Source organism: Hymenobacter sp. ISL-91, assembly GCF_018613725.1.
Classification (GTDB): domain Bacteria; phylum Bacteroidota; class Bacteroidia; order Cytophagales; family Hymenobacteraceae; genus Hymenobacter.
Genome location: NZ_JAGGPS010000005.1, coordinates 1 through 55,265, shown reverse-complemented (window position 1 = coordinate 55,265; position 55,265 = coordinate 1). Strand labels below are relative to the sequence as shown.

Sequence of the window (55,265 nt, the reverse complement as noted above, 5' to 3'; positions counted from 1 at the left end):
GCGGTGCATGTGGCGGGCGGGGACAAGCCCCGCCCCTACATCGTTCAGATGCCTACACCGTGGTTTTCGCGGGCTTGGGCTATGGCTTCGGGCGTGGCGTTGCCGGGGCTGGGTTCGCCGTCTTTGGTGAAGAAGGTATAGAGCACTGGCAGCACCAGCAGCGTGAGCAGCGTAGCCGTGAGCAAACCGCCGATAACCACGGTGGCCAGCGGCTTCTGTACCTCTGCGCCGCCCGAAGTGCTGAGGGCCATGGGCAGGAAGCCCAGCGAGGCTACGGCCGCCGTGAGCAGCACCGGCCGGAACCGCTCTTCGGTGGCCCGGAGCACCCGTTCGCGCACGCCCGTTACGCCGGCCAGGGCCAGCTCGTTGAGGCTGGCCACCAGCACAATGCCGTTGAGCACGGCCACGCCAAACAGGGCAATAAAGCCCACGCCGGCCGAGATGCTGAACGGCATGTCGCGCAGCCACAGCGCCAGCACGCCCCCAATGGCGGCCAGCGGAATGCCAGTGAAAATAAGGCCGGCCTGTTTGAGTGAGCCGAAGGAAAGGTAGAGTAGCAGGAAAATAAGGGCCAGCGCCACGGGCACCGCCAGGGCCAGGCGCGACTTGGCCTGCTGCAGGTTCTCGAACTGCCCGCCATACTCAACGGAGTAACCCGGCGGCAGCTTCAGGCCGGCGTTCAGCCTGGCCTCAATATCCTGCACCAGGCTCTCCACGTCGCGGTTGCGCACGTTCACGCCGATGTTGATGCGGCGGCGGCCGTCGTCGCGCGAGACCTGGGTGGGGGCGTTGCGGAACTCCACAGCGGCTACTTCGTCAAGCGGTAGTTTCTGGCCGCCGGGCAAATCCACGTACAGGCTGCGCAAATCCTGGATGCCGCGGCGGTGTAGCGTGTCGAGGCGCACTACCAGATCGAAGCGCCGCTCGCCCTCGTACACCTGGCCGGCCACGTCGCCGGCGAAGGAAGTGCGCAGCAGCGTGTTCAGGTCATCAACCCGCAGCCCGTATTGGGCCAGCTTAGCGCGGTTGTAGGTGACGCGCAGCTGGGGCAGGGCGGCAATCTGCTCCACTTTCAGGTCGCCCACGCCGGGCAGGCCCCCAATGAGGCCGGCGGCCTGGGTGGCTTTCTCAAACAGCAGGCCCAGGTCGTCGCCGTAAATCTTGATGCTGATATCCGACTTCACGCCCGAAATCAGCTCGTTGAAGCGCATCTGGATGGGCTGCTGAAACTCCATGCTCACGCCCGGCAGCCCGGCCAGGGCCTCGGCCATCTTGTTGGCCAGCTCCTCGCGGGTACCGGCCGAAGTCCACTCGCCCTGAGGCTTGAGTACCACAATCTGGTCGGAATCCTCCAGGCTCATGGGGTCGGTGGGGATTTCCGAAGTGCCGATTTTGCCCACCACCTGCTCCACTTCCGGAAAGTTGGCCAGCAGAATTTTCTGGACTTCGGTGGTAGTAGCCACGCTTTGGGCCAGCGACGAACCGGGGGCAATGGTGATGTTCACGGCGAAGTCGCCCTCATCGAGCTGCGGGATAAACTCGCCCCCGAGCCGGCTGAATACCAACCCGGCCAAGGCCAGCAGCAGCAGCGCCCCGGCCACTACGGCTCCGCGCCAGCGCAGCGCCCCGGCCAATAGCGGCGCATAGCCGCGGTGCAGAAACTTCATTATCCGGTGCGCCACCGTGCCTTCTTCCTTGATGTCCTTGCGCAAGGCCCAGGCCGACACGGCGGGCACGTAGGTAAGGCACAGCAGCATGGCCCCCACAATGGCAAAGCTCACGGTCAGGGCCATCGGCCGGAACATCTTGCCCTCGATGCCAGTGAGGGCCAGAATGGGCAGGTACACGATGAGGATGATGAGCTGGCCGAACAGCGCCGAGCGCATCATGCGGCTAGCAGCGGCCTCGGCCACCTCGTCCATGCTCTCCCGGGCGGCCCGTGCCCGGAAATGCACGAGGTGGAAAATTATGGCTTCCACGATGATGATGGCTCCATCGACGATGAGGCCGAAGTCGAGCGCGCCCAGACTCATCAGGTTGGCCGACACGCCGAACACGCGCATCATGCCCAGCGCAAACAGCATGCACAGCGGAATCATGGAGGCCACCACCAGCCCGGCGCGCCAGTTGCCCAGCAGCAGTAGCAGTACCAGTAGCACAATTACGCCGCCTTCGAGCAGGTTTTTGGCCACGGTTGTAATAGCAGTGTCCACCAGCTTAGTGCGGTCGAGGAAGGGGCGGATGAACAGGCCCTCGGGCAGCTGCTGGTCGATTTCGGCCACCCGCGCCTTCACGCCGGCAATAGTGCTTTCAGAGGAGGCGCCTTTCAGCATGAGCACAATACCGCCCACGGTTTCGCCTTCGCCGTTGCGCGTGAGGGCTCCGTAGCGCACGGCGTGGCCGAAGCGCACGTCGGCCACATCGCGCACCAGCAGCGGCAGCCCGGCCCCGGTTTGCTTGATTACCATGCTGCCCACGTCCTGCAGCGAGCCGGCCCGGCCTTCGCCCCGGATAAAGTAGGCGTTGCGGCCGCGCTCCAAATACGAGCCGCCCGTGTTGCCGTTGCCGGCCTCCAGCGCCCCGTACAGCTCAGCCAAGCTCACGCCCAGCGCGCTCAGCCGCTCGGGGTTGATGCTGACTTCGTATTGGCGCACGAAACCGCCGAAGCTGCTCACATCGACCACGCCGGGCACGCCGGCCAGTTGGCGCTTCACCACCCAGTCCTGCACCTCGCGCAGCTTGGCCAGCGAAAACTGCTTTTCGTAGCCTGGCTTCACGCCCAGTGTGTACTGGAATATTTCGCCCAGGCCGGTGGTGATGGGGGCCATTTCGGGGCGGCCCAGGCCCGCGCCCAGGTCGCTTTCGGCCGAGCGTAGTTTCTCGGCTACCAGCTGGCGGGTTTCGAGCGTGGGAACATCGTCATCGAACTCTACGGTGATGGCCGAGAGGCCGAAGCGCGAAATCGAGCGCACGCCCGTAACGCCCGGAATGGTACGTAGGCTCAGCTCCAGCGGAATGGTGAGCAGCTGCTCGACCTCCTGGGCGGCCAGCGCGGGGCTTTGGGTGATGACCTGGACCTGGTTGTTGGTAACGTCGGGAATGGCGTCGAGGGGCAGGTTGACGGCGGAGTAGCTACCCCAGGCCACCAGGCCCGCGAGTAGCACCACCACCAGCAGCTTATGTCGCACGCTGGCCCGGATAATGGCAGATATCATTTGTTTCGAGCGGTTAGCTTTGAGCTATTAGCTGTTAGCTCGCGTGCAACGGAGCATTCATCCAAGAGCAAATAGCCGGTTAGTATCCGTCGAACGGAAAGCTAACCGCTATCAGCTACTGGCTAACAGCTAAAAAAAGGGCGCGGCAGTTCTTACGCTCGGGGCGGTTCCAGCAGGGGGCGGCTCACGCTGAAGGCGTAAAGCGAGCCGGGGGCGGGCCGGTACGTGGCAGCGGGCCAGGCCAGGGGCGAAACCGGTACCCCTACGCGGGCTGCTACGGGTAGCACAAAGCTTACCAGCAGGCAGTTGTGGTGCTGCTGCTCCAGGGGTAGCTTCTCGTGGTCCTGGGCGTCGCGGTGCGAAACCGGGTTTTGGTGGTGGCGGGCACTCTGGGGGCCATAGTGCAGGGCCAGGAAGGCTCCCACCGACAAGTCGCCGCTGGCCAGCGTGCGGTGGTAGCGGTAGTGCTCGGCCAGTTCGGGCAGCTTGGCCAGCTCCGAGAGGTCGTGCTGGGGCAGGAGGCTACCGAGTAGCATCACAAATCCCAATAGCCGAGCAACAACCGTCTTCATCACAGCAAAGGTAACGCGCCGGAAGTAGGGTTGTTTGCGAAAAAGGGCTGCCGGCTGAAATTTGGAATGATTATCAATCCAAGAGGCACCCGAAAATGGCGCACAACCTCAACCATAACTGCCGCGTAAGGCAGGCAGCCATTCGCTGCGCAAACTGCCCGGCACCGGTGCCTGTACTTTATGATGAAATGGTACTTCTGCGCGGCGCTGCTGCTGGCCGGGTTGGTGGTTTCGGGGCCAACTGCGGCCTATTCCGTGCTTACCCACCAGGCCAATGTCGACTCGACCTGGAAGCCGTGCATACTGCCGCTGCTGCAGAGCCACTACCCCGGCGCCACCGAAGAGGAATTGCTGGGGGCCAAGGCGTACGCGTACGGTGGTTCCATTCTGCAGGACATGGGTTACTACCCCTTCGGCTCGGAGCTGTTTACCAACCTCACGCACTACGTGCGCAGCGGCGACTTTGTGCGCAACCTGCTAAGCGAGGCCCGCAACCGCAACGAGTACGCCTTTGCCCTGGGGGCGCTGGCCCACTACGCCGCCGACATAAACGGCCACCCGGCCGGCACCAACAAAGCCATGGCCAGCGTGTACCCCGAGCTCAAGGCCAAATTCGGTGACGCTATTACCTACGAAGAAGCGCCCATTCAGCACACCCAGCTCGAATTTGCCTTCGATGTGGTGCAGATGGCCTCGGGCCGCTACCGCTCGGCCGATTACCAGCGCTACATTGGGTTTAAGGTAGGGAAGGAAGTGCTGGAGCGGGCTTTTCTGAAAACTTACGGGCTGGAGCTGGGCCAAGTGATTGTAAACGTCGACCTGGCCATCGGCTCGTTCCGCTTTGCCGTGCGCAGCCTCATCCCGATTGCCAGCCGGGCGGCTTGGCAGTCGAAGAAAAACGAGATTCGCAAGGAGATTCCGCAGGCCCGCCGCCGCGAATACGTGTACAAGGACAGCCAGCAAGAATACGAAAAAACGTACGGCACCGAGTACGAACACCCCGGTCTTGGCGCCCGGATACTGTCGTACTTCGTGCGGGTGCTGCCCAAAATCGGGCCGCTAAAACCGTTTGCCTTTAAGCTACCCACGCCCGAGGCCCAGAGTCTGTTCAAGGCCAGTTTTCGACAGGTGATGAAGCACTACTGCGGGTTGCTCGAAAAGCAGCCCCGCGACACGGTGGCTGCCCCGCCCATGCTGGCCAACACCGACTTCGATACCGGCCGCCCAGCCAAGCCGGGTGCCTATTCCTTAACTGACGTGACCTACGGCGAGTGGCTGCAAAAGCTGGCCGACCAGAAATTTGAGCATCTGACGGCCGCCCACAAGCAGAACCTGCTGGCTTTCTATAAAGACCCCAGCCTGCCCGCCACAAACAACGATAAGGGAGAGGACAGAGAAAAAGATGCGGAGAAGCGGAAGATGGAAGCGGAGAAAGTACGCGCAAAAATCAGCGAAGCCCTCCAGCTGCTGCGGGCCGCTACGCCGATACAGGAAACCCGGCCCTAGCCTGCCATCCAGCTTATCGCCTCTGCTTCATCCTGTAATAGCTGCAGGGTGTAGGCCGGATGTGTTTGCGCCGTAACGGTGGCGGCGCGCATGGCGGGGCTTTGCTGCAGTACGACCATGTGCTCGGGCGCAAAAAGATAGGCTACACGCAGCGTGGCCGGCGCTAGTTCGGCGGCTACGGCGGGCAAAAGGGTGGTTGCAACCCAACCCGAAATGGCAGCATCCAGTTGGGAGCGGTGGCGTGTATCTATCAGCCAGCGCGCTGCCTCGTGGCTGTAGCTCATCTCGCGGGCCGCCCGCATGCCTTCCTGAATTTCGGCAAACGATACATTGCGCCGCCAGCGCACTACCAGCATAGCCGAACCAGAATCGTAAGTTAAGTGGAGGTAGTCGTCAGTACCGGGAATAGAAGAAAGCATGACAACAAAGGTATTGTATCTTGATAAGAAGAAGTAGCTACGGTTGAGCTTCGCTCGTCTGTACCAGCCCACTGCTGAGGCGGCGCAGAATGATTTCGGCCTGTTTGGCCTGGTAGCGAATATCGAGCAGGCGGGTTTCAGCCTGTAGCTGGGTGCGCTGGGCTTCGCGTAGCACCAGCGGCGTAAGCAGCCCCAGGCGGTAGCGCTCCAGGGCAATGGCCACGTTTTCGCGGGCCAGCAGAATGTTGGACTCCTCCAGCTCCAGCAGCGCCAGCCGGTTCTGGTACTGGGCATAGGCCTGCTCCGCATCAGCATCGAGCTGGAGCTGGAGCTGGTCGAGTTGCAGTTGGGTTTGCTCCTCGGTAATGCGGGCGTTCTGCTCCTGGCGGTTTTTGTTGAAGCCGTCGAAGATGGGCACCGAAGCCACCACGCCGTAGTTGAGGCCTATATTACGGTTGGTGCTGGTAGTCAGTAGCGTGCCGGCAAAGGCGGCGTTGTTGATGTTCCGGTTCAGCCCGTAGCCGGTCGTGAGGCCCACTTGCGGAAATCGGGAAGCGCGTACCAGCCGCCGGTCATAGGTGGTGATGGTCGTATTGATAAGGGCCTGCCGGAGACGGGGATTGTTCTGGCGAATGGCGGCCAGCACGGCGTCGCGCTCCAGGTCGCGGGACACCACAATCGAGTCCTGCGGCTGGAAATCGAGGCCCGGGGCGCGGCCGAGTAGCTCGTTCAGATTAATTTTAGCGGTTTTCAGGGCCTCCTGCTGCTGAATCAGGGCCGAGCGGTCGGCGTTGTAGTCCACGCGGGCCGTCAGTACTTCCACCTTGGCACTCACGCCTACGTCCACCCGCGCCTGGGTCAGGTCGATGCGGGCCTGACCGATTTTGAGGGCTTCTTCAAACGAGTTGATTTTACCCGATTCGCGCACCACCACGAAGTAGGCGTCGGAAATGGCGGCCACGGTTTCCTCAATAGTGGCCCGCGTCAACTGCTGCTGGCCCTCTTCCAGCGCCTGCAGCCGCTCATAAGCGATAAACATGCCCAGGCCGTCGAAAATGGTCCAGGTGGCAGCCACGTTAGCGTTGAGCTGGTTGTTGGTGCCCCCGTTTACTACCCGGGCCGGAGTGGGGTTACCCGCCGCATCGAAGGTGCCGAACTTCTGCCGGATATCGTTGCGGTTGAAGTTGCGCACGAAGTTGCCGTTCACCACCGGCAGCTGACCGGCATTGCCACGGGTTACATTGTTTTCGGCAATGCGCACATCTTGCTTGGAAACCCGGATGGCGTAGTTGCTTTCCACGCCCAAGCGGATAGCCTCGGCCAGCGTGAGGGGCGGTGCCGGGGCTACGGTTTCGGGCTTCTCGGTCTGGGGCTTGCTCTGAGGCTTCTCGGTGGTTTCGCGGCGCGAGGGCAGCACCGGCTGTTGGGCCAGGGCAGGCAGTCCGGTAGTCAGCAAAAGCAGCGGCAGGAACAGGGAACGGGAGGACATTCGAGGAAAAATAGATAGAAAGCCGGGCGAAGAACCGAAGCAGACAGACAGCGTTACGCTACTACTTTTTCGGGCTCGGGGGCATGCTTGTGCTTTTTGGCCGTGGCGAAATACGAGTACATCACCGGCACTACGTACAGCGTAAGCACCGTAGCGAAAAACAGGCCGCCCACCACGCCGATACCCATGGCCCGGCGGCTCAGGGCGCCCGCGCCGGTAGCCATGGCAATGGGCAGAATACCCAGAATGGCGCACAGACTAGTCATCAGAATGGGGCGGAAACGGGCCGTAGCGCCTTCCACCAGCCCGCTCATATAATCCATGCCCTGCTCTACTTTCTGGTTGGCAAACTCCACGATGAGAATACCGTTTTTCGTCACCAGCCCGATGAGCATGATGATGCCAATCTGCGAGAACAGGTTCAGGGTTTGGTTGAAATACCACAAGCTCAGCAATGCTCCGCTCAGGGCCAGCGGCACAGTTATCATGATGATAACCGGGTCGCGGAAGCTCTCGAACTGCGCGGCCAGCACCAGGTAAATCAGCACCAGCGCCAGGCCAAAGGCAAACAGCAGCGACGAGGAGCTTTCTTCGAAGTCGCGGGAGGCGCCGGCCAGCTCGGTCGAGTAGGTGTCGTCGAGGGTTTTGTCGGCAATGGCGCGCATGGCAGCAATGCCGTCGCCCAGCGTCTGGCCGGGGGCCAGGGCTGCCGAGAAGGTAGCCGCGTTATAGCGGTTGAAGCGGAACAGTTGGGGCGGCGTGCTGCTTTCCTCCATCTTAATCACGTTATCCAGCTGCACCAGCTCGCCGGTGCGGCTCTTCACGCTTAGCAGCCGCACATCGAGCGGCTGGCTGCGGTCTTCGCGCGCCACCTGCCCGATAATCTGGTACTGCTTGCCATTCTTGATAAAGTAGCCGTAGCGCTGCCCGCTCAGGCTGGCCTGCAGCGTCTGCGAAATATCCTGCACCGACACGCCCAGACTCTGGGCCTTGTCGCGGTCGATATTTATGCGCAATTCGGGCTTGTTGAATTTCAGGTCCACATCCACGAACTGAAAGGTGGGGTCGAGGCGGGCGGCTTCCAGAAACTTGGGCACGGCCGTGCGCAGCTTCTCGAAGTCCTGGGTCTGAATAACGAACTGCACCGGCAAGCCCCCGCCGCCGCCCGAACCGATGCTCTGGTCCTGGCTGACAGAAGTGCGGGCGGCCGTGAGGCTTTTCACACCCGCCGAAATAGCATCGGCTACCTCGCCCTGGGTTCGGGTACGGTCTTCGGGCTCCTTCAGCAGCACCCGCGCAAAGCCCGAGTTGGCCCCGCCCGACCAGCCCGGTGAGGTTACGGTAAATACGCTGCCCAGATCAGCCCCCGCCGAATCAACGGTCAGCTGGTTGAGCTGGGTGATGTACTTGTCCATGAACTCATAGGAGGCGCCTTCGGGGCCGGTGGCATTCACGTTCACACGGCTGCGGTCTTCCACCGGGGCCAGCTCCGATGGGATGATGCCCATAAAGTACCAGGTGCCCAGGCCCGTGCCGACTACCACCAGCCAGGCCAGCCAGCGGTTGCGCAAAAACGTCTGTAAACTGTCGCGGTAGCCATTTACAACGCGCTGGAAGAAGGGCTCGGTTTTGCGGTAGAACCAGTTGTGGGTTTCCTCGCGCTTGAGCAGCCGCGAGCACATCATAGGGGTGAGCGTGAGCGAAACGAAGGCCGAAATCAGCACCGAGCCCGCTACCACAATGCCAAACTCGCGGAACAGGCGCCCGGTAATGCCCGTCAGGAATACCACGGGCAGGAACACCGCCGCCAGCACCACCGTGGTGCTCACGACGGCCAGCAGAATCTCCTCGGAACCCTTAATGGAGGCCTCCCGGGGCGATTCGCCGGCCTCGATGCGGGTGTAGATGTTTTCCAGCACCACAATGGCGTCATCGACCACCAAACCAATGGCCAGCACCACGCCCAGCAGCGTAAGCACATTGATGGAGAAGTCGAGCAGGTACATCACGAAGAAAATACCAATCAGCGACACCGGAATGGCCACGATGGGAATGAGCGTGGAGCGCCAGTCGCGCAGGAACAGGAAGATGACGACCACCACCAGGATGAATGCCTCAATCAGCGTCTGCTTTACCTCGTCAATCGACTGGCGGATGAACACCGAATAGTCGATGGCGGGCTCGATTTTGAGGTCGGCGGGCAGGTCTTTGCCGAACTGGGCCACGCGCTTGTTGAACTCGTCGGCAATATCAATCTGGTTCGAGCCGGGCTGCGGAATAACGGCCAGCGCCACGCCCGGCACCCCGTTCACCCGGAACAGCGTCTGGTCGTTTTCGGCGTACAGCTCGGCGTAGCCGATGTCCGACATGCGCACGAGCGAGCCTTCATCGCGCCGGATTACCAGGTTGTTGAACTCCTCCTCGCTGGTGAGGCGGCCCATGGTGCGCAGCGTAAGCTGGGTGGCCTGACCCTGCACCGAGCCGCTGGGCAGCTCCACGTTTTCGCGGGCCAGGGCCTGCTGCACGTCCACGGGGCTCACGCCCAGGGCCGAGAGTTTCACCGGGTCGAGCCACAGGCGCATGGAGTAGCGCCGCTCGCCATACACCCGAATTTCCGATACGCCCGGAATGGTCTGGAGCCGCTCGCGCAGCGTATTGATAGCGTAGTCGGTGAGCTCCAGCAGGTTGCGCTCTTTGGAAGTCAGGTAGCTGAGCACTACGGGCTGCGAGTCGGCGTTGGCCTTGCTCACAGTGGGCGGGTCCATGTCGCGCGGCAGGCGGCCCTGCACGCCCGAAACCTTGTCGCGCACGTCGTTGGCGGCCGTTTCCAGGTCGGCATCGAGGTCGAATTCCACCCGGATGCTGGCCCGGCCGTCGCGCGAGTTAGAGGTCAGGTTCTTGATACCCGGCACGCCGTTGATGGCCGCTTCGAGCACTTCTGTCACCTGGGCCTGAATCACGTCGGCTGAGGCCCCGGTGTACGAAGCCGACACGCTGATAATGGGCGGATCGACGCTCGGGTACTCGCGCACGCTCAGGTAACGAAACCCGATGACGCCAAAAATGACAATCACCAGGCTCATCACCAAGGCGAGAACCGGCCGATTTATACTCGTAGATGATAAACTCATGGCTTATTTAACGCAGGGTTTCGCAGGGTTTCAGGGTAGTCGTTCTCTGCTGACCTCCGCAAAATTCTCTGCGTTCCGTTACAGGAAAGCTATTTATTAGTAATCTGAACGGCGTCGCCGGGCTTCACCTGCAAAATGCCGGTCCGGATTACCGTGTCGCCCACGGCCAGACCGTCGGTTACCTGGATAAGCTGGTTGGAGCGCAGGCCGATGTTGATTTTGCGGGGTTCCATCTTGCCGTTTTTCACCAGATACACGCTGTAGCCGGCGGCCTCAGGCACCACGGCTTCGGTGGGTACCTGCAAAGCGCCTTCTGTCTGGCCCAGCTCCAGGTTTACCTTCACGAAAGCACCAGGGCGCAGTTCGTTGTTGGTATTGGCGTAGCGGGCGCGCACGGTTTGGGTGCGGCTCACGGGGTCAATCTGCGGATCGAGGGCGTACACTTTGGCCTTGTATTTCTGGCTGGAGCTCTCGTCGGTGATGGTGACGGCCTCACCCACGGCTACCTGCCGGGCAAAGCGGCCGGGCACGGCAAACTCCACTTTCACCGGCTTCACTTTGGAAAGCGTGGTAATTTCGGTGCCGGGGCTCACGTAGGTGCCCACGGTGGCCGTAGTCAGGCCCAGCACCCCATCAAACGGAGCCCGGATGGTAGATCTGGCCAGCGTAGCCTGCAAAGCCCCCAGCTCGGCGCGGGCCGTGAGCAGCTGGTTGTTGGCCTGTTCGTACTCCTGGGCACTGATGTACTCCTTGTCGAGCAGGGTGCGCTGACGCTTCTCCTGATCCTGGTAAAGCTTGATGTTGTACTGCTGCTTACGTAGCGCGGCCTGAATATCGGCCGAGTTGATGCTGACCAGCACCTGGCCTTTGCGTACCGGCTGGCCCTCGCGCAGGTTGAGGTTGGTTATCTTACCGGCCACTTCGCTTTTAATGACAACGGCTTCCTCGGCCAGTACCGAGCCGGTGGCCGCTACCGCATCGGCGAGGTTGGTTGCCTTTACCACGTATACTTCCACCGGCAAGCCAGGGCCGGCCTTGGCGGGGCCACCAGCGGCTGCTTTTCCCTTACCGCCCGCTCCTTTACCCCCTTTGGCCTCGGGGGCCGGGAAGTACTTCATCTTGGCAAAAACCAGCCCGGCTACTACGGCCAGAGCCAGCAACAGCCACAGTATCCGGCGGCCGGCTCCGCTGGTACGGGCCGGGGCTACCTGGGGCTCTTCTTCTAAATATTCCTGAGTTTGCATGAACAGCAGCTGCGCTTACCGGTGCTCCCTTACCTGGGCTGCCCGTCGCAAGTACCACAACGCGCGGCCCCGGTCGCAGGTTTAAAACTGCCGGCACCAGGATAGATAATGGGGGTAAGACACCAATTTGCCCCCCAGGTTGCGCGGCCGGTAACCTGGCTGGCCGGCAACCCGCTCTGTTTCCCCGAATTGCGCTATTTGCACTGATAGTAGTTGCCAGCCTTAAAATACTACCTAATCATTTCAGCGGCTCAGCACCTTGCCGCTTAGCACCTCACGTTATATGGAGCAGCGTAATTTCTTTCAGGAAGTGCACGAAGTAGTGCGGCTGGTGCCGGCTGGGCGGGTAACCACCTACGGAGCCATTGCTCACTACCTGGGCGCCCGGCGTGGGGCCCGCATGGTGGGCTGGGCCATGATGGCCGCCCACACGGCCAACGAGTACGTGCCGGCCCACCGCGTCATCAACCGCAACGGCCAACTCACGGGCCGACAGCATTTTGCCACGCCCACCGCCATGCAGGAGGCGCTGGAGGCCGAAGGTCTCACTGTTGTCGATGATGAGGTGCAGAACTTCAAACGGCTGTTCTGGGACCCGACCGCAGAACTGGTGTGAGCCGGGTAGCAAATGGCCGTGTGGAGGGTGAAGGTGCTGCGTACCTGTCTTAGTTCGACCTCGGTTTCGCGTAGGAAATGGTTGTTACGGAGGTCGGTGTAGGGGCGGGGCTTGTCCCCGCCCGCCGTGCGCACCGTTTCAACGGGAATCGTTCAATGGCGCGAACGGCGGGCGGGGCCAAGCCCCGCCCCTACACCGACCTCCCTAATCCCTAGGCACCAAGCGGCACGGTAGTCATTACCTGGCGAATGGCACCCAGCACTTCTTCGGGACTGGCGTTTTTGAGCAGGTATCCGTGGGCACCTTCGGACCGGAGCGAGTCAATCAGCTCGGGCTCGTCGTGCATGGAGATGATGATGGAGCGCACCTGCGGATATTGGGTGCGTAGCAGCCGCACCGTCTGGAGCCCGTCGAGCACCGGCATCTGCAGGTCCATCAGGATAACATCCGGAATTACCCCCTGGTCGAGCCGTTCGAGTAGCTCCTGGCCGTCGCCGGCTTCAAATAGTACCTCCATGCCGGCAAAACCACTGATAAGGGCCCGCAGACCCTTGCGAAACAGAATATGGTCGTCGACGACAGCTAGGCGGATAGAAAGAGGACTCATACCAGCGGGGAATTGGAGGGCGAGGTGGAAGCAAAGTACGGCAGGGGCAGTGAAATCTTCACTGTAGTGCCCTGACCAGGTGAGGACTGATGTTGCAAAGTGCCGCGGAGCACGCCTACACGGCTGCGCAGGTTAGTGAGGCCCAGGCCGGTGCGGGTGCTAGGCAACGGCTGCTGGTCCGACTGGGTGGGGTCGAAGCCGATGCCGTCGTCGATGTAGCGCAGCGTGAGCTCCTCATTGCCGAAATCGACCAGCATCTGGATGTTGCTGGCGTGGGCGTGGCGCAGGCCGTTGCCCATTAGCTCCTGCACAATGCGGTACACAATCAGCTCGTAGCGGGCCTCCAGGCGGCGGGGCGTGCCGGTCTGCTCGATACTGACGCGGGTGGGGCCATCGGCCGGAATGGTGCGGGCCAGCGCTTCGAGGGCGAAAGGCAGTCCGAATTTCTGCAAGGCCGCCGGCAGCAGGTTGCGCGAAATACGCCGTACCTCACTAATGGCCTGGTCGAGCAGCAGCGTGGCCTCGTGGGTGAGGGCGGGTTGGTTGAGCGTGTTGAGGTGCAGCTTGACGATGGCCAGCGTGGTGCCTACGCCGTCGTGCAGGTCGCCGGCAATGCGGCGGCGCTCCTCCTCCTGGGCCAGCAAAGCAGCCTCCAGCGCCTGCTGCTGGCCGGTTTCGTGCAGCTCCTGCATCTGTTGCTGCTGCTGAATCAGGCGGCGCTGGTAGCGCACCACGAAGCCCACTACGCCCAGTGCCAGCAGCAGCAGAATAGGAGTGACGAGAACAAGCGGAAGCAGCGCGTCGGGCATGGGAAGGGGCAGCCAGCAACCCGGCCAGCCGGGTAAGCGGGGCAAGATACCGATTTAGCCGACCAGATGCGGCGGCAGTACCCGGTAGCGCCAGTTTTTGGTAGGCGGCCGCCACCCGATGCGGAACCGCAGCCACCGCGGCAGCGCATGGTGCGGCGTTACGCCCATCGGAAACAGCGTGATGAGGTGCAGCAGCAAACCGAACTGGATGGCACGCAGGAGGGGATAGGGTAGCCGCACGAAACGGCCAAGCTCGGCTTCGGTCAGTGCCGGATTCAGGTTCCGAAACCATTCGTAGCGCAATAAATCCTGCCCAACAATTACCAGCAACGAGCACGAGTAATAAATCAGGATGGCTATGCTGAAGACGAATTCAGGTGTTTTAAATGGATGAATAAAATAATTATTACGAAACATCTGGGCTAATTGGCGCAAAGCCATAAAGCACAGAAATATGTTGCCAAAAAACCGGCTGGTTATGTTTATATTCAGCAATAAGCCGTCCAGCCAAAAAGCACTGGCAAAGGCAACGGCCACAAACACTAGCAGGCTGCCTCGCAGCCAGGGCTTCGCCTTATTAGAAGCCAAATGAATGAATACAATGCTTAGCCAAACAACATCGCTAAAGGTTGATAAATGGAAGATAAAAATATTATTGTGTAGTACTTTCCTGGCAAAAGCGCCCAGTATATACAAGAAAGCATCGCCCGCCAAGTAATACACGAATGGCTGAAAAGTAGGGCTGAATTTTATCTTGCGAGCCCATACTATGCCAAGTAGTATTACGCTGATATTTTCTCCCATTCGTAGCAACGGGACAACGCTACTCAGCCAGGTCATGGGTTTTGGTTAAGCTAGCGGACTGAGCACGTCGCAGTTGGGCGGACACTTGCCCGATTCGTCGCCCACAATACCATCATCGTACATAGTTACCCCCTCCGCTCCTAGGCGGGGTACAATATCGCGCCCGTCCCTATCAACCCCCACTACCAGCAGCTGCGATTCGCCGCTGTTGCCCTTTTCGTCTTTCGACTTCTTCAGACCCATATAAAACCGCAGGCCCACGCAGCTCTGCTGGCTTTGAATCTCAGCGAGCAGCTTGTTGCCGAAGTAATAGGCGTTGATGCGCTTACGGCCGGCTACCTCCGCTTCGGTAAGCGCCTCGTTGCGGTAGTTGGCCGCCCAGGCGGCTGCCTCGGCTACCGGAATGGGGGCGCCAGCATCGGGGTTGAAGCCGGGAATAGGGTCGTTGTTTTTCATGAGATGTAAAAAGGCTGTATAAGAAAACGGAGAGCCTGATTAAGTAGCATCAACTCTATCAGGATGTACCAGCAAGAACGCCCGGCAGAATAGCAGCGCCATTATACCCAAAAAGCAGGAGCCGATTAAATAAAGCAAGCGGCTGTTGTATTCGCTGGTACTTAAATAGGGATTATTGGTAATCAGATAAAGGATGATGGTTCCGGAAAGATAAATTATAATACCGATAGTTACTACAAACATCGGCGTTCTTAAAAGTTGGGCGCGGTGCGTGCGAATTAAGGCGCGCTCAAAAAACAAGAGTCCAAGAAATATAATTATGATGCTTTCCACTAGGTTGGTGTAGGAGTTAATTTGACTAAATCCCTCTAGGAAGAAGGAATCTATTACGGCAAAAATTATAAAAAATATCGTGATAATGCGGATGGAAAGCTTGGTGGAATTGCTTTTAAACTCATCGTAGTACACTTTGAGGTAAAGCAGCGTTTCACCAATAGTATTGAGGTGATTTATGGGGATGCTATACTGCCATATCGCAATGGCAAGGTGCATCAAGCCATACATGCCCAGCAGGAATAAAGGTACAAAACGTAGCGTCCGGAGCCCGCCAGTAAGGTTTTTTCGGCGTTGGTGGGCAATCAGGAAGGGTACAAGCATCCCTCCGTATACCAGCCAGTCGACAGCCTTACAAAGAGCAATAACCCACGATTCCATCTGGCTGTTGCGAAGCGTTAGCTGTTGAGCGGATTGGCTACGCTACAGCAGGGCGGACATACTGGCAAGTCAGTCGCTACCTGGAAGCCTTCAGCATTCGGATAAGACTCTTGCATTACCGCTCCCCGAGTAGCTTCCGCTGGCCCGGCCAGGATATACTGATCGTCAGCATCGTAGCCGACCAGCACCAACTGGGGCTGACCGGCGTCGTCCAGACCATAATAGGCGCGCACGCCCACGCAGTTCTGCTGGCTGAGAATACTTTGCAGGGTTTCGGCAGTCAGGCAGTGGGCTTTGGTTCCGGTTGGGTTCTGGTTGCGGTAGTTGCGAGTCCAGGCGCTGGCCTGCTGCAGGTCGTTGTTCGTCATGGGTGCACTAAGCGGGTAGGGGCATAGGAGTACCAAATATAGGCGAAACGGTATGACTTGGTAAGCTGCTCAGTTTCGACTCTTCTGGTGTATAGTTAGGCGAAGTCGTCGGTGTCGTCCTCGTCTTCCAGATTCTCGAAAACCTGGTCGATGGCCTGTTCGGCGGAGCGCAGCTTGAGCTTGCAGAGGCGGATAAGCTCGGCCGAGCGCTGCACCCGGCTCGTGAGGTCGTCCACGTCCACGGCATCGGTTTCGAGGGCCCGCAGAATGGTTTCGAGTTCCTCGATGGCCTGGCGGTAGGTGGGTTCGGTTGACTTGGGGGGCATGACTAAAGGAAAAGCGGAAATAGTGAGGGTAGTTGAGCAGCTTAGCGAGGTAAACTTTTGCGTCGGGTCGTTGCTGATGCTGATTAGGCAACACAGTTCAACGACGAGCCACAAACTATGGCCGTTCTATAGCAGCAGTGGCAGTTGCCCCCCCACGCGGGCCGGTACCACCGAGGCGTCGGGCAGGCGCAGCAGCAGCTCCTGGCCCGGCCGTAGCGCGCCCGTAACCGGGCGGCCCTTGGGCGTGAGCAGGCGCACGGTGCCCGGCTCGGGCGGAGCAGGGCGGGTTGCTACAGGCGCGGGCCGCAGCTCGGCCAGCTTTAACTGCTGCTGGTGCAAGAGGCGCAGCGCAGCCAGCTGCAGCTTATAGCGCCGGCGTAGCAGCTGCTCGCGGCGGCGGCGGTGCAGGCGACGGAAGCGCAGGGCCAGCGCCCGGCCGCGCAGCCGCAGCTGCTGCTCGTGATGGTCTAAAGCTTCGCGGGCGGCCCGGTGCAGCTGGTGCCGCCGCCGCCCGAGTTGCTGCTCCTGCTGGCGCAGCTGGGCCCGGGGCGCAGTTGCCGCCGCCCGAATGCGCTGGTGCAACGCCTCGCGGTGCTCCTGGAGCTGGCCCTGTACTGCCCGCCGGGCCTGCCGGAGCCGGCGGTTAAGCTGCTCGGCGGCGTAGCGCACCTGCTGCTGAGCCAGCTCGCGAATGCGGCCGCCGTAGCCTTCGAGCGCCGCCTCTAGCCGGGACAGCCGCTCGATGAGGTAGGCGGCCACGGCAGTGGGTGTTTTCAGGGCCATGTGAGCGGCCAAGTCAATAACAGCTTCGTCGCGCTCGTGGCCGATGCCGGTGAGCACGGGCAGCGGAAACGCGCCCACGGCCGCCGCCAGCCCGAAATCATCGAAAGCCAGCAAATCGGCCTTCGAGCCCCCGCCCCGGATGATAACCACCGCCTCGAACTGCCCCCGCCGGGTGCGGATGGCATCGAGGGCGGCGCGGATGCTGGCCGGCGCGCCCTCGCCCTGCATGGTAGCCGGAAACAGCGTCAGGGCGAAATCGTAGGGCGCCTCCTGGAGCTGCTGCACGAAATCCTGCCAGCCTGCCGCCGTCGCCGACGATACCACCGCCACCCGCTGCACCCCGATGGGCAGCGTCAGCCGCTTCTGCCGCTCCAGCAGGCCCTCGGCTTCGAGCTTGCGCAGCGTTTCGAGCCGCAGCCGGGCCAGGTCGCCCACGGTGTAGGTGGGGTCGAGGGCCAGCACATCGAGGCTCAAACCGAATTGCTCGTGGAACTTCACCTGTACCCGCAGCATGATTTTAAGGCCCGGCCGCAGCTCCAGGCCAGTTTGCTGCTCGAAGGTGGCCGCCAGCTGCTGGTAGCGCTGGCTCCAGATGGTAGCGCGGGCCTGGGCCTTGAGCGTGGCCCCGCGGGCGGTGGTGTGCTGGTCGGTGAGGGTGAGGTAGCAGTGCGCGCCCACGGTACGGGGCAGCGTGAGGTCCGAAATTTCGGCCACCACCCAGTAGGAGTCGGCAAACCGCTCGCTCAGCGTCTGGCGCACCCGGGCCAGCAGCTCGGCCAGGGGCAAAGCGGCGGGCGGCAGCGCGGGGCCGGTATTGGCGGCAGAAGAAAGGCCCGGATCGGGCCGACGGTTGTAGAGCGGCATCAGGCGCAAGTTACGGAGCGTTGGCAGAGAGTCTGGGAGGGGAGGTGTGGGGAAGGTAGCACGTCATTCTGAGCGAAGGCGCAGCCGAAGTCGAAGAATCTCTACCGCTTCGTTGAGCTACCATTGCAACGAAGCGGTAGAGATTCTTCGACTTCGACTTCGGCTGCGCCTTCGCTCAGAATGACGTTCCTTTTCTCACCTCTCTGTACTCACTTCTCACTTCTAACTATTGCCCCTTACCTCCCTCAATCAGCAACTCCGGGCTTTTTAGTAGATTTACTCCTGACAATACTTCCTTTCTTCCTGTTTTATGCGAAAAAATAATCCTTTGTCTTTGGCGGCCCTGGCCACCGCCGGCCTAGCCCTGGGTGGCTGCGCCAGCACCCAGCCGGTGGCTTCTACTACCACTACCACCGCCGCGCCCACTACCGAAACGCCCCCAACGGCTGCCCCCGCTCCCAAAGGCACTGGCCTGAACGTAGCCAACATCAACACCTCGGTCGACCCCTGCGACGACTTCTTCGAGTACGCGTCGGGCAGCTGGCTGAAAAACAACCCCATCCCGGCTTCCGAAGTGCGCTGGGGCTCTTTCAACGAGCTGGCCGACAAGAACAACGCCGTGATGCGGCAGATTCTGGACGAGTCGGCTGCCAACACGTCGGCCGCCAAGGGTTCCAACGCCCAGAAAGTAGGCGACTTCTACGCCTCGGCCATGGACTCGGCTGCCATCGACGCGGCCGGCCTGAAATACCTGCAGCCCGAGCTGGACCGCATCAGCAAAATCAAGACGCTGAAAGACGTGCAGGCGGCACTGCCCCAGCAGATGCGCCTGCAGACCGGCATTTTCTTCGGTGGCTATGTGGGCCAAGACGATAAGAAGAGCGACGAGTACGCCGTGAACCTGTATCAGGGCGGCCTGAGCCTGCCCGACCGCGACTATTACCTCAAGGATGACGCCCGCTCCAAGGGTATCCGGGCAGCCTACACCACCTACCTGACCAACACCTTTAAGCTGTTGGGCGACAACCCCACTACGGCCGCCAAAAACGCCGTAGCCGTAATGGCGCTCGAAACCAAGCTGGCTAAGGCTTCGAAAACCCGCGTGGCGTTGCGCGACCCCAACGCCAACTACAACAAAATGAGTGTGGCCGAGGCCAACAAGCGCTTCCCGAATCTGGCGCTGCCTGCCACGCTCAAGACGCTTAATTTGGGCGCCGCGCAGCAGGTAATTGTGGGCCAGCCCGAGTTTCTGCAGGAAGTAAGCAACCTGATGAAGCAGACGCCGGTGGCCGACCTCAAAACCTACATGCGCTGGCACCTAGTGTCGTCGTTGTCGTCGGCGCTGCCCAAGGCTTACGGCGACGAGCAGTTCCGCTTCTCGCAGGTACTGACCGGCGCCAAGCAACAGCAGCCCCGCTGGAAGCGCATGTTGCGTTCGACCGACGGTGCGCTGGGCGAAGCTTTCGGGCAAGTGTACGTGGAGAAGGCTTTCACGCCTGAAACCAAGCAGAAGGCGCTGGTGATGGTAAACAACATCCGGGCGGCTATGGGCGAGCATATTGAGAAGCTCGACTGGATGAGCCCGGCCACCAAGGCGGAGGCCCAGAAGAAGCTGGCCGCCTTCACCGTAAAAATCGGCTACCCCGATAAGTGGAAGGACTATTCGGCCCTCAACATCTCGCGCGAGTCGTACCTGCAGAACGTGCTGGCCGCCCGCCAGTGGAGCTACAACGACAACACCAGCAAGTTCGGCAAGCCCATTGACCGGCAGGAGTGGGGCATGACGCCGCCCACGGTGAATGCCTACTTCAACCCGAGCATGAACGAAATCGTGTTCCCGGCCGGCATCATGCAACCCCCGTTCTTCGACCCGAATGCCGATGATGCCGTGAACTACGGTGGCATGGGCGCGGTCATCGGCCACGAAATCACGCACGGCTTCGATGACCAGGGCCGTCAGTATGACGCCGCCGGTAACCTGCGCGACTGGTGGACCAAGGAGGATGCTGCCAAGTTCCAGCAGCGCGCCGATATGGTGGACAAGCAGTATTCGGCCTTCTCGCCGCTTGATTCGGTGTTTGTGAACGGTAAGCTGACGATGGGCGAAAACCTGGCCGACTTCGGTGGGCTGGCCCTGGCCTACTCGGCGCTGCAGAAAGCCAACGCCGGCAAAAACGTGCCTAAGTACGACGGTTTCACGCCCGAGCAACGCTTCTTCCTGGCCTGGGCCCAGGTGTGGCGCACTAACGCCCGCCCCGAGTACCTGCGCCAGCAGGTGATGACCGACCCGCACTCGCCGGCGCAATACCGCACTGTGGGCCCGCTCATGAACATGCCCGAGTTCTATGAGGCGTTCGGCTGCAAGGAAAACGCCAAGATGATGCGGGCGCAGGCCGACCGCGCCAAAATCTGGTAGGTCCTTGTATCCGGCCGCTACTGCTATGATTTCAAACTGAACAGTTAAATGATGCCAAACGACAGGAATTACGCTGCACTGCCGCTGGAACAGTTACTGGCAGAGGAGAAAATCAGCAAAAGAAACCAGCTGCTTTCTGCCGGCGCTATTGGGTTTTTAGTTGGTGTGATGGTGTATGGCCTGGTGAAAAACGGATTCGGGGTCCTCTACCTTGCCATTCCGTTGTTTCTGATAGCCATGATTTACAGAAATTCACACGCGCAAAAACAAAATCTTGTGGAAATAAGACGGGAAATAGCAGTACGAAAAGCAGCTTAGATACCCTGAGTTCGGCCCACGCTGAAAGCGGCCTGCACAGTTGTGCGGGCCGCTTTTTTGTGTAGCTATAGCCTCATTTGGGCAAGGGTAGCAGGGCCGAAGCGCGGAGCATTGCGACTGAAAATCGGAATCTATGTCCTTTTTCGGCGCGCTTTTTCGTAGCATAGGCTATGCTTGCAATTCTTCGTATTACCGGACTCGGCCTGCTGCTGGGTTCGGCCGCCTGCCAGTCGCAGCCTGCTAGCCCTCCCGCGGCCGAGGCCGGCGCTGCCGCCCCAGCCATTATCCCGGCTGCCGCGCCGGCTTCGGCCGCGCCAGCCGGTCTGCTAACCGCCCCACCCGATACCACCCTGGCGCGCCGCATTCAGCGCCCGCAGCTCAACGATGTGTACGTGGTGGCTTACCAGCCTGCCGGCGGGACCGGGGAGCGGTATTTTTTCTACCGCGTCAGCCGCGCAACGCCCACCACGGTCGATTTGCTGCCCGCCCGCCAGGAGTCTTCCGACCCGGCCGCCGACGTCAGTGCCGCAGGCTTCTTCACTGATAAAGCCCTGACCTACACCCGCGCCGAAGCCTTGGAGCTACTCCAGGAGCAGGCCGGCGACGTGCAGCATACCCGCCTAGTACAGATTCGGCGGGAGAAGTGAGAACAAAAACGGTCATTCTTCGACTATGCTCCGCTCAGAATGACCGTTTTTGTTCTCACTTTTTACTTCAACACTTTCACCTTGATGCCTACGTCCGTCACCGGCCATTTGTCCATGCCCACGGGCTCATTGGCAATTTTGTCGATGACGTCGAGGCCCTCCACCACTTCGCCGAACACGGTGTACTGGCCATCGAGGCCGGGAGTGCCGCCGAGGGTTTCGTAGGTGTTGGCCTGCGCGGGCGTGAGTGAGCGGGCGGCGCTGGCCTTCGCCTGGGCTGCCGGCATCTTCTCGCCCTGAACAATGTAGAAGTCGTTGTTGGAGGAGAGCTTGCCGGGGTTCATCTCGCCGTCGTAGCGGGCCATGGCCAGGGCACCGCGCTTATGGAAGTGCTGAGGCCTGATTTCGGGCGGCAGCCGGTAGCTGCGCATGGAAATAGTACGCCGCTCCGAGCCGCCCCCCTGAATGGCAAAGCCCTGCACCACCCGGTTGAATACCGATTCGTCGAACACGCCCTTGCGGCTGAGCAGCAGAAAGTTGGCCGTATGAATAGGTGTGTCGTCGTAGAGGCGGATGCGCATGTTGCCCAGGCGGGTCTGGAGCAGCACTTCCTGGCCGGGGTACTCGCGCCCGTAGGCCAGCAGCAGTTGGGCCGCGTTGGAGTCGGCCAGAGCCATGAGGTCGGGACCGGGGGCCTGGGGCGGTGGCGTGGGCGTGGTGGCGGTTGTTTCGGGGGCGCGCTGGTTGCAGGCGGCCAGCAATAGCGGCGTTGCCAGCAGCGGATACAGAAGGGAGCGGAAGCGAATCATGGCAGTAGTACGAACAATCAACAGCCGTAGGGCACAAAAAAGGGTGGCCCGCTCACTAGCGCTGCCACCCTTAAAGGTGTTGCCCGGCCCGGGCCACCCTGGCAGGCTACCAGCCCGAGCCGGCAGGTGAGCCCCAGCCGTCGTCGGCCTTTGCTTTGGGCTTGGGCTTGGGCTTGGGCTTAGCGGCGGGCTTGGCGGGTTTGGTTTTCTCCTTCACGGCCGGTCCATCGGCGGGCTTTACTTTGGTTTTGACTTTGGTAGCCGGTGCGGCCGGGCTGCTGGCTGGCGCAGTGGTTGGAGTTGCTGCAGCAGCCGGCGTGGCAGGCTTGGCTTCTACATCGGCCGAAAGCGTGGGCATGGCGCGGGCAGCATTGATGAGGTCGGGGCGGGCGGCTGCCTTCATGGGTTCGAGGGCCAGCAGGTCTTTCTGGTCTACCAGCACGTTCTCCTTCCAGGCACTCAGCTGGTTGTCAAGCTTGTCCTGTTCGTCCTTCGAAACGGGCCGCTTCAGTAGCTTGTTCAGGTCGGGCGAGCCGGCATCTTTCCAGGCCGTCAGCCACATGGAGGCCACCAGCGTGGGGGCCAGCTTCAGGCGGAAGGCAATCATACCACCCACTTTATCGTGGTACGAGTCGGCAAAGGCATCCGAGTACGCCCGGCGGGTCTGCCCGTACTTGTGGCTGAATACGTACTTGGTCTGGGGCGTGTACTTGCGGGTGATGTCAGCCTCCAGATCGAAAGTGGCCCCCAGAAAGCCGTACGACTCCTGCACCACCTGCCAGATGTCGCCCAGCGGGTCTTTCAGGGCGCGAGCCGACTCGTTTTTGAGCTTGTACTTGCCAATGTGGCGCTCGGGTAGCTTGCTTTCCCACAGTGCCAGCAGCCCTTCCTGCTTGCTAAGCTGCCCGTTGTAGTTTTCGGTGGTGCGCAGCGGCACGTAGGCATCGGCTACCAGATGGCTCAACTCCGACGAAAGCGTAAGAATGGCCGTCGTATCGGCGTTGCGAAAGGCCGCCGTGAGCTTGTTTTTGGTATCGATGACGGCCCAGGGCAGCGTACCGTACTTGCGCAGCGTATCGGCCGTGTACTTGGCCGCGGCTTTTTCCCACTCTTTGGGCACCGTCCCGAAGGGGTCGGAGCCGTAGTGGTCCATCGAAATAAAGTGCCGGGGTGATTCGGCCAGTTCCCGCTCCCGGCCTTCGTCGGTGCTGCCGCTGCCGTTTACCAGTGCGGGCATGTTGCGGAAGTAGTAGTCGCGCATAGCCGAAGGCAGCGCGTACACGGCCAGTTGCGTAACAGTGCGGTGCGCAAACGTGCCCCAGGCCGGCGACAGGCTCGGGCACAGCAGCACGATAAGCAGGGTAAGTAGGAGTTTTTTCATAGCAGATTCCGACCAAAGGCTTGACGGCAACGAAGATACAATTCGGCCGCCAGTTAGGGCCAGAAAACCGTATTTTCAGCCCTGCCAGCCTGCGCTGGCGTACTAGTAGCTGCGGCGTCGGGAGCTATGCCACTCCGGCTGGCCCGTATGTTGCCGCATTTTCTCCTCTGCCCGATCAGCTGTATATGACGCTTATTTCCAAGAAGAAGATAACCTACCCGGTGGGTGAGCGGCTGCAGCAGTACCTGGCCGAGTACGACCGTGCCACCAGGCTGCCCGTTACGTACGCCGACCTGGCCCGCTTTACGGGCGCTTACCCGCTGCTCGACCGCCAAGGCAACGACACCCTCTGGGAAACGGTATACTACGAACCCAACGCCCTGCGCGAGCTCAGCCAGGGCCTGACCGAAGTGTACGCCCTGCTCAAAACCGCCGGCGACCTCTCGTTCACCCGGCACCTGCTGGCCGACCGCATCGATTATTGCCGCTTTGGCAATAGCCAGCCTTTCCGGGTGCGCATTGTCAACCAGCTCAACGACAACCACGATTATTTTTACGTGAAGAAGGCCGATGCCTCCCGGGTGTACGGCCTCGAGTTGGAGCATATTCTTTCGCCCAACAGCATCACCTACCTGCTCAATGGCAACACGCTCATTGAGGAACACATTGCCGGCATTCCCGGCGACGACTTCATCCGTCACCATCTCGCGCGGCCGCACCTAAATAAGGTGCGTATGGCCAAGGAGTTCGTCAAGTTCAACGAGCGGTGCTTTGCCCGGCTGCTGGGCGACATGCGGGCTTATAACTATATCGTCGATGTGACGCTGGACTTCGAGGACGAGCAGTACCGGGTCCGGGCCATCGACTTCGACCAGCAGTGCTACGAGGGCAAGAAGAACATGTACCTGCCGCAGTTTTTCAAGGATAACCGGGCCATTGTGCAGCTCTGCAGCCGGCTGCTCAAGCCCGAAAACATCCGGCAGTACCAGGCCGAGGAGCGCACTCTGATGGCCCGCCGGGCACGCTCGGAGCGCCACCGCCTCAAAGACCTTATCGACTGCCTGCGCCACGACACCGTTTCGACGCCCGAGAAGGTCAGCCAGCTCAAGCAGGAGCTAAACCGCCACCATAGTACCGAGCAGTTCAGCCGCTGCCGCAGCATGGGCGACGTGGTGCGCCTGAATCTGAAGCTGATGCTGATTCCGCCAAAAAAGAGCTAGCACAATGTTAGCCTGCAGCCGCCTGCTGCTGGCGTTCCAGCAAGTCCAGCAGCTTTTCATAAATAAATTCGGTGGCCCGCTGCCGGATAGCATCGGCATTGCCGCTAAACTGCTCGCGGTACTCATGGGCCCGGCCTTCAAACAACACCGTTACGAACACCGTGCCCGCCGGCTTGTCGGGCGTTTGCGACTGGCCGGGGCCGCACAGGCCGGTAACGGCTACGCACACATCGGCGGTGGGTAGCTGGCGGTGCAGGCCCAGGGCCATTTCGTTGGTAGTTTGCTGGCTCTCGGCCGAGTAAGTGTTGAGGGTGGTCTTCTTCACTCCCAGTAGCTGCTGCTTGGCCTCGGCATGGTAGGTAACCACCGAACCGAGCAGCACCTCGCTCACGCCCTCGGCGGGGGCCAGCTGCGCGGCGGCCAGCCCGCAGGTGCAGCTTTCGGCCAGCGCCAGCGTTAGCTTTTGCTGAATGAAAAGCTTGACTAATTGGGTGGGCAGGTCTTTTTTCATCTGAAGAAAGGCTCAACAGTAAGGGTTACAAGTGAAAAAACCCGACGGGCGGGCAGCACGTCGGGTTTTCGCTTGTATTACGCAACCTACCGGGGGCAGGGTTTGGTTGAGCTTGCCGCGGGGTTTTAGCGGCCCAGCCCAATCACGATACCCACCGAAAACTCGCCGCCACCGGGGCTGATAATCTGCACGAAGTCGCGCATGCTGGGGGAGGGGTAGGAGCCGGGAGCATAGGTTACGGGGTCGCCGCTGATGCGGCTGGCGTAGCCGATAGTAGCGAGCAGCCCGACTCGCCCCGGCTGCCAGCGGATACCACCCCGCAGATGTGCCGTGGCGCTCGGGCTCATGGAGTAAGTAACCTGCTCGCTATCCAACTCCGCCTCCACGTTGTCGAGACGGCCGGTGCGTACCAGGTTCACGCCCAGGTAGGGCGTAAAGGGGCGGTTGGGCCGGAAATAGTAGCGGGCTCCTACGCCTATTTTGCCTCCCACGCCAATACCAAGTCCCGCGTTTACATCGAAGGCGGGCGACACATTGTAGCCATAAGTAATGCCGAAGCCATATGGCGCGTTCCATCCCAATTCGAGCGCGAGGCTGGAGTGGTACATCGGAGCAGGGTCGGAGCCTGAACGCCCATTTGAGCGAGCATCGGGTCGGGCCTCAAACTGGGCGTCGCCGCGGGGGCGGCTGGGGTACCGGGCATCGGGTTCGCGCGGAACGTCCTGGGCCTTGGTAGTAACAGCGGCCAGCAGTAAAACAATGGCTCCGGCTATAGGGTAGCGGTTCATAATAAGCGAGCGGTAAAGGGAAGAATACGAACCTGCTGGCCAGCATGGTATTGCCGGTCATCGGCAACTGCAAATCGTAAATCCACAATCGTGCCCGTTGTCTATGAAAAAGTTCCCTGGACGAAAATTATTTTCCGCAACTCCTCTTTCCAGCTAATCAGGCCAGCTCTTTAAGGCCAATTTTTTCGGCTGGGCGCTGTGGCCTGCCCGGCGCTGCTACGGCTGGTACACCACGCCCTGCTTCATCACGAAGCGCACCCGCTGCATGGCCCCGATATCCTGGAGCGGGTCGCCTTCCACGGCTACCACATCGGCGAGCTTACCGGCTTCAAGCGTCCCCAGGTTTTCCGACTGGCCCAGTAATTCGGCCGCCGATACAGTGGCCGAGCGTAGCGCGGCCAGCGGTGGCATGCCGGCCTCCACCATATAGCGGAACTCCAGCCCGTTGGCTCCGTGCCGGAATACGGCCGCATCGGTGCCAAACGCTATTTTAACGCCTGCCTTGTAGGCCCGCCCAAAAGTGCCCTGTAGCTTGGGGCCAATGGCCAGGGCCTTGGGCGTTACCAGCGGCGGGTAGTAGTTCGGGATTTTAGCCGAGTCGGCTACCGATTTGCCGGCCGTGATGGTCGGCACGTACCAGGTACCGTTTTTCACCATCAGCTTCATCGTTTCGTCATCCATGAGGGTGCCGTGCTCAATGCTGGTTACGCCCGCCCGAATGGCGCGCTTCATGCCCTCCGAGCCGTGGGCGTGGCAGGCTACAGCCAGGCCCAAGTCGCGCGCCGTTTCCACTACGGCCCGTATTTCGGCCTCCGTCATCTGGGCCGCCGAGCCGTCTTTGGCCACGCTCAGTACGCCGCCGGTGCTGGCAATCTTGATGAGGTCGGCCCCGCGCTTGTATTGCTCGCGCACGGCCTGCCGGGCCTCATCGGGGCTGTTGATTACGCCATCCAGCGGGCCGGGTACGCCCATCAGGTCGAGGCGGTAGCCGTTGGTGGGGTCCATGTGGCCGCCGGTGCCCGAAATTGCCTTGCGCGCCGTGAAAATGCGTGGCCCTTCTACCTTGCCCTGGTTGATGGCGTTGCGGAGAGCTACGTTCACGCCCGAGCCGCCCAGGTCGCGCACGGTGGTAAAGCCGGCCAGCAGGGTTTTGCGGGCGTGCGGCAACGAGCCAAACGCCATGTCGGCGGGGTTTTCGATGAATTCGCGCAGGAAGTTGTCCTTGCTGGTTTCGCCTTCCAGGTGCACGTGGCAGTCGATGAGACCGGGCAATACAGTACGGTTTTTCAGGTCGATAACCTGGTCCTGAGGGCCGGTAGGGGCGGTGTAGCCTTTTTCTACGGCCAGCACCCGGCCATTCTCCACTACCACCGTCATGGCGGTTTGGGCGCGGTCGGAGCGCATATCGAGCAGGCGGCCGCAATGCAGGTAGGTTTTCTGGGCCAGCGCGGCCGGGGCCGAGGCCAGCAGGGCGGCACCAAATAGCAGGCTGGTAAGTAGCGGTTTCAGCATAAGGGCGGGGAAAGTGCCGCAAGAAGGATTGCGGAGACGGAAGATAAGCGGAAAATAAACGCTGCAAGCCGACTATTTCCGAGGCAATCCGTACCTTGAAATCGGCTGGCATTCCGGCTGGCTGCTTTCAGCCGCTGGCCGCTGGCTTTTTGTAGCTGTGGCGGCCTATTCCCCAATCAGCCACACCATCTTTTCTCCCTATTCACCACACACTTACCATGGCCACTCACGAAGAATTTGAAGCCGCCGCCGCCCGCAGCAAAGAGCTGCCCGCCAAGCCCGACAACACGACGCTGCTCAAAATGTATTCCCTCTATAAGCAGGGCAGCGAGGGCGACGTTTCGGGCGACCGGCCCGGCGGATTCGATTTTAAAGCCATTGCCAAGTACGACGCCTGGGCCGGCCAGAAGGGCAAAACCCAGGACGATGCCCGCCAGGAGTACGTCGATTTTGTGAATTCTTTATTCTAAGCCGGTAGCTCTACTTTCAGACGCAGGCTTCAGGCCCCAAACANNGTTTGGGGCCTGAAGCCTGCGGAAACTAACGGAGCAAGAGATGCTAGCCCAGCGGCTGGCCACCAGCATCGGGAGCGGCGGGTGGCGGGGTAGGCTTGGCCGGGGCAGTGCCGGGGGCAGGCAGGTCGAAGGCCACGGCGTTGTGCTCGAAGTGGTTTTTGTGCGAGCCGTCGCAGAACGGCTTGTTGGACGATAGGCCGCAACGGCAGATGCTGATTCGCTCGCGGCCGCCGAGGCCGTAGGAGTTGCCCTGGGCATCTACAAGTTCGAAATCGGTTCCGTCGACGCGGAGGGAGCCATTGCTGAGGACGGTGAGTTTGGTGGCCATGTTGGGTAAATCAGTGAAAGTGTGAGTCGGTGAATAAGTTGGCAAGCAAAGTAAGCAAAGCTATACGGCGGGCAGCGCAGCCCGGCCACACGGGGCCAGTATCCTTCTAAGCCCCAAGCTCCTTGCGCATAACGTAGTCGTTCATCCAGTAGGGGCCAATGGCAATATCCTCTTCGTGGTGGCGCTGGAAGCCCAGGTGCTCGTAGAAGGCCAGCGCAGGGTTGTGGCGGTTCACGTTCAGGTCGAGGGTGTGGCCGCCGGCGGCACGTACGGCCGTTTCTACGGCCCCGATGAGCTGCTGGCCCAGGCCCTGGCCCTGGTGCGAAGGCAGCACGTAAATCTTCTGGAGCTTGAAAAAACCTGTTTCGGGCTGAGCCGAAAACGATGCGTAGCCGCTGGCTTCCTCGCCCTCGGCGTAAGCCAGCAGAAACTGGTGACCCTGTTCGCTGATTTGCCGTTGCAGCGAGGCTTCGGTGTAAATCACGCGGTACATGTACTCAATTTGTTCGCGCGAAATGATGAAGCGGTAAGTTGGCTCCCAGGTAGCTTCGGCCAGCGCCAGAATGGTGGGGATGTCGGCGGCGGTAGCCGGGCGGATACGGATGGAAGCGGCGGGGGAGGCGGGCATAGGGGGCAAAAAACGGGATAATCTGGCGCAAAACCGAACCCTTTGGCAGCTTTCGGCCGTTTTGGGCCGGAAATTGCCTCTCTCCCAACCAAACGGCTCTACCGCCGCATACTGCGCTTCTTTCGCGCCCGTTATCTGCTTCTTTCCTTCCGCCATGCTGAAAACTACTGCCTCCGCTACCCTGCTATTCGCCACCAGCCTGCTCCTGGCTTCCTCCCCGGCTGCCCAGGCCCAATCGGGTACTCCCAAAACGGCCCCGGCCCCGGCCGGCAGCCTCGAACGCACGCTCAGCGAGTTTGGCAGCTGGGTTGGCAAACAGGTTGATAGGGCCGAAGAGGTTACCCGCCGCGAGGTGCCCAAGGTAACGGCTGAGTTTGACCGCCGCAGCCGCCGGCTCGACCAGGCCATCGACAGCCTTTCGGCCGAGAGCCAGCGCGAATACGCCGCCCAGAAAACGCGCTACCAGCAGTGGGCCACCCGCCAGGATAGCCTCGATGCCGCCGCCCGACAGCCCACTACGCCTGCCCAGGCCCAGGCCCGGCTGCTGAACGAGAACGTGAATATCAGCCGGGCTCGCGCCACCGAGCTGCCCAACCTCTATCAGCGGTTGGTGGAAACCATGCGAACCGAGAAAAAGGCCTGGTCGCAGGCCGACTGGACGACGGCTGATGAGGTGCTCAGTCGCTTGAATGCCCGCTACGAGCAGGTGCGAACCCAACTGCCGCTGGAGGAGCGCCTGCGCATCCGCACGCTGCAGGGCGAGTTCCGGACGCTGGAGAAAGCCCGCAACGTAAAAGATTCGATGCGCGACTAGGCCACCTGCAGCTCGCTGCGGCCCAAAAAGGCGGTGGCGAGCTGCGCAACAGGTCAAATGGTTATATAAAGTTGATTCTTGGAGCAGCAGAAGCCTGTTCCAGCCACTCGAAAGCGGCGGGGGCATCATCGAAAGCCTCAATGCGCAGGTAGGGTTTCAGTCGCGCTATAAATTCGTGGCTAGCTAACTGGTTATGCATATCGGGAGTAAAAATATAGGCAATGGCATGCAGACCGCCTTTTAATACCAGTGGCAGCCATTCGTACTCCAGCCATTCCAGCGCATCACTCCAGTCGCCGGTTGCCTGGGTTTTATCATTGAGCAGCAGGGTGTAGGGCATAGCAGCAGTTAGCTGCATTGTGCAGCGGGCTACGTAGATTACCTGCCTGCCCGTGAGGTTGCCAAACCAACGTACCGCCAGCAACTGTCGGGCTGGGTCGTGCTCGATACTGGCCAGCCGTTTCCCGCTGTCGTCGGTGAGAATGCTCAGAGGCTGGAGCTTGAACAAGGGGGCGGCCGTAAGAGGATGAAGCTTGGCTTATAAGATTATTATACGTAAATATAGAATTATAGACGACAAGGATTATCGGGTGCTAATCGTGAGGAGGGAACTGCTATTTTTGCGAATCTGTTTTTTCGCACTTCGCTCATGCACATTGCAATAGTTGGTAATATCGGGGCTGGTAAAACCACCTTGTCGAACAAATTGGCGCACCACTTCAACTGGGAGGTATTTCTGGAAGATGTGGACGACAATCCGTACCTAAAGGACTTTTACGACGACATGCCCCGCTGGGCGTTTCATCTGCAGGTATACTTTCTGAACAGTCGCTTCCGCCAGACCCAGCAGATCAAGCAGCTGCAGCAAACCAATAAAGGCATCATCCAGGACCGTACGATTTACGAGGATGCCCATATTTTTGCGGCCAATCTCAGCCAATCGGGCCTGATGAGTGAGCGGGATTACCAGAACTACCTGGGCCTGTTCAACTCCATGATCAGCATGGTTAACCCGCCCGACCTGCTGCTGTACCTGCGCGCCGACCTGCCGAAGCTCGTACAGCAGATTGAGCGCCGGGGCCGCGGCTACGAAAACAACATCAAAATCGACTACCTCAAGCACCTGAATGAGCACTACGAGGAGTGGATTGCCAGTTACGACTTGGGCAAGCTGCTGATTGTCGATGTCAATAACCTCGACTACGTCAACAACCCCGAAGACCTGAGCGTGGTCATCGACAAAATCAACAGCACCTTGTTCGGCCTCTTTTAGGTAGCGAAGCTGTTTAGAAACTCAAAGGACCGTCATGCTGAGCGCAGCCGAAGCATCTCTACCGCTTCGTTGGATGTTACAGAGAAGCGGTAGAGATGCTTCGGCTGCGCTCAGCATGACGGTCTGATTAATTCCAGGTACTTCCTAAACAACTTCAGCTTCTCAACGCAAAAAACCAGCTGTTAGCCAGCGCCTGTTTAGGCCTGGCTAACAGCTGGTTTTTTGCGCTTGCGGCCTTAGCTTCCTTCGAGTGCCTCATTCAGGAAAGTTACCAGCGGGCGGGCGGCCTGCCAGGCGTCGAGCACGCGGGCCGGGAAGTCCGGGCGCAGCACTTCCGAGTCGGGAAAATGCAGCCACACAAAGTAGCTCTTGAGTCGCAGCCACTCAATGTCGGGGTCGGTTCGGTGGTAGCCTTTGGGGGCCGTTTTGAGTGCCTGCGACGTATCGAGTCCTTTGGGGAAGTGGTGCAGCAGCGCAGGCTGCTGGCGCATGCTATGAAAGGCGGGGGCATTGTAGTGGATTTCCTGCCGGATGCGGGCCAGCTCGGCGGCTTCGGGCAGACGCCGGCCGGCTCCTACGTAGGTGCCGCCGCCGGGCTGTACGGCCACAAAGTAACCCGCTCGTGGGGCGTGCCGGCCCCCGGGTTTAAAGCCCGCGCCCATGTGGCGCTTGTAGGGCTCGGGGTCGAGCTGCGAACGGTCGTTTTTATTGATGCGAAACATGAGGTCGGTTGCCCGCAGGCCGTGCAGGCCGGGGTCCAGCTCGGCTGTGGCGCGCCGCAAAAGCTCCTCAATGAAAGCAGCGTATTCGGCGCGGGCGGCGTGGTAGCGGGCCCGGTGTTCGTCCATCCAGGTTTTGTGGTTGTGGGCCGCCAGATCGTGCAGGAAGGAGAGGGTTAGGGCTAAGCTCATAAACGGAAAGGCAAAACGCACCGGGCATAAAAAAGCCCCGCACCGCTAGGCGGTACGGGGCAGCGCGGCTCCAAGTTGGCCGCTGCCGCCGTGCAAGGAGCTATTTACGACCTACAACCGGCCCGTTGCCGAGGGAGGTAGGGCTGTTGAGGGCCCAGCTGAACGAGAGGTACTCGATGCTGGCCGTGGCCGGTACTGGCGCGTAGGCGTAGCGGTTGATGAAAGCAAGCAGCTGCGGCTCGGCCCCGAACTCGGTAGCATAGGAGCGAAACAGCCCCGACAGCTGCACCTGCTGAGCGTTGAACTGGTTGAAGGCCGGGTCGTTGATGAAGCGACGGGCCTGCTGGTCGAGCTGCTGGTTGAGCAGAGAGCCGGTGTAGGCCTCAGCCAGTAGCGGCGCCGCCGAAGCCGCGCCGTAATTGAGGGCGAAGTGGATGCGCGGGTCGCGGAACTGCTGGCGCAACAGCTGCTCTATCTGGTTGAGGGAGTAGTTCTGCCCGCCCACGTTCACGACCACCGTCTCCCAGGGCGACTCGTAGCTGCCCAAGGTTTTAATACGAATGTCGTTGATGCTGGCTACGGGGTAGTTTTCGAGCACCAGATTGGTAGCGGCAGCATTATAGGTATTCAGCCAGAAAGCCTTTAGTTGGTCAGGAGTCCAGTTTTCGGCCTGGGGGCGTACTTTCCGCAGGCTTTGCAGGTAGCCCAGCAGTTTGTCTTCATCAGCCAGCAGGCCCTCGTAGTTCAACCGCCCTTCGGGCGTAACGTGCAGGCGCAGCAGGGCGCTCCAGGGCTGCTGCAACTGCTCCGATCCGGAGTTGTTAGCCAAGGCAGCTGTGCCGGAAAATAGCAGTACTGTTGCCAGCAACGAACTCAGTAGCAGACGGTACAAACCCGAATGCGGGGTAAAAAGGCGCATAAGCCAGACAGGAAACCACCGGAAATAGCTTTTATCCGAGATGGTATTGGTTTATCAAAAGTATATGTTTTATGCGGCTTAGCAAAATGCAATCCAATCGAAGTACCGGGTTATTCGACCAAGCATTGGCAAGCGGCGGCTGGTACTCCGGTTTACTGGTCGAAACACGCTGAATGCAGTGCCCGCAGGTTTGGGGCCTGTGTGAGGTTTGTGTGGGGGGAGGCTCCTGAGGCAAAAGGAGATTCAGGTGGGCCGCCGTCAGGCCTTGTAGCTGTGTACGGCAATAGGCTGGCCCACTGCCACCCGGCCCCGGCCGGCACTGGTCACGTTCTGGCCGAACATGGCGCTGCCGTCTTCGGTGCGGTAGGAAGCCAGGGTACGCAGGGGTTCGCCAAGCGCGCTTTTTCGGGCCGTTGCGGGGTCGATGGTCGTGAGCACGCACCGTCCGCAGGCGCGTACGGCCCGGAAAGCAAGCTCCCCGATGCGGAAGTGGCTCCAACTGTCCTCAACGAAGGCCGCGCCACCACTGAACACAAAGTTAGGCCGGAACCGCTCCATACCTACCGGCTCGGCCAGGCGGCTATTCAGGTCGAGCAGTGACGCCTGCCCAACGAGCAGAAACGGGTAGGCATCGGCGAAGCTCACTAGCTGGCCCTCGGGGTTGAGGGCGGGCTCGGTGTCGCGGCGCACCATATCCGACATATACACCAGCTTGCAGGGCTGGCCCAGGGCCTCGCTCAGCCACTCGTCGCACTCGGGCCGCGCCCGCCAGGCAAACACCATGTCATCCCACACGGTTACGAACAGCGTTTTTTCGGGCGTGGCCTCGAACGGTACGTAGAGCGGCAACAGCTCGGGGCGTTGCTGGTGACTGAGCAGGAAGCCGTTGTAGGCGGGGGCCACTTTGAGGTTGGCCATGGCCGTAGTCTGCCGCTGAGTCATGAACTGGTTGCGCTCATTCACAATCAGCCAGCGGCGGTCGTGGCGCAGGCCGCGGGGCTCCACAACGGCCTCGGTAAGCCGAATACCTCCCAACGACTTTACCGGGTAAATGTAGAGGTCGGTGAGCAGGAGCGAGTCAGACATGCAGCAAAGATATTAGTTGTCGGTGATGATGAGTTGCCAGTTACCGGGTGGTTGTAAAAACGACGTAGGGGCGGGGCTTGCTCCCGCCCGCCGTCAGAACAATACATTGACCTACTGTTTGCAGGACCCACACAATTCGTTGCAACGGCGGGCGGGGACAAGTCCCGCCCCTACGTCGTTTTTACTAGCAACTGGCAGCTGATTCTAATGTAGCGGGCGCTTCTTGATCATCCCGCCTTTGGTGTCTTTGACACTATGCATCACCATAAAGGCTTGGCGGTCAATCTGCTCAACTTCGGATTTGAGCTGGGAGAGTTCGAGGCGGGTTACCACCGTGAAAACGATGTCGATGGGGCTGGGCTGGTGGCCGTGTGAGCCGTAGCCGCGCTTGCCGCTGTACACGGTGGCCCCGCGGCCCAGCTTCTCGGTAATCATGCGCCGGATGGCATCGGAGCGGCCCGACACGATGGTGACGCCGGTGTATTCCTCCACGCCGTCAATCACGAAATCGACGGTTTTGGCGGCCGACAGATAGGCCAGAATCGAGTACAGTGCCGTTTCGACCGACAGCACGTAGGCCGCCACGCTGAAGATGACGATGTTGAAGGCCAGAATAATATCGCCTACCGTCAGGCTGCTGGTTTTGCTCAGGTAAATGGCCATGATTTCGGTGCCATCGAGCACGCCGCCCCCGCGCATGGCCAGCCCGATGCCTGCTCCCAGAAAAAAGCCGCCAAACACTGAAATCAGCAGCTTGTCTTCGGTCACGATGGGGAACGGCACGAGGGCCAGCACTGCGGCCAGCCCCAGCACGCTCAGCAGCGTCCGGATGGCCACACCGCGGCCCAACTGCCGGCTGGCCATAATCATGAAAGGCACATTAAGCGCGATAATCAGCACCGGCAGCGGCAGCCCAAACACCTGCCGCAGCAGCAGCGACACGCCCGTTACCCCGCCATCGAGAAAGCCGCCGGGCAGCAGAAAACTTTCGAGCCCAAATCCGGCGCAAAGCACGCCCATTGTCAGAAAAAAGGCGTTTGTTATCTGCCGCCTCCACCACCGCCGCCCCCGCCGAACCGGCCGTGGGGACTGCTGCGGCATCGGCTTCGACAGCGAGTCGGATTCGGCCCGTTGGCGTTTGCGTAGCAGCATCAGTTGCGGAATGAGCATGAAGAGAGGATATACAGGTGATAAAGGAGAGGAAACGCGGCGGGAGCTAAAGATACGGCCCGGCGCGTTGGCCGCAAGCGCTATTTGGCCGGCGTGGCCTGTTGGGCCAGCTGCACAGCACGGTACAGATTCACGATGCCACCGGTGCTGGACAGGTCGGCGAAATCGACGAGCTTATCGGAGCCGGGCTGGCGCACCTGCGTGTGGGTGGGCTGGGCCGAGGCCAGGATGAGGCGCTTAAGGTCGGCGGCCGTGAGCTGCGGGAAGTAGCTTTTGAGCGTGGCGGCAATGCCCGATACCACCGGGGCAGCCATGCTGGTGCCGCTCAGGTTGCCGTAGCGGCCGCCGGGTAGCGTCGAGTAAATCTGATTACCGGGCGCAAACACATCTACCTGGGTTTTGCCGAAGTTCGAGAAGTCAGCGGCCAGACCAGCGTCGTTGTCGCGCGAGGAAGCGCCCACCGTAATCAGGTTCGGGATGCGCTTGCCATCCAAAAACACCGGCGTAGGGAACTGCAGCTTCTGGTCGAGGTTCTCGTTCTCGTTGCCCGCCGAGTGCACCAGCAGTACACCCTTGCTGTCGGCGTAGCGGATAGCCTCCTCGACGGCCGCGCGCTGGGGCGAATAGTACTTGCCGAAGCTCATGTTGATGATGCTGGCACCGTGGTCGGCGGCGTAGCGAATGGCGTTGGCCACGTCTTTGTCGCGCTCATCGCCATCGGGCACGGCGCGCACGGCCATCAGGCGCACCACGGGCGGGGCAATGCCCATAATGCCCAGGTTGTTCACGCGGTCGGCCCCAATAATGCCGGCCACGTGGGTGCCGTGCAGGGCATCGGGCCCGGTTACGTCGGCGTTGCCGTACAGGCGCTGCTTGATGTTAAATGGGTCGTCGCCCACAATAGGGCGGGGGTTGTAGCTCAGGTTGAGGCCGTAGTCGAGCTGGTCCTGGGTTTGCTTCAGGCCATCTTTCATTTCGGCCAGAATGTCATCGAGCGAGCCGAAGCCGGTATTGAGCAGCAGCCCATACAACTGGCCCGACAGCTCGCGTAGTTTGGGGTCGGTGGTGGGCGGGTTGCGCAGTACGGCCGTATCGATGCGCTCCACGCCCAGCTTCAGCCGCAGCAAATCGGACACCTGCACATTATCGGCGTATACCTGGCTGTACTGCTTCAGGCGGTCGGTGTTCTCCTTCACCTTGGCATCGTAGCTTTTCTTCACCTTCAGGTACAGGTCGAAGTCGGCGCGCTGGGCGGCGGGCACGGTAGCGCGGGTTTTGCCCTTGAACCGGGGCTGCAGCTGGGCCAGCAGGCGGGTTTCTTCGAGCGTTTCGAGGTTGATGTTTCGGCCATCGGCCCCGCCCAGGTAATTCCAGCCCCATACGTCGTCGGTGTAGCCGTTTTTATCGTCGTCGAGGCTGTTGCCGGCCACTTCGCGGGCATTGCGCCAGAGCATGCGCTTTAAATCGGCGTGGGTGGTGTCGATGCCGGCATCAATAACGGCTACCACCACGGGAGTGGGCGTGCGGCCGGCCAGCAGCTCCTGGTACGTGCGGTTCACGCTCACGCCCATCACGCGGTCGGTGGTGGGGTCGAGCATATACCACTGCAGGGCCGCCGCGGCTTCGGGCGTGGACGGGGCGGGGGCCGGGGCAGTTTGGGCCGGGGTGGTTTGGGCCGCGGCCAGCAGCGGCAGATTAAGGGCCAGGCTCAGCGCGGCGAGGCGCAAACGGGCAGCAAGAGGAAAGGACATGTGCAAAGAAAGATACAGTAGGTAATATCGGCCATCGGACCCGCTGGGGTGCCCCTGCCAAGAGGGACCAACGCAAAACTAGCACGCAGATGGCCGCCAGGCCGCTTACAGACACCCGCTCGGCTGCCCCCGACGCACGCGGCCGGCAGTTTTTTGGCGCACCGGTCGCAATAACCCTGCCGGCCCGCCGCCACTCAAATCCGGCCGGTGGTGCGTAGCTTTCGGCCCTGCTACTTTTTCCGCTCATACCCGTTTCCGCAACGACAATGCCCCAGTACGCCGAAATTTTTGAGCGCAACCGCCAGTGGGTGGCCGCGCGTACCGCCAGCAACCCCAATTTCCCGGCCTCCCTGGCCGCCGATCAGCAGCCCGACTACCTTTACATCGGCTGTAGCGACAGCCGCGTAACGGCCGAGGAAGTGATGGGCGTGGAGCCGGGCGAAGTATTCGTGCACCGCAACATCGCCAACCTGGTCAACAACATCGACCTGAACGCAATGTCGGTGGTAGAATACGCCGTGCGGCACCTGCATGTCAAGCACATTATTGTGTGCGGGCACTACGGCTGCGGCGGCGTAAAAGCGGCCATGCAGGCGCAGGATCTGGGGGTGCTTAACCCCTGGCTGCGCAACATTCGCGACGTGTACCGCCTGCACCACACCGAGCTGGATGCCATTGCCGACCCGGACCTGCGCTACGACCGGCTGGTGGAGCTGAACGTGCAGGAGCAGTGCATTAATGTAGTAAAAACTGCCGTCGTGCAACAAGCTTATCTGCAGGGCGGTTTTCCCACGGTCCACGGCTGGGTATTCGATCTGAAAACGGGCCTGCTCAAAGATCTGAACTTAGATTTTGTGCATATCCTGCACGATATCCAGGAAATCTATAACCTCGGCGACCAACCCGGCTGGCATCCCACCGGCGCCACTCCAACGGCTGAGTAGAGGGGAGGTAGTGCGCAACGCAGATTTCCGCACGTTACCTGCTGCTCTGCAACCTGCCGCTGCGGCCCGCATCTTTATCGCGCTTGTTTCCAGCTTCCCGAATGACTCTTCGCCGCCCTGTCCGCACCGCTGCCCTGCTGCTGGTGCTGCTCCTTGCTAATTGCGCATTACTAATTGGCGAAGCCGCCGCGCAGGCGCCTAAAACGTGGTCATCGTCCGAGATTCTGCTGGGACTCAAGAAGCTGAACGTACTGGGCTCGGCCCTCTACATTGCCGCCCACCCCGACGATGAGAACACCCGCCTGATTGCCTACCTGGCCAACGGCCGCCTCGTGGAAACCGGCTACCTGAGCGCCACCCGCGGCGACGGAGGCCAGAACCTCATCGGCCCCGAACTGCGCGAAGGCTTGGGCGTGATAAGGACGCAGGAGCTGCTGGCGGCCCGCCGCGTGGATGGGGGCCGGCAGTTCTTCACCCGCGCCAACGATTTCGGCTTCTCGAAAACGGCCCAGGAAACCTTCACCATCTGGGACAAGGAGCAGGTGCTGGCCGATATGGTCTGGGTGATTCGCCAGCGCCGGCCCGACGTGATGATTACCCGCTTCCCACCCGACGCCCGCGCCGGCCACGGCCACCACACGGCCTCGGCCATGCTGGCCATCGAGGCCTTCGATGCCGCCGCCGACCCCAAACGCTTCCCCGAGCAGCTGAAGTTTGTGCAGCCCTGGCAGGCCAAGCGCCTGCTCTGGAACACCGGCAGCTTCTTCGTGAAGGCGGGCGAGGACATGAGCCCGTATTTCCAGCTCGATGCCGGCGGCTACAACGCCCTGCTGGGCCGCAGCTACGGCGAAATTGCCGCCGAAAGCCGCACCAGCCACAAAAGCCAAGGCTTCGGCAGCAGCGCCCAGCGCGGCGAGGCCCCGGAGTATTTCCAGCTCCTGAAAGGCGCGCCCGCTAAAACCGACCTGTTCGACGGCGTGGACCTAACCTGGAACCGCGTACCAGGTAGCATGATGCAGATATTAATGACTGATCTGCTGCGCAATTACGATTCAAGCAACCCGGCCGCAAGCGTTGATAAGCTGTTTGAAGTTAGAGACCATTTGCAAAGTCAGCTGGTTGGGTCGGATAATATTCAGATACCTGCTCCCGACCTCTTCTGGTTCCGGCAAAAGCTAACAGAGACTGAGAAGCTGATTCAGGCTTGTTTGGGCTTGTATATAGAAGCCACGGCTACCGATGCAGCTGTCGTGTCAGGAGGGCAGCTCAAGTTGAAACTCGACGTCGTCAATCGTGGAAACCGTAAGCTACAGGTCCTGAACGTCTTTACCGCTAATCCTTACCAGGATTCAGAATTGCTGACGCAGAGCCGCGTTCTATTGTCAAAGAATCATCGGGAAACGGGACGCGTACGGGGTGCCATGACCAGTAACGTATTTGATCCTACAGGTTATTCGGTAGAAAAAAATCTTCCATCTGGGGCGTCCCTTACTCAGGTTATGTCTCTTCCGATGATTGGTGAAACCCGAATGGTACTGAGTGAAGGCACTATTGACCAGGAAGCTACCGTAGCGCAACCCAGCTTGTCGGCTCTTTCGCAACCTTTCTGGCTACGAGAAAAGGGAACGGCCGGAATGTATAAGTTGCCCGGAGCAGTGCCCACCGAAAAGCCGGATATAAGTCATCAGTATGGAGTGCTCACTGAACTAGGGACCATCGGAATGTTCCAGCTCCCAGGTGTTCTGCAATTCGTAGGGCGGCCTGAAAACGAGCCTTCAGCAGCCGTACGGGTGAAATTTATGCTGACTACTAAGAACATGGCTGGGGAGGGAACAGACCGTATTATTGGTTTCGACGTCCCCGTTCAATACAAGCACACTGACCCTGTGCGGGGTGAAATCTACGAGCCGCTGACGGTGGTGCCGCCGGTGATGGTGAACATCGGCGGGCAGGCCTTCGTGTTTGCCGACCAGCAGCCCAAAACGGTGCCCGTAACGCTGCGGGCCGGCAAGGCAGGCGTGAAAGGCAGCGTGGCCCTCACGTTGCCCGCCGGCTGGGTGGCCGAGCCGGCCAGCATGCCGTTCGATTTGGCCGCCAAGGATGCCGAGCAGACCGTGCAGTTCCAGGTGCGGCCGGGAGCGGGGGCCAAGGAGGGAAAAACCGAGCTGCGGGCTGTGGCTACCGTGGAGGGCCAGGCGTATTCGCGCGGCTACCAGGTAATTGCCTACGACCACATTCCCACCCAAACGCTGTTCCCTGAAGCTACCGCCCCGCTCGTCAAGCTCGACCTCAAGCGCAAGGGCCAGCAAATCGGCTACCTGATGGGGGCCGGCGACGAGGTGCCCGAGGCCCTGCGCCAGATCGGCTACACCGTTACGCTGCTCAAACCCGACGAGTTGACGGAGGCCAATCTGCGCCGTTTTGATGCTGTGGTGCTGGGCGTACGGGCCTACAACACCGTCGAGCAGCTCAAAACCCGCCAGCCTGCCCTGCTGAAATACGTGGAAAACGGTGGCAACGTGGTGGTGCAGTACACCGTCAACCGCGGCACGGTACTGCCCGAAATCGGTCCATATCCCCTCACCCTGGGCCGCGACCGGGTGACGGTGGAAGACGCGCCCGTTACGCTGCTCAACCCCAAGCAGCCGCTACTCAACACGCCTAACCGCATCAGCCCCGCCGATTTTACCGGATGGGAGCAGGAGCAGGGCCTGTACTACCCAGCCAAGTGGGACCCCCGCTACCAGACCGTCATCAGCAGCCACGACCCCGGCGAGCCGGCCCGCGAAAGCGCCATTCTGGTGGCCAACTACGGCAAGGGCCACTACATTTACACCGGCCTCAGCTTCTTCCGCGAGTTGCCCGCCGGCGTACCCGGCGCCTACCGGTTGCTCACCAATATGGTGTCGTTGGGGAAGTAAAGACTCGTTGTATGTTTTTGCGGTGGGATACGCGGAAGGTTAAGGACGTGGCCTGATGAGCCTGAACAGCCTCGGGCCGGGTAGGTCTGCGTAGCGGCAGGAACGATTATCAATAGGAAGCGTAGGTATACCCCAGCAACTCCCGGGGCCCGATAACTCGTCGTGCCAGCCGTTTCCTGCCATTTGGCCAACCGGGCGTTACAGTCCCAACTCACCATTTCTAACCTGACTGCTCATGGATAGCCGCCCACTCGTTCGTATAAGCACTCTTTTACTGGCCGGCCTCCTGGCTGGCTGCCAACAAGCCGGCCAGCAGACGGCTGAGCAGACTTCCGGCACGGAAGGTCCGGCGCAGAACCCCGGCCAGGCCAACTGCTCGCCTCTGGAAACCCGGCCGGCCAAGGTGCCCAGCCAGCGCCCCACTACTCCCGACCAAACCCGGGCCTGCGCTATTACTTCGGCGGCGGCCTTCGATGTAACCGTGCTGGCCAAGGGGCTGGAGCATCCGTGGGCGGTGGAGCCGCTGCCCAACGGCGACCTGCTGGTTACCGAGCGGCCCGGCCGGCTGCGCCTCATATCGGCCCAGGGGCAAATGGGGGAGCCTATCAAGGGCCTGCCTGCGGTGTACGCCGTGGGGCAGGGCGGCCTGCTTGATGTGGCCCTGAGCCCCACCTTTGCCACCGACCAGCTGCTATACTGGACCTTTGCCGAGCCCCGCGGGGCAGCCGGCAACGCTACCAGCGTGGCCCGGGGCGTACTCTCGTCCGACCGCCGGAGCGTGAGTCAGGTGAAGGTGATTTTTCAGGCGTTGCCGGCCTACAACGGCGACAAGCACTTTGGCTCCCGCCTGGCTTTCGGCCCCGATGGCATGCTATACGTGAGCCTCGGCGAGCGTTCGGACCTGCAAATCCGCCCGCAGGCCCAGCAGATGAACAGCCACATGGGCAAAACACTCCGCATCACTCCCGACGGTAAGCCGGCCCCGGACAACCCGTTTGTCAAGCAGGCCGGGGCGCTACCCGAAATCTGGACGGTAGGCCAGCGCAACGTGCAGTCCATGGTCTTCGACGCGCAGGGCCAGCTCTGGTCGGTGGATATGGGCCCGCAGGGTGGCGACGAGCTGAACCGGCTTGAGGGAGGCAAAAACTACGGCTGGCCCGTGGTAACGTTTGGCGAGGAATACTCGGGCGAGCCCATCCCTAATTCCGTGACCACCAAGCCGGGCTACGTGGACCCGGTTTACTACTGGGACCCGGTTATTGCTCCGTCGGGAGCCGAATTCTACTCCGGCAGTGCCTTTCCGGCCTGGCAGGGCAACCTGTTTGTGGGCTCGCTCAAGGACCGGAATTTGGTGCGGCTGCAACTGGAAAACGGCCGCGTAACGGGCGAGGAGCGCCTGCTTTCCGACCGCAAACAGCGCGTGCGCGACGTAAAGCAGGGCTCGGATGGGGCTTTGTACGTTGTCACGGATGAAGGCAACGGCGAGCTGTGGAAAATCACCCCCTCATCTGCAAGCAGCAAGTAGTAATCAGGCGCTGCTGCTGAACTGCGCGCGTATAGTCTGAAAGTGCTTCATGGATATCCGTTTCTATCTGCGTTTGCTAGTCGTTGCGCTGCTGATGGTTCCAGTTATTCTGCTGCTCATTTTCGGGGTAGATGTTCTGCTAGCCAGTTTCCTCCACGCGCACGGTACTCCGCTACGGCCGTTTTTTGCGGTTTTCATGCGTTGGCATGATGTCGTGATAAGCGCAGTGCATGCCCAGACAATGTGGGTGTGGCTGGGGCTACTAGGGTTGTTCAGTGTAACGCGCCTACTGCGGCGGCCAAACAGCACCATCTGGCTGGTTGCGTTGCTCGGGTGGATAAGTAGCGAAGTGACGGGTAACATGTTGAAAGTCTATTTCAATCGCCCCCGCCCATCCGACGTGTTCGACCAGTTGGCATCCAACGCTGATTTCTGGCAGGCAACCGGCCGGTTCGGGGCGTTTCCGTCGGGCCACGCGGCGGGCGCGGCGGGCCTGTTGCTGCCTTGGGCGCTACGGTTCCCGAAAGCGCGGCCTTGGCTGCTGGCGTGGCTGGGGCTGGTGTGCCTGGGCCGGGTGGTGCTGGAGTTCCACTGGCTGAGCGACGTGGTGGCCGGCGCGGTGCTGGGCTTGCTACTTAGCTGCACCTGCGAAATCGGGACGTGGTGGCTGCGGCCTAAATTGGTTGACACAGCTGGAAAGCGCTCAGCATAACTCGGGTTTCGCCTATCTTTCGACTTTGCCAGTTCCCACTTTCCCGCCCGTGTCAATCACTACAGCCGACCCCGACAATAAACCGCCGCTCCTGCCTTCGTGGCGGGCTTGGTACTGGCTGGTGCTGGGGGCGCTGGGGGCCGAAATTGCGCTGTTCGTGTACCTGACCCGGCTGTTTGCATGAGCGCGCTCGACTGGCTGATTCTGGGCAGTACGCTGCTGTTTATAGTGGGTTACGGCACCTGGCGTACCCGCCGCGCCGGCGCCTCCCTGGATGATTACCTGCTGGGTGGGCGCTCGGCTTCGTGGTGGGCGGTGGGCCTGAGCATTATGGCCACCCAGGCTTCGGCCATCACCTTCATCAGCACCCCTGGCCAGGCCTACGATGATGGCATGCGCTTCATCCAGTTCTACCTGGGCCTGCCCGTAGCCATGGTGCTGATTGCCGTATTTGCCGTGCCCATCTACCATCGGCTGCAGGTGTACACGGCCTACGAGTACCTGGAGGGCCGGTTCGACAGGCGTACCCGCACCTTCACGGCGCTGCTGTTTCTGGTGCAGCGGGGGCTCAGCAATGGCCTCTCGCTGTATGCCCCGGCGCTGGTACTATCGGCCATTCTGGGTTGGAATATCCAGCTTACCGTCTGGCTGATTGGCGGGCTGATGATTGCCTACACCGTATCGGGCGGTACCAAAGCTGTGGCCGTTACGCAGCAGGGCCAAGTAGCCGTCATCTTCACCGGAATGGTAATTGCCGGCTACCTGCTGGTGCATTACCTGCCCGAAAATGTGGGCTTTACCGATGCTATGCGCGTGGCCGGTACGCAGGGCAAGCTCAACCTGATTGACTTTACCTTCGACCCCAACGACCGGTACAACTTCTGGTCGGGCATTACGGGCGGCCTGTTTCTGGCCCTCTCGTACTTCGGCACCGACCAGAGCCAGGTGCAACGCTACTTGGCCGGCCGCGACCTGACCGAAAGCCGTCTGGGCCTGCTGATGAACGGCCTGCTGAAAATTCCGATGCAGTTCGGCATTTTGCTGCTGGGCGTGCTGCTGTTCGTGTTCTACCAGTTCAATCCGGCCCCCCTCACCTTCAACCGGCCCGTGTACCAGGCGGTGGCACACTCCGAGCAGTACGGCCCCCGGCTGCGCGGCCTGGAGCGCACCCACGCCACGCTGTTCAAGGCCCGCGCCCAGGCCACCGGCGAGCTGGTGGTGGCCCTCCAAGCCGACGACGAGCGGGCCATTGCCGCCGCCCAGACCCGCCTGCAAACCGTGCAGGCTGCCAATCTGGGCCTACGCGAGCAAGCCCAGAAGCTGATGAAGCAAGCCGTCCCTTCCGTCGAAGCCAAAGACACCGACTACGTGTTCCTGACCTTCGTGCTCAACTACCTGCCCCAGGGCCTGGTGGGGTTGCTGGTGGCCGTGGTGCTAAGCGCCGCCATGGGCTCGGCCGCCGCCGGCCTCAACGCCCTGTCGTCTACCACCGTCGTCGACTTGTACCGGCCGCGGCGGCCGGGCCGCACCGAGGCGCACTACGTGGCCGCCTCACGCTGGGCGGCCGTGGGCTGGGGCGTGCTGGGTATTGGCTTTGCCACCTTCGCCGCCCGCCTCGAAAACCTGATTCAGGCCGTCAACATCCTGGGCTCGTTTTTCTACGGCACCATCCTGGGCATCTTCATGGTGGCTTTTTTCATCAAGTCGGTAAACGGTCGCACCGTATTCTGGTCGGCTGTGGTGGCCCAGGTAGTAGTGGCCGGCCTGTTCTTCACCACCGATATCGGCTACCTCTGGTTCAACATTATCGGCTGCGCCGTGGTGGTGCTGTGCAGCGTTGGGTACCAGATGCCAATCAATGCCAGAAAAACATCATCCTGATGGCTGAGATTCGGCTGAGATTTGGCTGAGCCCCGGCGGGGTGACATATCGTTAGCAGCAGGAAACCAGAAAAGTTAAAGCCCCGGCGGGGCGGCACCAATCGTTCAACGACGGTGTCGCCCCGCCGGGGCTTCAAGTTTTAATTCTGGCTCGTTGCTACCGATATGCCGCCCCGCTGGGGCTTAGGTTGGCTGAAGATTCAGGAACGATAAGAGCTAGAAAGCCCCGCCTGACGAATCAGACGGGGCTTTCTAGCTCTTATCGACGGAAAGCTGACAGCTAATGGCTCTCCGCTAACAGCTGTTTATTTCGCCTTCTTGGCTTCGGCAATCAGCTCGTCGTTCATCTTCACGTAGTCCATGTTTTTGGCTTCGGTAGCCAGCTTTTTCGACATTTCGGCAGCCGTAATGGCCCCCTTGTAGTCCTTCATCTTCATCCGGATTTTGGCTTCCGTGAGCACGTTCCAGAACTTTGGGTCTTTGGCGTTGGCCTGCTGCATCCAGATCAGGGCCTGCTTCATGTCTTTGTTGTTGTCGAGGTAGTACACCGCGGCAGCGGCCAGGTCGCCGTTGCTGGGGCTGGCGTTGTTGATGACCTTCTCGTTGATTTGGGTCATAACCTTGGGCTCCACTTCGGCCATCAGCTTGAATTTCACCGCTGTCTGGTCCCACATCATGGCCAGGCTGGCAGTGGCGGGGGTCAGGTCGGTGAGGTCGATGGTGAAGGTTTCCACCTTGTCCTTCAGCATCATCGGCTTCACCTTAAAGCTGGCCACGTTTTCAGCGTCCTTGAACGCGTCGACGTTGGCGCCGGCCTTGGTATTCTTGTTGAGCACTACAGTCCACTCGTTTTTGCCGGGGATGGTGTAGAGGCCGTACTCGCCGGCGGCCACTTTCTGGCCTTCCACCATCATGTCGTCGGCGAACTTGATGACCGTGGAACCGTTGGCTCCGGTGCGCCAGCGCTGACCGTAGGTAACAATGTTCTTGCCGCCCGCTTCGCCGAAACCTACCCGGTTACGCAGGCTGGGCCGGTAATACGTCACGGTTACGTCTGTGAGGCCCACGCGCTGCGTGAGGGTGCTTTTGGGGCTGGGCTGGGGCGTGCTGATCTGGGCCTGAGCCGCGCCGCCGCCGAGCAGCAAACCGGTGAGAACCAGCGTAGCGCCGGGAATGCGGGCAGTGGTGGGGCGGGAAGTGGAAAACGACATACGAAACAGAATTTGGGTGAAGGTGAGAGTGGTTTCAGGGTAAAAATAAGCAAACCAAACTCGTCTGCCCGCTCAGCCAACCCGCCGCCCGCCCGGAAGTTTACCGGTTGCGCCTTTTGTCGGCAACTGGGAGGCTTCAGTATAGGTATACGTGGAACAAGGAGGCTACCGGATCGGCCGGAGCCTGGGGTTCTCCTGACGCACGGCCACCATCACAGCCGCTGCTGCTGAAGCTGGTGGCGCTCCAGTAGCCGGGCCACATCGGCGCGGGTGGCTGGGGCCTGCAGGCAGCGCAGGTCGAGGTAGTAGCAGGCGGCTTCGGTAGGGTACAGCAGCAGCCAGTCGGCCCCCACCCACACGGCCCGCCGGATGAGTTGCCACTGCCCCGAAAACTGGCCCAGCACACTGCGGCCGATGATTTCGGTGTCAGTCAAGGTGAAATCGATGGGGTGCTGCAGCGCCGGCTGACGCTGGTAGCCGCGCCGCAGCTGCCAGCGCACCAGCGCCAGCCGGAGCAGCCCGTAAGCCACGCCCACACCCAGAAATACGGGCGTAAAAGTGCTGGTGAGTCGGCCGTTTTGCCCGAAGTCCAGCCCCACACTAACTGCCAGCAGCAGCAAAGCCGCGCCCAGCAGCCAGTACATGCGGCGGGTAGCCGGCCGCGCCCGCCACAGCCGGAAGTTCACGGCCACAAACGCATCGGCCGACAGGCGCACGGCGGGCAGGTGGTAGGGCAGCGGTGGGTGAGGCATGGGAGGGGGAGTGTGCTGTTTTGCAACCGTAAAAAGGCGCAAACCAGGCCATACTAAACTGCGAATTTAGCCTTGTCAAACCGCATATCTCGCCAGTGAACTGAGGCTCGCACATCGGCGGCAGTTAGCGGCTCAGGCAGCCGTTGCAGGTTGAGGTAATAGCAGAACTCCATATCAGGATACAGCAGCAGCCAGTCGCCGATTTCACGCACGCGGTAGAGCGAATCCCAGGTGTGAAACACGGTGCCCAGGGGATAATGCAACCGCAAGCCGGCCTCCGAAAACTCCAGCGACTCAGGCTGCGGCCGCGCCTGCTGCTCCCGAAAAGCCCGCCGATATTCCCAAAGCTGGTGTAGCAAGCCTAAGCCAACCATCATAACCCCAAATGCCATGAACACCACCCCCCCGCCCGTTATAGAATAAAATCCGAAAGATCCCGCCAAAACAAGGGCTCCTTTTAGCCAGTTTGACCACGGATCGGACGTAACGGGCCGGGTTGATTCGGGGTTGGGATGCCGTTGCCGCTCCTGGGTCTGATGAATCAGCTGGTACTCGGCGAAGGTGGGCGGCGTGGCGGGAATCAGTAGAACAGGCGGCGTTGAATTGTCAGGCATAACGTCGCAAACGCAGATCAACTAAAAGTAATCAGCGAAAGTAGTCTGAATGCCTGCAAGTAGAACTATCTGCCTAGCTCAGCTCAAACTGCAAACGCAGCAGGTTGGCGTACAGACCACCTTCCCGCTCGCTCAACTCGTCATGGGTGCCTTGCTCCACGATGCGGCCGCCGTCGATAACCAGGATTTTATCCACTTTCCGGATGGTGCTCAGGCGGTGGGCGATGATGATGCTGGTGCGGTTCTGCATCAGCTCGTCCATGGCGCTTTGCACCAGCTGCTCGCTCTCCGAGTCGAGGGCCGAGGTGGCTTCGTCGAGGATGAGGATGACGGGGTTTTTGAGGATGGCGCGCGCAATGGCCACGCGCTGGCGCTGGCCACCCGAAAGCTTCAGCCCCCGGTCGCCGACCACCGTTTCGAGGCCTTCGGGGAAGCCCTGAATGAAACGCCAGGCATTGGCCCGCTCGGCGGCTTCGATGATTTCGGCATCGGTGGCTGTGGGCCGGCCGTAGGCAATATTCTCTCGAATGGTGCCACCGAATAACATGGTTTCCTGGGGCACAATCCCGATTTCGCGGCGTAAAGCCGTCAGGTCGTAGTCGGCGGCCGGGCGACCGTCCAGCAGAATCTGGCCGCCGCTGAGCGGGTAGAACTGCATCAGCAGGCTGGCAATAGTGCTTTTACCGGCTCCGCTGGGGCCTACGAGGGCAATTTTCTCGCCCGCCGCAATGCGGAAGTCGATGTCCTGTAGCACCGGCATATCGGAGCGGGTGGGGTAGCAGAACGCCACGTGGCGGTACTCAATGTCGCCGTGCAGCCGCAACGCGGGCGTGCCGGTCGGCAACACCTGCTGGGTGGGCTCGGAGGGCTCGTCGAGCATTTCGAGGATGCGCTCGGACGCGCCCAGCGTACTTTGAATTTTGCCGTACAACTCGCCCAGGCCACCCACCGAGGCGCCAATAAAGATGGTGTAGAGGGCAAAAGCCGTGAGGTCGCCGATAGACATCTGGCCGGCTGATACCAGCGAGGCGGCCCGCCACAGCACCATAATAATGCCCCCAAACAGCCCGATGATGATAAACGACACGAACCCGCCCCGGTACAGGTTGCTGCGCAACGCCGCCTGCACCGTGCGGGCCAGCGAGGCGCTGTAACGGCTGGTTTCGAAGGCCTCATTGGTGAACGACTTCACCGTGTTGATGCCCTGCAGCGTTTCTTCGACGATGACGTTGGTTTTGGCCAGCTCGTCCTGCGTGAGCTTGGCCAGCACCCGGATTTTACGCCCGAAGAACATGGCCGCCACCACGATAGGCGGGAAAGTGAGCAGCATAAACAGCGAGAGTTTCACTGATACCAGCATGATGAGCGTGATGCCCCCCACCAGCGTTACTACCTGCCGGAACAGCTCGGCCAGGGTGGTCGAAAACGAATCCTGAATCAAGGCCACGTCGGCCGTAATGCGCGACATAATAGCCCCCACGCGGTTGCGCTCGTAATAGGGGATGGGCAGGCCCACGAGCTTGGCATAAAGGGCCTGCCGAATATCACGCACCGTAAACTCGCTTACCTGCGTGAAAAACCAAATGCGGCCGAACGAGCTCAGGCCCTGCACCACAATCACGATAAAAAGGCCCAGTGCAATCTGGTTGATGGATACGGGGATGCCGTTGGGCCAGCGCATGGGCGTGCCGTTGGCCGTGTCGGTGAGCTTGCCAATCACCCAGGGAAAGCTCAGGACGGTAGCGCTCGACAGCGTCAGTAGCACCATGCCGATGCTGAATTTGGTCCGGTAGGGCAGCGTAAAGCGGAAAATCCGCAGGCCATGCCGCAAACTGTCCTTGGTCAGTTTCTTCTTGGGTACGTCCGCCTCTACGGTCGTGCCGCTACTATTCAATCCACTGCGGGCCATTTCGTATCAGAAGTGAGAAAAGAGAAGTGAGAAGTGAGACGAACGACCCGTTCTGTGGTCATCCGTTTCACTTCTCACTTCCTCTATCTCATGTCTCAATTCACTCAATTAAATTTCGGTTTGCCCTGCTCCACTTCCAGCCCCTCGGATACCCCGAACGGAATGGGCAGCCGCACCTGAATGGGCACCGGCCGGCCCTTGCGGGTGGCGGGTTTCCAGGCGGGCATCTGGCCCAGTACCCGCAGCGCCTCGGTGTCGCACTCGGGGCTCAGGGGCTGCACCACCGAAGGGTTGGTCAGGTGGCCGTCGGCTTCTACGGTAAAGGTCATCACCACATGGCCGCTGATTTGCTTGACGCCGGCGGCTTCCGGATACTTCAGGTTCTGCTGGAAAAACTGGTTCAGGCCCTTAGCCCCGCCCGGAAACTGGGGCGGCACGTCGGGGCGGTTGGCGGCGGGCTTTGCCTGGGCCTGCATGGCCGTGGCTTTCAGCTCGACGGGCTTTTTGGCCGGTGCCGGCTGCTGGGCCCGCGCCTCCCAAAGCCCCAAAGATACAAGCAGCAGGATGATGGGAAGATGTTTCATGGCGGGTACTTATAAACTAGAGTAATGTTCAGGTTGCGAAGGACGAGGTAGGGGCGGGGCTTGTCCCCGCCCGCCGCGGCAACATTGTCGTTGTATAATTCGGGCGGGGGCCGTTCAACGGCGGGCGAGCACAAGCCCCGCCCCTACCTCGGGCTGTGCCATCTGGCGTTCTTTCAAACAACAACCCTTACGCAACGGGGTTCAATTTGAGGTTGCGGGGGCGCGAAATTATCCAGAGCCCCAGGAAGGTAAGCAAACCGTTGAGTATCAGAATTTCAAACCCGAACTTGTAGCCCCACCAGGCCTCGGAGTTGGCGTTGATAAACCAGGTGATAACCGGCATCAGCAGGCACAGGGGCAGTACCAGCCTGTCGTGTAGGCCGCGACTGGTGAAAATGCCGAACGAGTACAGGCCCAGCAGCGGCCCGTAGGTGTAGCCGGCCGCCTTGAACACGGCCGTAATCACGCTCTGGTCGTTGATGGCCCGGAAAATGAGGATAATCACAATCAGCACAATCGAAAAGCCGAAGTGCGTGAGCTGGCGGATTTTCTTCTGCTGCTTCTCCTCATACTGCCCAATACTGAGCATGTCGATGCAGAACGAGGTAGTGAGCGAGGTGAGGGCCGAATCGGCGGAGGCGTAGGTGACGGCAATAATGCCCAGGATGAAGATGATGCCCGCAAACAGGCTGAAGTGGTTGGTGGCCAGCATCGGAAACACGGCGTCGCCGATAACGGCCCCGGTTTCGGGGTTGGTGGGCAGCGCAATGCCTTTGGCAGCGGCGTACTGGTAGAGCAGCACTCCGAGCGAGAGGAAGAAAATGTTGACGAGCACAATGGCAATCGTGAACCAGAACATGTTTTTCTGGGCATCGGCCAGGTTGCGGCAGCTCAGATTTTTCTGCATCAAATCCTGGTCGAGGCCGGTCATCACGATGGTGATGAAGGCGCCCGAGGCAAACTGCTTCCAGAAGAACTTATCGTCTTTGGGGTCGGAGAAATAAATCTGCGACATGGAGCTGTCCTTCACCGTTTCTACCAGGCCGGCAAAGCCCAAGTTGAGCTCATCGGCCATCAGGTAGATGCTCACGGCCACACAAATCAGCATGGCCATGGTCTGGAAAGTATCGGTCCAGAGGATGGTTTTGAGGCCGCCGCTGAACGTGTAGAGGTAAATCAGGAAGATGGCCACCGTAACGGTAACGGCAAACGGCACGCCCAGGCTGTCGAACACGGCCAGCTGCAGCACGCCGGCCACCAGAAACACCCGGAACGCTGCGCCCACGGCCCGCGAAAGCAAAAAGAAAAACGCGCCCGTTTTGTAGCTCCAGAACCCGAACCGCTGCTCCAGATAGGTATAAATGCTCACCAGCCGCAGCCGGTAATATAGCGGCATCAGTACGGTGCCAATCACGAGGTAGCCCACGGTGTAGCCCAGCACCACGGCCATGTAGCTCCAGCCCTGCCCGGCCACCATGCCCGGAATCGAGATAAACGTGACGCCCGACAGCGAGGTGCCAATCATGGCAAAGGCCACCATGTACCAGGGCGCGTTGCGGTTGGCAATGAAGAACGACTCGCTCGTGGCCCCGCGCGACGTGAGGTAGGCAATGCAGATGAGGACCACAAAGTAGCCCGCAATCAAACTCAGGATAAGGGTAGGGGACATTCAGTTGTTAGTTGTCAGTTGTCAGTTGTCAGTTAAGATAACCGATGATCAACTAGACAGCCGAAGTAAGTCAATCGACAAAGCTACCAACTACAGGCTAACTACCGAATCACCGACAATAGGCTGACAACTGACAACTAGCAACCGCCAACTCAACCCCAGTCCTGCCAGCGCAGCACCTCCCCTACGGCGGGCAGGTGCAGCTCGGCCCTCAGCATGCCCGAGGCGGCAATTTCGCTGATAAGGCGCTGGGGCTCCGAGGCGGGCTCGTCGCTGAGGTCGAAGGTGCCGTGGTGCATGGGCACCAGGTGGCCCGCGCGCAGCTGGTTGGCCGCCTTGGCCGACTCGTGGGGGTTGGTGTGGCTGCCCGCCATCATGTAGGCCGGTTTGTAGGCCCCGATAGGCATCAGCACCACGTCAAGCGGCCCGAACTGGCGCTCAATCTCCTCGAAATGGCTGCTCATGTTGGTGTCGCCGGCGAAGTAAATAGTGCGGCCGTCGGGCAGGCGCAGCAGCAACGAGCCCCAGAGTACCGCGTTCACATCGAGCAGGCCGCGGCGGTACCAGTGCGAAGCGGGCAGTTCAAACAACTCGAAAGGCGCCTCGGGCCCCAGATCGAACTGCTGCCACCAGCCGGCTTCCTGCACCGGCAGTTTGGGCGCCATGCCCCGCAGCAGCTTCTGCAGCCCCAGCGGTCCAAAGGCGCGCAGCTGCGGATTCTGGCGGGCTAGTAGCGTAATGGATTGCGCATCGAGGTGGTCGCGGTGGCCGTGGCTGAGCAGCAGCAGGTCGATGCCCGTCAGGTCTTCGGGGCGGCAGGGCAGGGCGTGGCGGCGGCGCAAACCCACCGACGAGAACAGCAGCGGGTCGGTTATCATCGTCAGGCCCGCCACGCGTAGCACGAAGCTGGAGTGGCCCAGCCATAGTAGTCCATCCTCTTGGCTGCGCAGGAAAGCGGTGCCGTCTACTACGTCCGGCGTCCAAATGTCGGCCTTCTTTTCTTCCTTCTGCGGATTCTTGCTTAGCTGCCACTTCAGCAGCGTGCTCAGCTGCGGCTCGTACAGCTCCTGGCCGTTGCAGTAAGCGTTGCCCACCATTTTGTTGCCGGGGTAGGCGGGTTTGATGGTGCGCAAATCGGGGTTGCGCACGAAACGGACAGCGGCCATGCAAAAAATAGCGTAACAGAACGAAGCGCCGCCCCACCGCTGCTAAGCAGGCCGGGCAGCGCGAAATAAGAGAAGCTAACAGGCCCTTAAACCGGCTTAGTAGCCCCAAGGCGAACCGTAGTAGCCGCGAGGAGAAACCGTGGCCCCATTGCTGATCCGCACCCCGCCCGATACCGAAAAGTTCTCGGTGATGTGGTAGTCGGCCCGCAGGTTTACACCCTGGCCCAGGTTGCCGCCGAAGCCCGCGTAGGGGTTCACGCCGAACTGCCCGGCCGGCGTCAGGTCTTTCCAGGCCGAGCCGGTAAGCGACAATCGGTCTGACAGCGCGTACTGCCCGCCGCCCTGAATAAGGTAGTGGTTGGTGCCCGGCATAAAGGCCCGCCCGGCACCTTCGGCAACAGATGGTGCGAAGGCCGCGCCCGGCGTGGTGCGCAGGTACGTAACGCCTCCGAATACCGAAAACCGCTTGCTCAGCGGCAGCGAAACCGTGGGACTGAGGTAGGTGGCCGAGCCGTAGCGGCCGGCAAACGTGGCGCCGGCCTGCAGGCTGTAAGAGGGCTTCAGCCCCGGCCTGGGGGCGGCAGGCGCGGCCTCCTGGGCCTGGGCAGCGAAGGACAGCAGCAAAGCAGCGGGCAGCAGATAAACGAATCGGGACATGGCGAAAGATACGAAACCGCGTAGTAGGGCGGGGCCGCGTGGTGCCCCGTATCTAAAGACCGTACCCGCCCGATTAGTTGCATGGTTGGGCCGCTCATATACCCATTCATCGGCGCAAAGCCGTTTCTTTACGCTCTACCCGCCCGCAGTGCCATTTTATGTCCGACGACGAATTTCTTCCTTACCAGCGCTTTCCCAACGCCACCGTGGCCCAGCCGCTGCTGGAGCTGCTGTACGCGCACAACATCGAAACTCAGACCCGCCTTCTCCAGCCTGCCTTTGACGTTTCGTTCGCTTTCAACGAAACCAACCGCTACTTCCAGGTGCTGCTACGCCCCGCCGACTTCGCCCGCGCCCAAGCCCTGGAGCAGCAGGCCGCCGAAGCCCTTACGGCCGACCTACCCGCCGATTATTACCTGTTCGCCTTTTCCAGTTCCGAACTGCATGATATACTGCTACGGCCCGATGAGTGGAGCGCGCTCGACGTGGCCTTGGCCCGGCGGCTGCTGGCCGAGCGGGGCGAGGCCATCAGCCCAGCCCGGCTGGAGGAGCTGCGCCAGCAGCGCCTCGCCGACCTGGCCCGCCCCGAGCCCCGCCAGACCCGCGGGGTGGTAGCTGGCTACATCCTGGCACTACTGGGCGGATTTTTCGGCCTGCTGATCGGCTGGCACCTGTACGCGCACGGCCGCCAGCTGCCCGACGGCCGGCGCGTACCCGCCTTCCAGCCCACCGACCGCGCCCACGGCCTCCGAATTGTGGTGTTGAGCAGCAGCATCCTCGTTGCGCTATTGGGCTGGTACTTCTACCGGGAACTGCTGTAGCGCCAGTAATTCCTGCTGCTAAGCTATTTAGCGAGTCCAAACAACGTCATGCTGAGCTTGCCGAAGCATCTCTACCGCTTCGTTGTGATGGTAGCCAAACGGCAGAGTTAGTGCTGCGGTAGAGATGCTTCGGCTGCGCTCAGCATGACGTTGTTTGGGCTTTTCAATCTGTTCAATTAGTGGGTTGTGTGTTAATCAAGTAGAATTGGTGGATTGAAAGAAAAAGTGGTGAATGAATAGGCTGATGACGCCATCGTGAAAGAAGGTCTTCTTGGAGAAGCAAATAGTTTTGCGCGTGAGCCGCTTGAGGCGGGTCCGTAAGGTGAGATGTTTGCGCTCCAGGCGCTGGAGCTGCGTTTTGTCCTCCACGCGCTGCTCGGCCGGCAGCCGGTCCACATAGGCCCACCAGGCATCGGTGATCCACAAGGCCACCGTCAGGCCCGTATCGGTGAGCAGTTGGCGCAGGCGCTCGAACGTGGCGTGGGTGCGCCGGCCGAAGACGTAGGCCACCACGTGGCCCGTGGCCACGTCCTCGACCCACCAGAGCCAGCGGGGCTGCGCTTTTTTGCCCACGTACGACCACATCTCATCGGCATACACCCGCAGGGTGGGACCCGGCTGCTCCGGTGCCGGGGCGAGGTAAGCCGGATGCACGGGCGGGCGCTGATTCAGCTGCTCGATCTTTTTTTTAGCTGCGCCATCACGGTTTGCGCGCTGATGCCCAGTACGCGGGCCGTGTCACGAATGCCGCTGCCGTTCAGGGCCAACTGCTCTATTTTGTCGGCCGTGCCGGGTACCGCACCTTTGTGGTGATAGTGCAGCTGAAAGCGTCGACGACACGCCGTGCAGCGGTAGCCCTGTCGCCCATCGGCGGTGCGCCCATGCCGGTACACGTGCTCGGGTTGATGGCAATGCGGACAAACAACAGCTTCGTAGACCATACCCCAAGATAGCACTTTCTACTTATCTAATACACGACC

At 60.8% G+C, this 55,265-nt stretch carries 53 protein-coding genes; 16 read left to right on the top strand and 37 right to left on the bottom strand.

Annotation, left to right across the window (positions count from 1 at the left end):
- Positions 1-44 precede the first annotated feature (44 nt).
- Together J7E24_RS02295 and J7E24_RS02290 are read right to left on the bottom strand one after the other, a co-directional pair.
- Entirely contained in the window at positions 45-3,215 is a 3,171-nt protein-coding gene (locus tag J7E24_RS02295; RefSeq protein ID WP_215134700.1) for an efflux RND transporter permease subunit, read from the bottom strand.
- A gap of 152 nt (positions 3,216-3,367) precedes the next feature.
- On the bottom strand, positions 3,368-3,787 hold the full coding sequence (locus J7E24_RS02290) for a hypothetical protein (protein WP_215134698.1): 420 nt from the start codon (positions 3,785-3,787) through the stop codon (positions 3,368-3,370).
- Positions 3,788-3,967: 180 nt separating this feature from the next.
- Here J7E24_RS02290 and J7E24_RS02285 point away from each other — a divergent pair, with 180 nt between their 5' ends.
- Complete coding sequence (locus J7E24_RS02285; RefSeq protein ID WP_215134696.1) at positions 3,968-5,293, top strand: zinc dependent phospholipase C family protein; 1,326 nt, start codon at positions 3,968-3,970, stop codon at positions 5,291-5,293.
- Here the strand turns inward: J7E24_RS02285 and J7E24_RS02280 are convergent.
- From J7E24_RS02280 to J7E24_RS02265, 4 genes are all read right to left on the bottom strand, one after another.
- A complete protein-coding gene (locus tag J7E24_RS02280; protein ID WP_215134694.1) occupies positions 5,290-5,712 on the bottom strand; it encodes a hypothetical protein in 423 nt (140 codons plus the stop codon). The two genes, J7E24_RS02285 and J7E24_RS02280, sit on opposite strands and share 4 nt — an antisense overlap.
- 37 nt (positions 5,713-5,749) lie before the next feature.
- Positions 5,750-7,201 (bottom strand): TolC family protein, encoded by a 1,452-nt coding sequence (locus J7E24_RS02275; protein ID WP_215134692.1) that lies wholly within the window; start codon positions 7,199-7,201, stop codon positions 5,750-5,752.
- Between the two features lie 53 nt (positions 7,202-7,254).
- The gene (locus tag J7E24_RS02270; RefSeq protein ID WP_215134690.1) at positions 7,255-10,332 is read right to left on the bottom strand and encodes an efflux RND transporter permease subunit; all 3,078 of its coding nucleotides are present in this window, start codon (positions 10,330-10,332) and stop codon (positions 7,255-7,257) included.
- Between the two features lie 89 nt (positions 10,333-10,421).
- Complete coding sequence (locus J7E24_RS02265) at positions 10,422-11,576, bottom strand: efflux RND transporter periplasmic adaptor subunit (protein ID WP_215134688.1); 1,155 nt, start codon at positions 11,574-11,576, stop codon at positions 10,422-10,424.
- Between the two features lie 283 nt (positions 11,577-11,859).
- On the opposite strand from J7E24_RS02265, the gene J7E24_RS02260 reads away from it, so the two are divergent.
- Positions 11,860-12,192, top strand: a complete 333-nt coding sequence (locus J7E24_RS02260) for an MGMT family protein (RefSeq protein ID WP_215134686.1) — start codon at positions 11,860-11,862, stop codon at positions 12,190-12,192.
- A 211-nt stretch (positions 12,193-12,403) separates the two neighbouring features.
- On the opposite strand, the gene J7E24_RS02255 is transcribed toward J7E24_RS02260, so the two are convergent.
- From J7E24_RS02255 to xseA, 8 genes are all read right to left on the bottom strand, one after another.
- On the bottom strand, positions 12,404-12,799 hold the full coding sequence (locus tag J7E24_RS02255; RefSeq protein ID WP_215134684.1) for a response regulator transcription factor: 396 nt from the start codon (positions 12,797-12,799) through the stop codon (positions 12,404-12,406).
- On the bottom strand, positions 12,796-13,608 hold the full coding sequence (locus J7E24_RS02250; RefSeq protein WP_215134682.1) for a sensor histidine kinase: 813 nt from the start codon (positions 13,606-13,608) through the stop codon (positions 12,796-12,798). Before J7E24_RS02250 ends, J7E24_RS02255 begins: the two co-directional genes overlap by 4 nt.
- Before the next feature lie 54 nt (positions 13,609-13,662).
- Positions 13,663-14,448: a hypothetical protein gene (locus J7E24_RS02245; RefSeq protein WP_215134680.1), complete on the bottom strand. Its 786-nt coding sequence runs from the start codon at positions 14,446-14,448 to the stop codon at positions 13,663-13,665.
- A gap of 9 nt (positions 14,449-14,457) precedes the next feature.
- Positions 14,458-14,868 carry a hypothetical protein gene (locus tag J7E24_RS02240; protein WP_215134678.1) on the bottom strand — a complete coding sequence of 137 codons (411 nt, stop codon included), beginning with the start codon at positions 14,866-14,868 and terminating at the stop codon, positions 14,458-14,460.
- Between the two features lie 39 nt (positions 14,869-14,907).
- On the bottom strand, positions 14,908-15,582 hold the full coding sequence (locus tag J7E24_RS02235; RefSeq protein WP_215134676.1) for a hypothetical protein: 675 nt from the start codon (positions 15,580-15,582) through the stop codon (positions 14,908-14,910).
- A 17-nt stretch (positions 15,583-15,599) separates the two neighbouring features.
- Complete coding sequence (locus tag J7E24_RS02230; RefSeq protein ID WP_215134674.1) at positions 15,600-15,950, bottom strand: hypothetical protein; 351 nt, start codon at positions 15,948-15,950, stop codon at positions 15,600-15,602.
- Positions 15,951-16,045: 95 nt separating this feature from the next.
- Positions 16,046-16,276: an exodeoxyribonuclease VII small subunit gene (gene xseB, locus J7E24_RS02225; RefSeq protein WP_215134672.1), complete on the bottom strand. Its 231-nt coding sequence runs from the start codon at positions 16,274-16,276 to the stop codon at positions 16,046-16,048.
- Positions 16,277-16,402: 126 nt separating this feature from the next.
- Positions 16,403-17,923 carry an exodeoxyribonuclease VII large subunit gene (gene xseA, locus J7E24_RS02220; protein ID WP_215134670.1) on the bottom strand — a complete coding sequence of 507 codons (1,521 nt, stop codon included), beginning with the start codon at positions 17,921-17,923 and terminating at the stop codon, positions 16,403-16,405.
- Between the two features lie 310 nt (positions 17,924-18,233).
- Here xseA and J7E24_RS02215 point away from each other — a divergent pair, with 310 nt between their 5' ends.
- From J7E24_RS02215 to J7E24_RS02205, 3 genes are all read left to right on the top strand, one after another.
- Positions 18,234-20,339 (top strand): M13 family metallopeptidase, encoded by a 2,106-nt coding sequence (locus J7E24_RS02215; RefSeq protein ID WP_215134668.1) that lies wholly within the window; start codon positions 18,234-18,236, stop codon positions 20,337-20,339.
- A 48-nt stretch (positions 20,340-20,387) separates the two neighbouring features.
- A complete protein-coding gene (locus J7E24_RS02210) occupies positions 20,388-20,657 on the top strand; it encodes a hypothetical protein (protein ID WP_215134666.1) in 270 nt (89 codons plus the stop codon).
- Between the two features lie 170 nt (positions 20,658-20,827).
- On the top strand, positions 20,828-21,304 hold the full coding sequence (locus tag J7E24_RS02205) for a hypothetical protein (RefSeq protein WP_215134664.1): 477 nt from the start codon (positions 20,828-20,830) through the stop codon (positions 21,302-21,304).
- Positions 21,305-21,366: 62 nt separating this feature from the next.
- Here J7E24_RS02205 and J7E24_RS02200 read toward each other — a convergent pair whose 3' ends face one another.
- Together J7E24_RS02200 and J7E24_RS02195 are read right to left on the bottom strand one after the other, a co-directional pair.
- A complete protein-coding gene (locus J7E24_RS02200) occupies positions 21,367-22,113 on the bottom strand; it encodes a peptidylprolyl isomerase (protein WP_215134662.1) in 747 nt (248 codons plus the stop codon).
- Positions 22,114-22,219: 106 nt separating this feature from the next.
- Positions 22,220-23,494 carry a zinc dependent phospholipase C family protein gene (locus J7E24_RS02195; RefSeq protein ID WP_215134660.1) on the bottom strand — a complete coding sequence of 425 codons (1,275 nt, stop codon included), beginning with the start codon at positions 23,492-23,494 and terminating at the stop codon, positions 22,220-22,222.
- 185 nt (positions 23,495-23,679) lie between these two features.
- Between J7E24_RS02195 and J7E24_RS02190 the strand changes: the two genes are divergently transcribed.
- The gene (locus J7E24_RS02190) at positions 23,680-24,714 is read left to right on the top strand and encodes a hypothetical protein (protein ID WP_215134658.1); all 1,035 of its coding nucleotides are present in this window, start codon (positions 23,680-23,682) and stop codon (positions 24,712-24,714) included.
- A gap of 7 nt (positions 24,715-24,721) precedes the next feature.
- On the opposite strand, the gene J7E24_RS02185 is transcribed toward J7E24_RS02190, so the two are convergent.
- The 3 genes from J7E24_RS02185 to J7E24_RS02175 all read right to left on the bottom strand — a co-directional run bounded on the left by J7E24_RS02185 (position 24,722) and on the right by J7E24_RS02175 (position 27,525).
- Positions 24,722-25,225 (bottom strand): CinA family protein, encoded by a 504-nt coding sequence (locus J7E24_RS02185; protein ID WP_215134657.1) that lies wholly within the window; start codon positions 25,223-25,225, stop codon positions 24,722-24,724.
- Positions 25,226-25,350: 125 nt separating this feature from the next.
- Positions 25,351-26,013 carry a hypothetical protein gene (locus J7E24_RS02180; protein ID WP_215134655.1) on the bottom strand — a complete coding sequence of 221 codons (663 nt, stop codon included), beginning with the start codon at positions 26,011-26,013 and terminating at the stop codon, positions 25,351-25,353.
- Positions 26,014-26,229: 216 nt separating this feature from the next.
- Positions 26,230-27,525, bottom strand: coding sequence for an amidohydrolase family protein (locus J7E24_RS02175; protein WP_251046978.1), 1,296 nt, complete (start codon positions 27,523-27,525; stop codon positions 26,230-26,232).
- A gap of 218 nt (positions 27,526-27,743) precedes the next feature.
- Here J7E24_RS02175 and J7E24_RS02170 point away from each other — a divergent pair, with 218 nt between their 5' ends.
- Complete coding sequence (locus J7E24_RS02170; protein WP_215134653.1) at positions 27,744-27,995, top strand: acyl-CoA-binding protein; 252 nt, start codon at positions 27,744-27,746, stop codon at positions 27,993-27,995.
- Between the two features lie 88 nt (positions 27,996-28,083).
- On the opposite strand, the gene J7E24_RS02165 is transcribed toward J7E24_RS02170, so the two are convergent.
- On the bottom strand, positions 28,084-28,368 hold the full coding sequence (locus J7E24_RS02165; protein WP_251046977.1) for a CDGSH iron-sulfur domain-containing protein: 285 nt from the start codon (positions 28,366-28,368) through the stop codon (positions 28,084-28,086).
- Between the two features lie 106 nt (positions 28,369-28,474).
- Positions 28,475-28,996, bottom strand: a complete 522-nt coding sequence (locus tag J7E24_RS02160) for a GNAT family N-acetyltransferase (protein WP_215134651.1) — start codon at positions 28,994-28,996, stop codon at positions 28,475-28,477.
- 154 nt (positions 28,997-29,150) lie between these two features.
- On the opposite strand from J7E24_RS02160, the gene J7E24_RS02155 reads away from it, so the two are divergent.
- Positions 29,151-29,810 carry a DUF6565 domain-containing protein gene (locus J7E24_RS02155; RefSeq protein ID WP_215134649.1) on the top strand — a complete coding sequence of 220 codons (660 nt, stop codon included), beginning with the start codon at positions 29,151-29,153 and terminating at the stop codon, positions 29,808-29,810.
- Between the two features lie 61 nt (positions 29,811-29,871).
- On the opposite strand, the gene J7E24_RS02150 is transcribed toward J7E24_RS02155, so the two are convergent.
- On the bottom strand, positions 29,872-30,150 hold the full coding sequence (locus J7E24_RS02150; RefSeq protein WP_215134646.1) for a hypothetical protein: 279 nt from the start codon (positions 30,148-30,150) through the stop codon (positions 29,872-29,874).
- Positions 30,151-30,459: 309 nt separating this feature from the next.
- Between J7E24_RS02150 and J7E24_RS02145 the strand changes: the two genes are divergently transcribed.
- A complete protein-coding gene (locus J7E24_RS02145) occupies positions 30,460-31,083 on the top strand; it encodes a deoxynucleoside kinase (protein WP_215134644.1) in 624 nt (207 codons plus the stop codon).
- Positions 31,084-31,319: 236 nt separating this feature from the next.
- Here J7E24_RS02145 and J7E24_RS02140 read toward each other — a convergent pair whose 3' ends face one another.
- The 5 genes from J7E24_RS02140 to J7E24_RS02120 form a co-directional block, all read right to left on the bottom strand.
- Positions 31,320-31,994 (bottom strand): DUF2461 domain-containing protein, encoded by a 675-nt coding sequence (locus J7E24_RS02140; RefSeq protein ID WP_215134642.1) that lies wholly within the window; start codon positions 31,992-31,994, stop codon positions 31,320-31,322.
- Positions 31,995-32,094: 100 nt separating this feature from the next.
- A complete protein-coding gene (locus J7E24_RS02135) occupies positions 32,095-32,823 on the bottom strand; it encodes a DUF547 domain-containing protein (RefSeq protein ID WP_215134640.1) in 729 nt (242 codons plus the stop codon).
- A 348-nt stretch (positions 32,824-33,171) separates the two neighbouring features.
- The gene (locus J7E24_RS02130; RefSeq protein ID WP_215134638.1) at positions 33,172-33,999 is read right to left on the bottom strand and encodes an MOSC domain-containing protein; all 828 of its coding nucleotides are present in this window, start codon (positions 33,997-33,999) and stop codon (positions 33,172-33,174) included.
- Between the two features lie 204 nt (positions 34,000-34,203).
- Positions 34,204-35,169, bottom strand: a complete 966-nt coding sequence (locus J7E24_RS02125) for a YitT family protein (RefSeq protein ID WP_215134636.1) — start codon at positions 35,167-35,169, stop codon at positions 34,204-34,206.
- 80 nt (positions 35,170-35,249) lie between these two features.
- On the bottom strand, positions 35,250-36,920 hold the full coding sequence (locus tag J7E24_RS02120; RefSeq protein WP_251046976.1) for a S8 family serine peptidase: 1,671 nt from the start codon (positions 36,918-36,920) through the stop codon (positions 35,250-35,252).
- A 266-nt stretch (positions 36,921-37,186) separates the two neighbouring features.
- Between J7E24_RS02120 and J7E24_RS02115 the strand changes: the two genes are divergently transcribed.
- The 6 genes from J7E24_RS02115 to J7E24_RS02090 all read left to right on the top strand — a co-directional run bounded on the left by J7E24_RS02115 (position 37,187) and on the right by J7E24_RS02090 (position 44,903).
- The gene (locus J7E24_RS02115; RefSeq protein ID WP_215134634.1) at positions 37,187-37,864 is read left to right on the top strand and encodes a carbonic anhydrase; all 678 of its coding nucleotides are present in this window, start codon (positions 37,187-37,189) and stop codon (positions 37,862-37,864) included.
- A gap of 101 nt (positions 37,865-37,965) precedes the next feature.
- Positions 37,966-40,785, top strand: coding sequence for a PIG-L family deacetylase (locus J7E24_RS17520; RefSeq protein ID WP_251046975.1), 2,820 nt, complete (start codon positions 37,966-37,968; stop codon positions 40,783-40,785).
- 235 nt (positions 40,786-41,020) lie between these two features.
- Positions 41,021-42,310: a PQQ-dependent sugar dehydrogenase gene (locus J7E24_RS02100; RefSeq protein ID WP_215134632.1), complete on the top strand. Its 1,290-nt coding sequence runs from the start codon at positions 41,021-41,023 to the stop codon at positions 42,308-42,310.
- A 49-nt stretch (positions 42,311-42,359) separates the two neighbouring features.
- Complete coding sequence (locus tag J7E24_RS17515) at positions 42,360-43,022, top strand: phosphatase PAP2 family protein (RefSeq protein ID WP_317195608.1); 663 nt, start codon at positions 42,360-42,362, stop codon at positions 43,020-43,022.
- Positions 43,023-43,071: 49 nt separating this feature from the next.
- On the top strand, positions 43,072-43,206 hold the full coding sequence (locus tag J7E24_RS17740) for a hypothetical protein (RefSeq protein ID WP_262898851.1): 135 nt from the start codon (positions 43,072-43,074) through the stop codon (positions 43,204-43,206).
- Entirely contained in the window at positions 43,203-44,903 is a 1,701-nt protein-coding gene (locus tag J7E24_RS02090; protein WP_215134627.1) for a sodium:solute symporter, read from the top strand. The genes J7E24_RS17740 and J7E24_RS02090 overlap by 4 nt, the downstream gene beginning before the upstream one ends.
- A gap of 304 nt (positions 44,904-45,207) precedes the next feature.
- On the opposite strand, the gene J7E24_RS02085 is transcribed toward J7E24_RS02090, so the two are convergent.
- From J7E24_RS02085 to J7E24_RS02050, 8 genes are all read right to left on the bottom strand, one after another.
- A complete protein-coding gene (locus tag J7E24_RS02085) occupies positions 45,208-46,113 on the bottom strand; it encodes a DUF2911 domain-containing protein (protein ID WP_215134625.1) in 906 nt (301 codons plus the stop codon).
- A 212-nt stretch (positions 46,114-46,325) separates the two neighbouring features.
- The gene (locus tag J7E24_RS02080; RefSeq protein ID WP_215134624.1) at positions 46,326-46,865 is read right to left on the bottom strand and encodes a hypothetical protein; all 540 of its coding nucleotides are present in this window, start codon (positions 46,863-46,865) and stop codon (positions 46,326-46,328) included.
- Between the two features lie 53 nt (positions 46,866-46,918).
- Positions 46,919-47,479 carry a hypothetical protein gene (locus J7E24_RS02075; RefSeq protein WP_215134622.1) on the bottom strand — a complete coding sequence of 187 codons (561 nt, stop codon included), beginning with the start codon at positions 47,477-47,479 and terminating at the stop codon, positions 46,919-46,921.
- 73 nt (positions 47,480-47,552) lie between these two features.
- Positions 47,553-49,388 carry an ABC transporter ATP-binding protein gene (locus tag J7E24_RS02070; protein ID WP_215134618.1) on the bottom strand — a complete coding sequence of 612 codons (1,836 nt, stop codon included), beginning with the start codon at positions 49,386-49,388 and terminating at the stop codon, positions 47,553-47,555.
- Positions 49,389-49,492: 104 nt separating this feature from the next.
- Positions 49,493-49,972, bottom strand: coding sequence for an energy transducer TonB (locus tag J7E24_RS02065; protein WP_215134616.1), 480 nt, complete (start codon positions 49,970-49,972; stop codon positions 49,493-49,495).
- 187 nt (positions 49,973-50,159) lie between these two features.
- Positions 50,160-51,641 (bottom strand): sodium:solute symporter, encoded by a 1,482-nt coding sequence (locus J7E24_RS02060; RefSeq protein WP_215134614.1) that lies wholly within the window; start codon positions 51,639-51,641, stop codon positions 50,160-50,162.
- 152 nt (positions 51,642-51,793) lie between these two features.
- A complete protein-coding gene (locus J7E24_RS02055) occupies positions 51,794-52,807 on the bottom strand; it encodes an MBL fold metallo-hydrolase (protein ID WP_215134612.1) in 1,014 nt (337 codons plus the stop codon).
- Positions 52,808-52,903: 96 nt separating this feature from the next.
- A complete protein-coding gene (locus tag J7E24_RS02050; RefSeq protein ID WP_215134610.1) occupies positions 52,904-53,464 on the bottom strand; it encodes a hypothetical protein in 561 nt (186 codons plus the stop codon).
- Positions 53,465-53,622: 158 nt separating this feature from the next.
- Between J7E24_RS02050 and J7E24_RS02045 the strand changes: the two genes are divergently transcribed.
- Positions 53,623-54,285, top strand: coding sequence for a hypothetical protein (locus J7E24_RS02045; protein ID WP_215134608.1), 663 nt, complete (start codon positions 53,623-53,625; stop codon positions 54,283-54,285).
- Positions 54,286-54,480: 195 nt separating this feature from the next.
- Here the strand turns inward: J7E24_RS02045 and J7E24_RS02040 are convergent, their stop codons facing one another.
- Together J7E24_RS02040 and J7E24_RS02035 are read right to left on the bottom strand one after the other, a co-directional pair.
- Complete coding sequence (locus J7E24_RS02040; protein WP_215134606.1) at positions 54,481-54,939, bottom strand: IS1 family transposase; 459 nt, start codon at positions 54,937-54,939, stop codon at positions 54,481-54,483.
- A 14-nt stretch (positions 54,940-54,953) separates the two neighbouring features.
- The gene (locus J7E24_RS02035; protein ID WP_215134605.1) at positions 54,954-55,226 is read right to left on the bottom strand and encodes an IS1-like element transposase; all 273 of its coding nucleotides are present in this window, start codon (positions 55,224-55,226) and stop codon (positions 54,954-54,956) included.
- Positions 55,227-55,265 lie beyond the last annotated feature (39 nt).

Excerpts from the sequence above, each read along its gene's own strand:
- J7E24_RS02255 (WP_215134684.1), bottom strand. The coding sequence starts at position 12,799 with ATGAGTCCTCTTTCTATCCGCCTAGCTGTCGTCGACGACCATATTCTG.
- J7E24_RS02050 (WP_215134610.1), bottom strand. The coding sequence starts at position 53,464 with ATGTCCCGATTCGTTTATCTGCTGCCCGCTGCTTTGCTGCTGTCCTTC.
- J7E24_RS02125 (WP_215134636.1), bottom strand. The coding sequence starts at position 35,169 with ATGCTCATTCCGCAACTGATGCTGCTACGCAAACGCCAACGGGCCGAA.
- J7E24_RS02170 (WP_215134653.1), top strand. The coding sequence starts at position 27,744 with ATGGCCACTCACGAAGAATTTGAAGCCGCCGCCGCCCGCAGCAAAGAG.
- J7E24_RS02240 (WP_215134678.1), bottom strand. The coding sequence starts at position 14,868 with ATGAAAAACAACGACCCTATTCCCGGCTTCAACCCCGATGCTGGCGCC.
- xseA (WP_215134670.1), bottom strand. The coding sequence starts at position 17,923 with ATGCCGCTCTACAACCGTCGGCCCGATCCGGGCCTTTCTTCTGCCGCC.
- J7E24_RS02145 (WP_215134644.1), top strand. The coding sequence starts at position 30,460 with ATGCACATTGCAATAGTTGGTAATATCGGGGCTGGTAAAACCACCTTG.
- J7E24_RS02245 (WP_215134680.1), bottom strand. The coding sequence starts at position 14,448 with ATGACCTGGCTGAGTAGCGTTGTCCCGTTGCTACGAATGGGAGAAAAT.
- J7E24_RS02210 (WP_215134666.1), top strand. The coding sequence starts at position 20,388 with ATGATGCCAAACGACAGGAATTACGCTGCACTGCCGCTGGAACAGTTA.
- J7E24_RS02035 (WP_215134605.1), bottom strand. The coding sequence starts at position 55,226 with ATGGTCTACGAAGCTGTTGTTTGTCCGCATTGCCATCAACCCGAGCAC.
- J7E24_RS02230 (WP_215134674.1), bottom strand. The coding sequence starts at position 15,950 with ATGACGAACAACGACCTGCAGCAGGCCAGCGCCTGGACTCGCAACTAC.
- J7E24_RS02235 (WP_215134676.1), bottom strand. The coding sequence starts at position 15,582 with ATGGAATCGTGGGTTATTGCTCTTTGTAAGGCTGTCGACTGGCTGGTA.
- J7E24_RS02260 (WP_215134686.1), top strand. The coding sequence starts at position 11,860 with ATGGAGCAGCGTAATTTCTTTCAGGAAGTGCACGAAGTAGTGCGGCTG.
- J7E24_RS02045 (WP_215134608.1), top strand. The coding sequence starts at position 53,623 with ATGTCCGACGACGAATTTCTTCCTTACCAGCGCTTTCCCAACGCCACC.
- J7E24_RS02290 (WP_215134698.1), bottom strand. The coding sequence starts at position 3,787 with ATGAAGACGGTTGTTGCTCGGCTATTGGGATTTGTGATGCTACTCGGT.
- J7E24_RS02250 (WP_215134682.1), bottom strand. The coding sequence starts at position 13,608 with ATGCCCGACGCGCTGCTTCCGCTTGTTCTCGTCACTCCTATTCTGCTG.
- J7E24_RS02270 (WP_215134690.1), bottom strand. The coding sequence starts at position 10,332 with ATGAGTTTATCATCTACGAGTATAAATCGGCCGGTTCTCGCCTTGGTG.
- J7E24_RS02195 (WP_215134660.1), bottom strand. The coding sequence starts at position 23,494 with ATGAAAAAACTCCTACTTACCCTGCTTATCGTGCTGCTGTGCCCGAGC.
- J7E24_RS02205 (WP_215134664.1), top strand. The coding sequence starts at position 20,828 with ATGCTTGCAATTCTTCGTATTACCGGACTCGGCCTGCTGCTGGGTTCG.
- J7E24_RS02140 (WP_215134642.1), bottom strand. The coding sequence starts at position 31,994 with ATGAGCTTAGCCCTAACCCTCTCCTTCCTGCACGATCTGGCGGCCCAC.
- J7E24_RS02100 (WP_215134632.1), top strand. The coding sequence starts at position 41,021 with ATGGATAGCCGCCCACTCGTTCGTATAAGCACTCTTTTACTGGCCGGC.
- J7E24_RS17520 (WP_251046975.1), top strand. The coding sequence starts at position 37,966 with ATGACTCTTCGCCGCCCTGTCCGCACCGCTGCCCTGCTGCTGGTGCTG.
- J7E24_RS02160 (WP_215134651.1), bottom strand. The coding sequence starts at position 28,996 with ATGCCCGCCTCCCCCGCCGCTTCCATCCGTATCCGCCCGGCTACCGCC.
- J7E24_RS02155 (WP_215134649.1), top strand. The coding sequence starts at position 29,151 with ATGCTGAAAACTACTGCCTCCGCTACCCTGCTATTCGCCACCAGCCTG.
- xseB (WP_215134672.1), bottom strand. The coding sequence starts at position 16,276 with ATGCCCCCCAAGTCAACCGAACCCACCTACCGCCAGGCCATCGAGGAA.
- J7E24_RS02200 (WP_215134662.1), bottom strand. The coding sequence starts at position 22,113 with ATGATTCGCTTCCGCTCCCTTCTGTATCCGCTGCTGGCAACGCCGCTA.
- J7E24_RS02215 (WP_215134668.1), top strand. The coding sequence starts at position 18,234 with ATGCGAAAAAATAATCCTTTGTCTTTGGCGGCCCTGGCCACCGCCGGC.
- J7E24_RS02130 (WP_215134638.1), bottom strand. The coding sequence starts at position 33,999 with ATGTCTGACTCGCTCCTGCTCACCGACCTCTACATTTACCCGGTAAAG.
- J7E24_RS02085 (WP_215134625.1), bottom strand. The coding sequence starts at position 46,113 with ATGTCGTTTTCCACTTCCCGCCCCACCACTGCCCGCATTCCCGGCGCT.
- J7E24_RS02090 (WP_215134627.1), top strand. The coding sequence starts at position 43,203 with ATGAGCGCGCTCGACTGGCTGATTCTGGGCAGTACGCTGCTGTTTATA.
- J7E24_RS02285 (WP_215134696.1), top strand. The coding sequence starts at position 3,968 with ATGATGAAATGGTACTTCTGCGCGGCGCTGCTGCTGGCCGGGTTGGTG.
- J7E24_RS02115 (WP_215134634.1), top strand. The coding sequence starts at position 37,187 with ATGCCCCAGTACGCCGAAATTTTTGAGCGCAACCGCCAGTGGGTGGCC.
- J7E24_RS02280 (WP_215134694.1), bottom strand. The coding sequence starts at position 5,712 with ATGCTTTCTTCTATTCCCGGTACTGACGACTACCTCCACTTAACTTAC.
- J7E24_RS17515 (WP_317195608.1), top strand. The coding sequence starts at position 42,360 with ATGGATATCCGTTTCTATCTGCGTTTGCTAGTCGTTGCGCTGCTGATG.
- J7E24_RS02120 (WP_251046976.1), bottom strand. The coding sequence starts at position 36,920 with ATGTCCTTTCCTCTTGCTGCCCGTTTGCGCCTCGCCGCGCTGAGCCTG.
- J7E24_RS02055 (WP_215134612.1), bottom strand. The coding sequence starts at position 52,807 with ATGGCCGCTGTCCGTTTCGTGCGCAACCCCGATTTGCGCACCATCAAA.
- J7E24_RS02075 (WP_215134622.1), bottom strand. The coding sequence starts at position 47,479 with ATGCCTGACAATTCAACGCCGCCTGTTCTACTGATTCCCGCCACGCCG.
- J7E24_RS02190 (WP_215134658.1), top strand. The coding sequence starts at position 23,680 with ATGACGCTTATTTCCAAGAAGAAGATAACCTACCCGGTGGGTGAGCGG.
- J7E24_RS02070 (WP_215134618.1), bottom strand. The coding sequence starts at position 49,388 with ATGGCCCGCAGTGGATTGAATAGTAGCGGCACGACCGTAGAGGCGGAC.
- J7E24_RS02180 (WP_215134655.1), bottom strand. The coding sequence starts at position 26,013 with ATGAACCGCTACCCTATAGCCGGAGCCATTGTTTTACTGCTGGCCGCT.
- J7E24_RS02175 (WP_251046978.1), bottom strand. The coding sequence starts at position 27,525 with ATGCTGAAACCGCTACTTACCAGCCTGCTATTTGGTGCCGCCCTGCTG.
- J7E24_RS02150 (WP_215134646.1), bottom strand. The coding sequence starts at position 30,150 with ATGCCCTACACCCTGCTGCTCAATGATAAAACCCAGGCAACCGGCGAC.
- J7E24_RS02165 (WP_251046977.1), bottom strand. The coding sequence starts at position 28,368 with ATGGCCACCAAACTCACCGTCCTCAGCAATGGCTCCCTCCGCGTCGAC.
- J7E24_RS02295 (WP_215134700.1), bottom strand. The coding sequence starts at position 3,215 with ATGATATCTGCCATTATCCGGGCCAGCGTGCGACATAAGCTGCTGGTG.
- J7E24_RS02275 (WP_215134692.1), bottom strand. The coding sequence starts at position 7,201 with ATGTCCTCCCGTTCCCTGTTCCTGCCGCTGCTTTTGCTGACTACCGGA.
- J7E24_RS02185 (WP_215134657.1), bottom strand. The coding sequence starts at position 25,225 with ATGAAAAAAGACCTGCCCACCCAATTAGTCAAGCTTTTCATTCAGCAA.
- J7E24_RS02065 (WP_215134616.1), bottom strand. The coding sequence starts at position 49,972 with ATGAAACATCTTCCCATCATCCTGCTGCTTGTATCTTTGGGGCTTTGG.
- J7E24_RS02080 (WP_215134624.1), bottom strand. The coding sequence starts at position 46,865 with ATGCCTCACCCACCGCTGCCCTACCACCTGCCCGCCGTGCGCCTGTCG.
- J7E24_RS02060 (WP_215134614.1), bottom strand. The coding sequence starts at position 51,641 with ATGTCCCCTACCCTTATCCTGAGTTTGATTGCGGGCTACTTTGTGGTC.
- J7E24_RS02265 (WP_215134688.1), bottom strand. The coding sequence starts at position 11,576 with ATGCAAACTCAGGAATATTTAGAAGAAGAGCCCCAGGTAGCCCCGGCC.